General features: G+C 72.6%; 50 protein-coding genes and 3 tRNA genes (1 of these 53 cut by a window edge). 19 read left to right on the forward strand and 34 right to left on the reverse strand.

Features of this window, described 5'->3' with window-relative positions:
- The first annotated feature begins 212 nt into the window (after positions 1 to 212).
- Entirely contained in the window at positions 213 to 2,147 is a 1,935-nt protein-coding gene (locus ADK55_RS39405; RefSeq protein ID WP_234349832.1) for an SPFH domain-containing protein, read from the forward strand.
- Here the strand turns inward: ADK55_RS39405 and ADK55_RS38250 are convergent.
- Positions 2,123 to 2,269 carry a hypothetical protein gene (locus ADK55_RS38250; RefSeq protein WP_159041240.1) on the reverse strand — a complete coding sequence of 49 codons (147 nt, stop codon included), beginning with the start codon at positions 2,267 to 2,269 and terminating at the stop codon, positions 2,123 to 2,125. The genes ADK55_RS39405 and ADK55_RS38250 overlap by 25 nt on opposite strands.
- A 116-nt stretch (positions 2,270 to 2,385) precedes the next feature.
- On the opposite strand from ADK55_RS38250, the gene ADK55_RS00010 reads away from it, so the two are divergent.
- From ADK55_RS00010 to ADK55_RS00020, 3 genes are all read left to right on the forward strand, one after another.
- Complete coding sequence (locus tag ADK55_RS00010) at positions 2,386 to 2,979, forward strand: lytic polysaccharide monooxygenase auxiliary activity family 9 protein (RefSeq protein ID WP_053675003.1); 594 nt, start codon at positions 2,386 to 2,388, stop codon at positions 2,977 to 2,979.
- A 26-nt stretch (positions 2,980 to 3,005) separates the two neighbouring features.
- Positions 3,006 to 4,682: an AMP-binding protein gene (locus tag ADK55_RS00015; RefSeq protein WP_053674631.1), complete on the forward strand. Its 1,677-nt coding sequence runs from the start codon at positions 3,006 to 3,008 to the stop codon at positions 4,680 to 4,682.
- Between the two features lie 176 nt (positions 4,683 to 4,858).
- Positions 4,859 to 4,932, forward strand: a tRNA-Lys gene (locus ADK55_RS00020).
- Positions 4,933 to 5,044: 112 nt separating this feature from the next.
- Here the strand turns inward: ADK55_RS00020 and ADK55_RS00025 are convergent.
- The gene (locus ADK55_RS00025; RefSeq protein ID WP_053674633.1) at positions 5,045 to 5,803 is read right to left on the reverse strand and encodes an IclR family transcriptional regulator; all 759 of its coding nucleotides are present in this window, start codon (positions 5,801 to 5,803) and stop codon (positions 5,045 to 5,047) included.
- 247 nt (positions 5,804 to 6,050) lie between these two features.
- Between ADK55_RS00025 and ADK55_RS00030 the strand changes: the two genes are divergently transcribed.
- The 3 genes from ADK55_RS00030 (at position 6,051) to ADK55_RS00040 (ending at position 9,688) form a co-directional block, all read left to right on the forward strand.
- Positions 6,051 to 7,178, forward strand: coding sequence for an LLM class flavin-dependent oxidoreductase (locus ADK55_RS00030; RefSeq protein ID WP_053674635.1), 1,128 nt, complete (start codon positions 6,051 to 6,053; stop codon positions 7,176 to 7,178).
- Between the two features lie 252 nt (positions 7,179 to 7,430).
- Positions 7,431 to 9,137, forward strand: coding sequence for a glycosyl hydrolase family 18 protein (locus tag ADK55_RS00035; protein WP_053674637.1), 1,707 nt, complete (start codon positions 7,431 to 7,433; stop codon positions 9,135 to 9,137).
- A gap of 119 nt (positions 9,138 to 9,256) precedes the next feature.
- Positions 9,257 to 9,688 (forward strand): PPOX class F420-dependent oxidoreductase, encoded by a 432-nt coding sequence (locus tag ADK55_RS00040; protein WP_053674638.1) that lies wholly within the window; start codon positions 9,257 to 9,259, stop codon positions 9,686 to 9,688.
- Between the two features lie 10 nt (positions 9,689 to 9,698).
- Here the strand turns inward: ADK55_RS00040 and ADK55_RS00045 are convergent, their stop codons facing one another.
- Entirely contained in the window at positions 9,699 to 11,477 is a 1,779-nt protein-coding gene (locus ADK55_RS00045; RefSeq protein WP_053674640.1) for a putative bifunctional diguanylate cyclase/phosphodiesterase, read from the reverse strand.
- A 439-nt stretch (positions 11,478 to 11,916) separates the two neighbouring features.
- Here ADK55_RS00045 and ADK55_RS00050 point away from each other — a divergent pair, with 439 nt between their 5' ends.
- Complete coding sequence (locus ADK55_RS00050) at positions 11,917 to 13,152, forward strand: M6 family metalloprotease domain-containing protein (RefSeq protein WP_053674641.1); 1,236 nt, start codon at positions 11,917 to 11,919, stop codon at positions 13,150 to 13,152.
- 76 nt (positions 13,153 to 13,228) lie between these two features.
- Here ADK55_RS00050 and ADK55_RS00055 read toward each other — a convergent pair.
- The 8 genes from ADK55_RS00055 to ADK55_RS35660 all read right to left on the reverse strand — a co-directional run bounded on the left by ADK55_RS00055 (position 13,229) and on the right by ADK55_RS35660 (position 19,482).
- A tRNA-Lys gene (locus tag ADK55_RS00055) sits at positions 13,229 to 13,302 on the reverse strand.
- An 11-nt stretch (positions 13,303 to 13,313) separates the two neighbouring features.
- Complete coding sequence (locus ADK55_RS00060) at positions 13,314 to 13,874, reverse strand: bifunctional DNA primase/polymerase (RefSeq protein WP_053674643.1); 561 nt, start codon at positions 13,872 to 13,874, stop codon at positions 13,314 to 13,316.
- A 163-nt stretch (positions 13,875 to 14,037) separates the two neighbouring features.
- Positions 14,038 to 14,385, reverse strand: coding sequence for a hypothetical protein (locus tag ADK55_RS00065; RefSeq protein WP_053674645.1), 348 nt, complete (start codon positions 14,383 to 14,385; stop codon positions 14,038 to 14,040).
- 82 nt (positions 14,386 to 14,467) lie between these two features.
- Positions 14,468 to 15,025: an NADPH-dependent FMN reductase gene (locus ADK55_RS00070; RefSeq protein WP_053674647.1), complete on the reverse strand. Its 558-nt coding sequence runs from the start codon at positions 15,023 to 15,025 to the stop codon at positions 14,468 to 14,470.
- A gap of 147 nt (positions 15,026 to 15,172) precedes the next feature.
- Positions 15,173 to 16,501 (reverse strand): AAA domain-containing protein, encoded by a 1,329-nt coding sequence (locus ADK55_RS00075; protein ID WP_053674649.1) that lies wholly within the window; start codon positions 16,499 to 16,501, stop codon positions 15,173 to 15,175.
- Positions 16,498 to 18,075: a hypothetical protein gene (locus ADK55_RS00080; RefSeq protein WP_053674651.1), complete on the reverse strand. Its 1,578-nt coding sequence runs from the start codon at positions 18,073 to 18,075 to the stop codon at positions 16,498 to 16,500. The genes ADK55_RS00075 and ADK55_RS00080 overlap by 4 nt, the downstream gene beginning before the upstream one ends.
- The gene (locus ADK55_RS00085) at positions 18,063 to 19,235 is read right to left on the reverse strand and encodes a hypothetical protein (protein ID WP_107089073.1); all 1,173 of its coding nucleotides are present in this window, start codon (positions 19,233 to 19,235) and stop codon (positions 18,063 to 18,065) included. The genes ADK55_RS00080 and ADK55_RS00085 overlap by 13 nt, the downstream gene beginning before the upstream one ends.
- On the reverse strand, positions 19,162 to 19,482 hold the full coding sequence (locus ADK55_RS35660; protein ID WP_078998298.1) for a phosphatase PAP2 family protein: 321 nt from the start codon (positions 19,480 to 19,482) through the stop codon (positions 19,162 to 19,164). Before ADK55_RS35660 ends, ADK55_RS00085 begins: the two co-directional genes overlap by 74 nt.
- 132 nt (positions 19,483 to 19,614) lie before the next feature.
- Here ADK55_RS35660 and ADK55_RS00090 point away from each other — a divergent pair, with 132 nt between their 5' ends.
- The gene (locus ADK55_RS00090) at positions 19,615 to 20,211 is read left to right on the forward strand and encodes a histidine phosphatase family protein (RefSeq protein WP_053674656.1); all 597 of its coding nucleotides are present in this window, start codon (positions 19,615 to 19,617) and stop codon (positions 20,209 to 20,211) included.
- A gap of 92 nt (positions 20,212 to 20,303) precedes the next feature.
- On the opposite strand, the gene ADK55_RS00095 is transcribed toward ADK55_RS00090, so the two are convergent.
- Positions 20,304 to 21,626, reverse strand: coding sequence for a hypothetical protein (locus ADK55_RS00095; protein WP_053674657.1), 1,323 nt, complete (start codon positions 21,624 to 21,626; stop codon positions 20,304 to 20,306).
- 291 nt (positions 21,627 to 21,917) lie between these two features.
- Between ADK55_RS00095 and ADK55_RS00100 the strand changes: the two genes are divergently transcribed.
- On the forward strand, positions 21,918 to 22,319 hold the full coding sequence (locus ADK55_RS00100; protein ID WP_053675005.1) for a hypothetical protein: 402 nt from the start codon (positions 21,918 to 21,920) through the stop codon (positions 22,317 to 22,319).
- A 25-nt stretch (positions 22,320 to 22,344) separates the two neighbouring features.
- Positions 22,345 to 23,214: a spermidine synthase gene (locus tag ADK55_RS00105; protein WP_053674659.1), complete on the forward strand. Its 870-nt coding sequence runs from the start codon at positions 22,345 to 22,347 to the stop codon at positions 23,212 to 23,214.
- Here ADK55_RS00105 and ADK55_RS00110 read toward each other — a convergent pair.
- Together ADK55_RS00110 and ADK55_RS39410 are read right to left on the reverse strand one after the other, a co-directional pair.
- Positions 23,211 to 24,719, reverse strand: coding sequence for a class I adenylate-forming enzyme family protein (locus ADK55_RS00110; RefSeq protein WP_053674661.1), 1,509 nt, complete (start codon positions 24,717 to 24,719; stop codon positions 23,211 to 23,213). The genes ADK55_RS00105 and ADK55_RS00110 overlap by 4 nt on opposite strands.
- Positions 24,720 to 24,794: 75 nt before the next feature.
- Positions 24,795 to 25,343, reverse strand: a complete 549-nt coding sequence (locus tag ADK55_RS39410) for a hypothetical protein (protein WP_078998300.1) — start codon at positions 25,341 to 25,343, stop codon at positions 24,795 to 24,797.
- A gap of 78 nt (positions 25,344 to 25,421) precedes the next feature.
- On the opposite strand from ADK55_RS39410, the gene ADK55_RS00120 reads away from it, so the two are divergent.
- From ADK55_RS00120 to ADK55_RS00130, 3 genes are all read left to right on the forward strand, one after another.
- On the forward strand, positions 25,422 to 26,111 hold the full coding sequence (locus ADK55_RS00120; protein ID WP_063839417.1) for a response regulator transcription factor: 690 nt from the start codon (positions 25,422 to 25,424) through the stop codon (positions 26,109 to 26,111).
- Positions 26,108 to 27,469, forward strand: coding sequence for a sensor histidine kinase (locus ADK55_RS00125; protein ID WP_053674668.1), 1,362 nt, complete (start codon positions 26,108 to 26,110; stop codon positions 27,467 to 27,469). Before ADK55_RS00120 ends, ADK55_RS00125 begins: the two co-directional genes overlap by 4 nt.
- Before the next feature lie 296 nt (positions 27,470 to 27,765).
- A complete protein-coding gene (locus ADK55_RS00130) occupies positions 27,766 to 28,437 on the forward strand; it encodes an NADPH-dependent F420 reductase (protein ID WP_053674670.1) in 672 nt (223 codons plus the stop codon).
- Between the two features lie 154 nt (positions 28,438 to 28,591).
- Here the strand turns inward: ADK55_RS00130 and ADK55_RS00135 are convergent, their stop codons facing one another.
- Positions 28,592 to 30,103, reverse strand: coding sequence for an MFS transporter (locus ADK55_RS00135; protein WP_159041242.1), 1,512 nt, complete (start codon positions 30,101 to 30,103; stop codon positions 28,592 to 28,594).
- A 466-nt stretch (positions 30,104 to 30,569) separates the two neighbouring features.
- Positions 30,570 to 31,064 carry a MarR family winged helix-turn-helix transcriptional regulator gene (locus ADK55_RS00140; protein ID WP_053674673.1) on the reverse strand — a complete coding sequence of 165 codons (495 nt, stop codon included), beginning with the start codon at positions 31,062 to 31,064 and terminating at the stop codon, positions 30,570 to 30,572.
- 627 nt (positions 31,065 to 31,691) lie between these two features.
- Here ADK55_RS00140 and ADK55_RS00145 point away from each other — a divergent pair.
- On the forward strand, positions 31,692 to 32,270 hold the full coding sequence (locus ADK55_RS00145) for a TetR/AcrR family transcriptional regulator (RefSeq protein ID WP_053674675.1): 579 nt from the start codon (positions 31,692 to 31,694) through the stop codon (positions 32,268 to 32,270).
- A 7-nt stretch (positions 32,271 to 32,277) separates the two neighbouring features.
- Here the strand turns inward: ADK55_RS00145 and ADK55_RS00150 are convergent, their stop codons facing one another.
- The 4 genes from ADK55_RS00150 to ADK55_RS00165 are packed head-to-tail and all read right to left on the reverse strand — an operon-like array spanning position 32,278 to position 36,761.
- Positions 32,278 to 33,630 (reverse strand): GH1 family beta-glucosidase, encoded by a 1,353-nt coding sequence (locus ADK55_RS00150; protein WP_053674677.1) that lies wholly within the window; start codon positions 33,628 to 33,630, stop codon positions 32,278 to 32,280.
- Positions 33,631 to 33,635: 5 nt separating this feature from the next.
- Positions 33,636 to 34,460, reverse strand: a complete 825-nt coding sequence (locus ADK55_RS00155; protein WP_053674679.1) for a carbohydrate ABC transporter permease — start codon at positions 34,458 to 34,460, stop codon at positions 33,636 to 33,638.
- The gene (locus ADK55_RS00160; protein WP_053674681.1) at positions 34,457 to 35,437 is read right to left on the reverse strand and encodes a carbohydrate ABC transporter permease; all 981 of its coding nucleotides are present in this window, start codon (positions 35,435 to 35,437) and stop codon (positions 34,457 to 34,459) included. The genes ADK55_RS00155 and ADK55_RS00160 overlap by 4 nt, the downstream gene beginning before the upstream one ends.
- Positions 35,438 to 35,444: 7 nt before the next feature.
- Complete coding sequence (locus ADK55_RS00165) at positions 35,445 to 36,761, reverse strand: ABC transporter substrate-binding protein (protein WP_053674684.1); 1,317 nt, start codon at positions 36,759 to 36,761, stop codon at positions 35,445 to 35,447.
- 114 nt (positions 36,762 to 36,875) lie between these two features.
- Between ADK55_RS00165 and ADK55_RS00170 the strand changes: the two genes are divergently transcribed.
- Entirely contained in the window at positions 36,876 to 37,901 is a 1,026-nt protein-coding gene (locus ADK55_RS00170; protein ID WP_053674686.1) for a LacI family DNA-binding transcriptional regulator, read from the forward strand.
- 49 nt (positions 37,902 to 37,950) lie between these two features.
- Here the strand turns inward: ADK55_RS00170 and ADK55_RS00175 are convergent.
- The 4 genes from ADK55_RS00175 to ADK55_RS00190 form a co-directional block, all read right to left on the reverse strand.
- Positions 37,951 to 38,023: transfer RNA gene (locus tag ADK55_RS00175), tRNA-His, on the reverse strand.
- A 97-nt stretch (positions 38,024 to 38,120) separates the two neighbouring features.
- A complete protein-coding gene (gene orn, locus ADK55_RS00180) occupies positions 38,121 to 38,723 on the reverse strand; it encodes an oligoribonuclease (RefSeq protein WP_053674688.1) in 603 nt (200 codons plus the stop codon).
- Between the two features lie 112 nt (positions 38,724 to 38,835).
- Positions 38,836 to 40,008: a helix-turn-helix domain-containing protein gene (locus tag ADK55_RS00185; RefSeq protein WP_053674690.1), complete on the reverse strand. Its 1,173-nt coding sequence runs from the start codon at positions 40,006 to 40,008 to the stop codon at positions 38,836 to 38,838.
- Between the two features lie 376 nt (positions 40,009 to 40,384).
- Complete coding sequence (locus ADK55_RS00190) at positions 40,385 to 40,705, reverse strand: hypothetical protein (RefSeq protein ID WP_053674692.1); 321 nt, start codon at positions 40,703 to 40,705, stop codon at positions 40,385 to 40,387.
- Between the two features lie 486 nt (positions 40,706 to 41,191).
- Between ADK55_RS00190 and ADK55_RS00195 the strand changes: the two genes are divergently transcribed.
- Entirely contained in the window at positions 41,192 to 41,722 is a 531-nt protein-coding gene (locus tag ADK55_RS00195; RefSeq protein WP_053674694.1) for a universal stress protein, read from the forward strand.
- A gap of 99 nt (positions 41,723 to 41,821) precedes the next feature.
- Complete coding sequence (locus ADK55_RS00200) at positions 41,822 to 42,391, forward strand: acetate uptake transporter (RefSeq protein ID WP_053674697.1); 570 nt, start codon at positions 41,822 to 41,824, stop codon at positions 42,389 to 42,391.
- 92 nt (positions 42,392 to 42,483) lie between these two features.
- Here the strand turns inward: ADK55_RS00200 and glmS are convergent, their stop codons facing one another.
- From glmS to ADK55_RS00215, 3 genes are all read right to left on the reverse strand, one after another.
- On the reverse strand, positions 42,484 to 44,301 hold the full coding sequence (gene glmS, locus ADK55_RS00205; RefSeq protein ID WP_053674699.1) for a glutamine--fructose-6-phosphate transaminase (isomerizing): 1,818 nt from the start codon (positions 44,299 to 44,301) through the stop codon (positions 42,484 to 42,486).
- A gap of 73 nt (positions 44,302 to 44,374) precedes the next feature.
- Positions 44,375 to 44,650 carry a hypothetical protein gene (locus ADK55_RS00210; RefSeq protein ID WP_053674701.1) on the reverse strand — a complete coding sequence of 92 codons (276 nt, stop codon included), beginning with the start codon at positions 44,648 to 44,650 and terminating at the stop codon, positions 44,375 to 44,377.
- Between the two features lie 107 nt (positions 44,651 to 44,757).
- Positions 44,758 to 45,618 carry a DUF4429 domain-containing protein gene (locus ADK55_RS00215; protein ID WP_053674703.1) on the reverse strand — a complete coding sequence of 287 codons (861 nt, stop codon included), beginning with the start codon at positions 45,616 to 45,618 and terminating at the stop codon, positions 44,758 to 44,760.
- A gap of 52 nt (positions 45,619 to 45,670) precedes the next feature.
- Between ADK55_RS00215 and ADK55_RS00220 the strand changes: the two genes are divergently transcribed.
- A complete protein-coding gene (locus ADK55_RS00220; protein ID WP_053674705.1) occupies positions 45,671 to 47,257 on the forward strand; it encodes a beta-N-acetylhexosaminidase in 1,587 nt (528 codons plus the stop codon).
- Positions 47,258 to 47,408: 151 nt separating this feature from the next.
- Here ADK55_RS00220 and ADK55_RS00225 read toward each other — a convergent pair whose 3' ends face one another.
- From ADK55_RS00225 to ADK55_RS00255, 7 genes are all read right to left on the reverse strand, one after another.
- On the reverse strand, positions 47,409 to 49,190 hold the full coding sequence (locus tag ADK55_RS00225; RefSeq protein WP_053674707.1) for an IucA/IucC family protein: 1,782 nt from the start codon (positions 49,188 to 49,190) through the stop codon (positions 47,409 to 47,411).
- Positions 49,187 to 49,771 carry a GNAT family N-acetyltransferase gene (locus ADK55_RS00230; protein ID WP_053674710.1) on the reverse strand — a complete coding sequence of 195 codons (585 nt, stop codon included), beginning with the start codon at positions 49,769 to 49,771 and terminating at the stop codon, positions 49,187 to 49,189. The genes ADK55_RS00225 and ADK55_RS00230 overlap by 4 nt, the downstream gene beginning before the upstream one ends.
- Positions 49,771 to 51,069, reverse strand: a complete 1,299-nt coding sequence (locus ADK55_RS00235; protein ID WP_053674712.1) for a lysine N(6)-hydroxylase/L-ornithine N(5)-oxygenase family protein — start codon at positions 51,067 to 51,069, stop codon at positions 49,771 to 49,773. Before ADK55_RS00235 ends, ADK55_RS00230 begins: the two co-directional genes overlap by 1 nt.
- The gene (locus ADK55_RS00240) at positions 51,053 to 52,543 is read right to left on the reverse strand and encodes a pyridoxal phosphate-dependent decarboxylase family protein (RefSeq protein ID WP_053674714.1); all 1,491 of its coding nucleotides are present in this window, start codon (positions 52,541 to 52,543) and stop codon (positions 51,053 to 51,055) included. Before ADK55_RS00240 ends, ADK55_RS00235 begins: the two co-directional genes overlap by 17 nt.
- Before the next feature lie 200 nt (positions 52,544 to 52,743).
- The gene (locus ADK55_RS00245) at positions 52,744 to 53,649 is read right to left on the reverse strand and encodes a siderophore-interacting protein (RefSeq protein WP_053674716.1); all 906 of its coding nucleotides are present in this window, start codon (positions 53,647 to 53,649) and stop codon (positions 52,744 to 52,746) included.
- Positions 53,650 to 53,701: 52 nt separating this feature from the next.
- Positions 53,702 to 54,742 (reverse strand): ABC transporter substrate-binding protein, encoded by a 1,041-nt coding sequence (locus ADK55_RS00250; protein ID WP_053674718.1) that lies wholly within the window; start codon positions 54,740 to 54,742, stop codon positions 53,702 to 53,704.
- Positions 54,743 to 54,896: 154 nt separating this feature from the next.
- Positions 54,897 to 55,771: the 3' portion of an acyl-CoA dehydrogenase family protein gene (locus ADK55_RS00255; protein ID WP_053674720.1), read on the reverse strand. It continues 286 nt past the right edge of the window; only the last 875 of its 1,161 coding nucleotides appear in the window; its start codon lies off the right edge, out of view; it ends in the stop codon at positions 54,897 to 54,899.

The following is a 55,771-nucleotide window of genomic DNA, read 5'->3' on the forward strand; positions in this document are numbered from 1 at the left end:
CCGCGCCCCCCCCCCCCCCCCCCTCCCCGCCCCGGGCCGCCGCCGGGGCCCGGAGGCCGGGCCCCCCGCCGGCCCCGCCGGAACCCCGCGGGGGAGAGGCGGCCGACGGCGCGGCCTCCCGGTACCCGGGCGACCTGCCCGCCCCGGCCCGACACCCGTGGGCCTCGCACCCCGGCGCCCCGATCCCCCCGGTCGACCCCGCGCCCCGGACCGTGACCGCCGTTCCCGCGCCCGGCGCCGCCGACCGCGCCGACGAGTCACCCGCGTACGCCTCGGCGCCCCGCCCCCACCCGGCGCACGCCGCCGACCGGCCGGCCGACGACACGCACGCCCGCCCGGCCGTGCCCGAGCCGATGCTCCCGACGCCGCACCCGGCGTTCGCACGGCCGGCGTTCGCCCACGCGGGTCCGCCCGCGGCGGCCGACCCGGGCGCGGGGGAGCCGGGTGCGGGGGAGCCGTACCCCCGCCACGCCCGGCCGGAGCCCGTGGCGGCCCCGCCGCCCGTGCCGGAGTACCGCGGCTCCGTTCCCGTCGAGCCGGAGCGCCGCCCCCTGCGCGCCGCCGCGCCGGAGCCGGCGGCGTACCCGACGCCCGCCCAGGGTCACCCCGCCGACGCTCCGGACACCGCCCCGCCGGCGTGGCCCGCCCGCGCGGACTCGGCGACCCCGTACCCGCAGCCGCCCCGGGACGCCCCTGCGAACCACGCGCCCGGGACCCCCGAGCCCCCGGTCGTGCCGGCCTCCCCGGCCGAGGGACCGACCGGGGAAGCCCAGGACGCGGTGCCGGCCGCACGCGCCGAGGTGGACGCCCCGGCGGACGCCCCGCGGCCCCGGCCCGTGACGGACCGCCGGCCCGCCCCGGCCCCGGAACCCCGGCCTCCGGCCGCCCTCGCCCCGACCCCCGGCCCGGGCGTGGCCGGCCACCCGCAGGACGAGCTCTGGCCGCCCGCCGAACCCGTCGTGCGCACGGTCCCCGGACCGGACGTGGCCGGCGTCGCGGCGGACGGCGTCGCCGATCTCGTCGCCCGGGCAGTGGCCCGCGGCATGGCGGACGCCGACGAGGACGACACCCGGGACCTCCCCCGGCTCCGTCCCGCCCAGGGGGCCTCGGCCACCGCGGTGCCCGTGCACCTGCCCTTCCTCGGGCAGACGCCCACGGGGCCCCCCGTTCCGGCCGGGGACCCGGCCGCACGGCGGTCCGGGCACGCGGCCCCCGCGTCCCGCCCCGCGGCCGGCCGTCGTGTCCCCCGGGGCGACGACCGGCTCCGCGAACACCGCGGACCCGTACTGCCCGGCTGGATCGCCGTGGCCGTCGGCGGCCTCGCGCTGGCCGGCTGCTCGGCGGTGCTCTGGCGGGCCGGCGCCGTCCCCGACGCCCTCGCCGCCGGCTTCGGCGCGGCCCCGCGCGCCTACCAGGGGCTGCGCGCGACCCACTGGCCCCCGCTCGCCTTCCTCGGCATCGTCACGCTCCTCGCACTGGGCGGGCTGGGCCGCGCCAAGGCCGGCCACGCCTGGGTGCTGACCCTCTTCGGCAGCTACCGGGGCACGGTCCGCCGTACCGGCCTCACCTGGGTCAGCCCGCTGCTGCTGCGCCGGCGGGTGGACGTGCGGCTGCGCCACTGGCGCAGCGACCCCATGCCCGCGGTGGACTCGGGGGGCCTCGCCCTCCAGGTGGTCGTGCAGGTCGTCTGGCAGGTCAAGGACACGGCCCGCGCCACCCTCGCCGTCGGGGACCACACGGAGTACCTGGCCGAGCAGGTCGAGTCGGCCATGGCCCGGGTGCTGTCCCAGCTGCCGGCCGACGCCTTCCACGACGACGCCCCGACGCTGCGCGACGCCGAGGCGGTCGGTGACGCGCTGACCCGCCTGCTGGCGGCCGAGACCGAGGCCGTCGGCGTGGAGGTGTTCTCCGCCCAGCCCACCCGGATCGAGTACGCCCCGGAGGTGGCGGAGGCCATGCGGCGCCGTCGGATCGCGGCGATCGACGCCCGGCATCGGGATGCCGTGCTGTCCTCGGTCGTCGACGCGGTCGACGACACGGTCCACCGGCTCACGTCACGGGGGATCGTCGAGCTGGACGACTACGAGCGCAAGGCCCTGGTGAAGGACCTCACCGTGGCCTTCTACACCGGCCGCTCCGACCAGTAGCGGCGATCGGCGGCCGAGGCGCGGGAGAAGACGGCGGCGACGCGGGAGCGGACGACGAGCGACGCGGGAGAACGGGTGGCCGGGAACGACCGGACCACCCGTTTTCCCATTGGTATAGACATGGCCAACTCTCGTCAATAATCTGGGACTTGGTCTAGACCTGGAAACCATCCCCACGCGTGCGCACGCTCTCGCCAGACTCCCCCCACGTCCAAGGAGCATCATGCGTTCCTTCCGCATGCCCAAACGAGCCGGCGTCACGGCCCTCGGTCTCGGCCTCGTCGCCGGCGCCACCCTCCTCGGCACCCCCACCGCCAGCAGTCACGGATACACCGACACCCCCATCAGTCGCCAGAAGCTCTGTGCCAACAAGACCGTCTCCAACTGCGGCCAGATCCAGTGGGAACCGCAGAGCGCCGAGGGCTTCAAGGGCTTCCCGGCCGCCGGACCGGCCGACGGGAAGATATGCGCGGCCGGCAACGCCCAGTTCGCCGAACTCGACGACCAGCGCGGCGGGACCTGGCCCGCCACCCGCGTCAACAGCGGCCAGAGCTACGGCTTCCGGTGGCAGTTCACCGCCAACCACTCCACCACCGACTTCAAGTACTACGTCACCAAGAACGGCTGGGACCCCACCAAGCCGCTCACCCGGGCCGCCCTCGACCCCCAGCCCTTCCTCACGGTCGCCTACAACGGCGCCCGCCCCGCCATGACCACCGTCCACCAGGGCGCCATGCCGAGCGGGAAGACCGGTCGGCACATGATCCTGGCGGTCTGGACCGTCAACGACACCCCGATGGCCTTCTACTCCTGCTCCGACGTTCAATTCTGACGTAACGTCAGCTAACCTCCGGCGGCATGCGGACGACGACCACACCCGACACCGTCGCGGAGCTCATCGCGCGCCAATGGGGCGACCACCGGCCCGGGCTGAAGCACGAGCACGCCGTCCTCAGCCGCCACCGGACCGCCCAGGAGGCCGCCGCGCGCGCCGCGCTGCTCGTCGACCTCCTGCCGCCGGAGGCCGAGCCGCACCTGGGAGTGCTGCTCGACAACACCCCGGAGTTCCCGTTCTGGCTCGGCGCGGCGGCCCTCGCGGGGGCCGCCGTCGCCGGGATCAACCCGACCCGGCGCGGCCCCGAACTGGCCCGCGACATCCTGCACACCGACTGCCGGATCCTCGTCACCGAGCGCGCCCACCTGCCGCTGCTGCGCGGCCTCGACCTGCCGGGCGTACGGATCCTCGTGACCGACACCGAGGAGTACGCGCGACTGCTGGCGCCCTACGCGGGAGCCAAGCCGGGGGAGGCCGTACTCTCCGGCGGCCCCACCCCCGCCTCCCGGATGCTCCTCTACTTCACCTCCGGCTCCACCGGCGCCCCCAAGGCCGCCCTCTGCACCCAGGGCCGCCTGGCCGCCGCCGGAACCGCGCTGGCCCGCCGGTTCTCGGTCACCCCCGACGACGTCCACTACGTCTGCATGCCGCTCTTCCACGGCAACGCGGTCATCGCCGACTGGCTGCCGGCGCTGGCCGGCGGCGCGTCCGTGGCCCTGAGGCGGCGCTTCTCGGCCTCCCGGTTCCTGGACGACGTACGGGCCTACGAGGCCACCTACTTCACCTACGTCGGCCGGGCGATCCAGTACCTCCTGGCCACCGAGCCCCGCCCCGACGACCGCGCGCACACCCTGCGGCTCGGCTTCGGCACCGAGGCCGGCGCGGTGGACGCCGCCCGCTTCACCGAGCGGTTCGGGGTCCGCCTGGTGGAGGGCTACGGGGCCACCGAGGGCGGCGCGTCCGTGGTCCGCACCCCCGACACCCCGCCGGCCGCACTGGGCCGCGCCGGCGCCGGGGACGACCTCGCGGTCGTCGACCCGCAGACGGGCAGGCAATGCCCGGCGGCCGTCCTCGACGGCTCGGGCCGCCTCCTCAACGGCCGCGAGGCCATCGGGGAACTCGTCAACCGAGGTCGCGGCCTCTTCGAGGGCTACTGGCGCAACCCCGACGCCGAGGCGGCGCGCACCCGCGACGGCTGGTACTGGACCGGAGACCTCTTCTTCCGGGACGCCGCCGGATTCCTCTACTTCGCGGGCCGCACCGACGACCGACTGCGGGTCGACAGCGAGAACCTCGCCGCGGCCGTCATCGAGAACGTCCTCGCCCGATGGGAGGACGCGGCGGCCGTGGCGGTCTACGCCGTGCCGGACGAGGTCGCGGGCGACCAGGTGATGGCGGCCGTCGCCCTCCGCCCGGGGGCGACGTTCTCCCCGTCGGCGTTCGCCGCGTTCCTCGCCGCGCAGCCCGACCTGGGCACGAAGATGCCGCCGCGCTACGTCCGGGTGGTCCCCGAGATGCCGACGACGGCGACGAACAAGGTCCACCGCGTGGCCCTGCGCCGCGCCGGCTTCCGCTGCCCGGACCCGGTCTGGTGGTCCCCGCCGGGCGAACCGGGTTACCGGCCCCTGGACGCCCAGTCCCTGGCCGCCCTGCTGTCCTCCTACGAGGCCCAGGGCCGGTCCGACCTCCTGGACCGCTGACCCGGGCCCCGCGACCACCCCGAGGGTGTGGCCGGCGTCACCGCCCCCGGGCCGCCCCGCCGGGGGCCCATGGCGCGGCCCGGACCCCGGGGTCGGCGTGAGCGCGGGGTCCTCGCGCACCTCGGGGGTAATGGTTTTGAGCACTCCCGGGGACCGGGTAGTATTTTCTCTGTCAGGCGCCGCTAGCTCAGTTGGTTAGAGCAGCTGACTCTTAATCAGCGGGTCCGGGGTTCGAGTCCCTGGCGGCGCACTTGTACTTCGGGCGGTTTCCGGTTCACCGGGAACCGCCCGAAGTGGTTTCCGGGCCCCGGCGCAACGGCCCGAGCGGCCTTCGGGGTGTTCGTCCCCGGGTGCGCGGCCCGTCAGAGCGTGAGCGACAGCAGCAGCGGCGCGGCCTTCCGGTTCAGCGTCTCCGCCGCGGCCCGCAGCCGGTGCGCGTGCTCGACCGGCATCGACAGGGCCAGGCAGCCCACCGAGGCGCCGGCGGTGATCGGTACCGCCGCGCAGACGGTGCCCACGGCGTACTCCTGGAGGTCCAGCACGGGCACGGTGGCGGGCTGGCTGTCCAGCTTGGAGAACAGCACGCGCTCGTTCACGATCGTCTTCGAGGTCAGTCGGGCGATCTTGTGCCGGGACAGGTGGTCCCGTCGACCGTTCTGGTCGAGCTGGGTCAGCAGGCACTTGCCGACCGCGCTGGCGTGCGCCGCCGAGCGGAAGTCGACCCACTCGTGCACCTTCGGGGTGCGCGGACTGTCCGCGAACTGGGTGATGCGGACCTCGCCGTCGACGTAGCGGCTGATGTAGACCGCCGCTCCGACCGAGTCCCGCAGTCGGTCCAGGGTGTCCTGGAGCTTGTCCTGGAGGGCCTGCTGCCGGTCGACGCCGGAGCCGAGGAGGACGAGGGAGTCCCCTATGGCGTAGGCGCCGTCGGAGACCTGGAGCACGTACCCCTCCCGGCGCAGCATGAGCAGCATCGGGGACAGGTGGGCCGAGGGCAGGCCTGTCTCACGCGCTATCTGCGCGTCGGTCACACCGCCGGTGTGCCGGGCGATCGTTTCGAGTACGCGAAGGGCGTACTGCACCGAATGGAACGGCGCGATCGGCTCGGGCTTCAGCGCCACGGTTTTCCCCCTACCAGGTTGTTACCGCTTGCTCCCCCACGATAGCCATCAAGAGGCTTGTGTGGAGCGCCTGTTGAAGAGATTGATGGCTCAATCAAGTCCCTCTGCCTGGACCTACCCGCCTGGCATATGCCAGAGGCATGGCCGACTCGGCGGCCCGTCGGGAATGCCCCGGCCCCCTCGATGGTTCGAATTCCTCGTACGGACATGCAGGAAGCCGCGAGGGCCGCACGGGACGGGAGCGACGATGAATGACGCCGGGGACGAGGGAATCAGGGCAGCCGGGACGGGAGGCACCGCGGATCCGATCCGGGGGACCGTACGGGGGAGCGCGCCGGTCCCGCTCTCGGTGCTGGACCTCGTCACCGTCGGGGCCGGCAGCACCGCCCAGGCGTCGCTGCGCACCAGCGTGGCGATCTCCCGGCTGGCCGAATCCCGGGGGTTCCACCGGCACTGGGTGGCCGAACACCACTCCATGCCCGGCGTGGCAAGCTCCTCCCCGGCGGTGATCCTCGCCCACCTCGCCGCCCACACCTCCCGGATACGGCTCGGCTCGGGCGGGGTCATGCTGCCCAACCACGCCCCGCTGGCCGTCGCCGAGCAGTTCGGCACCCTGGAGGCCTTCGCCCCGGGCCGGATCGACCTCGGACTGGGGCGCGCGCCCGGCACGGACCCCCGTACCGCGGCCGCGCTGCGCGGAGCCGGACGGGCGGACGCCGCCGCCGACGGATTCCCCCGGCAGCTGGGGGAGCTGATCCGCTTCCTCGACGACGACTTCCCCGACGGACACCCCTACGCCCGAGTGCACGCCGTGCCCGGCCCCGTGCAGGGCCCCGCCGGTCGACCGCCGATCTGGTTGCTCGGCTCCTCCGGTTTCAGCGCCCGCCTCGCCGGCGAGCTCGGCCTGCCCTTCGCGTACGCCCACCACTTCTCGGCGGCCGGCACGATTCCCGCGCTGGACCTGTACCGGCAGAGCTTCCGACCCTCGGCCGTGCTCGACGCCCCCTACGCCCTGATCGGCGCCGCGGCCCTGGCCGCCGACACCGACGAGGAGGCCCGGGCGCAGGTGCTCACGGGCGCGCTGTCGATGCTGCGGCTGCGCGGCGGACGACCCGGGCTGGTCCCGACGCCCGAGGAGGCGGCCGCGTACCCCTTCTCGCCGCTGGAGCGGGAGTTCGTGGACGGCTGGCTCGCGAACATCGTCCACGGCACCCCCGACGAGGTCCGCGAGGGACTCGACGACCTGGTGAAGCGGACGGGCGCGGACGAGCTGATGCTGACCGCCAACGCCCATGGCGGGGAGGCCCGGTTGCGATCGTACGGGCTCATCGCAGATGCGTACGGCATGCCGACGCAGGACTCGAACCCCGCCTGAGCGCACAAGAACGGGGTTTGGCTGGTTTGTTGCCAAAACCTTGCCCGCACATGGCTTAGTGCAGCCTTAAACCGCTCGTCACCCGGGGTGGCGAGCGGTTCTGCGTATGCCCTCAGGTCTCTGACGAGGCCTTTTGGCGCCTGAGTGGTCTAGTCCTTCTTTGGTCCAAACCATTGACTGGGGGCCGGGGTGATCGCTATCACTTCTCTCACCTGAAGCTGATGCCCCCCTCCCACCCCCCGGAGTCAGTTCATGCACATCCGTAAACCCCTCGTCGCGGCCGCCGCCACGGCCGCGCTGGCAGCCGGAGCGCTGGCCGGCTTCGCGGGCCTCGGTACCGCCCAGGCCGCGGGTTCCGCGAGCACGGCGAGCGCCGGCGGCGTGAAGATCGCGTACTACGACCAGTGGAGCGTGTACGGGAACGCCTTCTACCCGAAGCACCTCGACACCCGCGGCATCGCGGGCAAGCTGGACGTGATCAACTACTCGTTCGGCAACATCCACCCCACCAACCTCACCTGTTTCGAGGCGAACAAGGCGGCGGGCGACGACAACAACCCCAACGCCGGTGACGGCGCGGGCGACTCGTACGCGGACTACCAGAAGTCCTTCAGCGCGGCCGACAGCGTCAGCGGGGTCGCCGACAAGTGGGACCAGCCGATCGTCGGCGTCTTCAACCAGTTCAAGCAGTTGAAGGCCAAGTACCCCCACCTGAAGATCAACATCTCGCTGGGCGGCTGGACCTACTCGAAGTACTTCAGCGACGCGGCCAAGACCGACGCCTCCCGCAAGAAGCTCGTGTCGTCCTGCATCGACCAGTACATCAAGGGCAACCTGCCGGTCGAGGGCGGCTACGGCGGCCAGGGCGTCGCGGCCGGCATCTTCGACGGCATCGACATCGACTGGGAGTACCCCGGCTCCTCCGGCGGTCACCTGGGCAACCACTACGCCCCCGAGGACAAGCAGAACTTCACGCTCCTGCTCAAGGAGTTCCGCAGCCAGCTCGACGCCTACGGCGCGGCCAACGGCGGCAAGAAGTACCTGCTGACCTCCGCCCTCCCGGCCGGCCAGGACAAGATCAAGTACATCGAGACGGACAAGATCGGCGCGTACCTCGACTACGCGAACATCATGACGTACGACATGCACGGCGCCTGGGACAGCGACGGCCCCACCTACCACCAGTCCCCGCTGTACTCCCCGGCCGGCGACCCGACCGACCCGATCGCCCCGGGCACCCAGAAGTACAGCATCGACAACGCCATCGACTCCTGGATCGACGGCAACCCGGCCTACGGCATCACCGGCGGCTTCCCCGCCAACAAGCTGACCCTGGGCTACGAGTTCTACTACCGCGGCTGGAAGGGCGTCCCCGCCGGGGCGAACAACGGCCTCGCCCAGTCCGCGACCGGTGCCTCCGGCGCCCGGCCCACCAGCCAGCAGGCCGGCATCGCGAACTACAAGGAACTCGGCGGCCTCGTCGACAACCCGGCGAACACCTTCTGGGACGACCAGGCCAAGGCCTCGTACTTCTACAAGGACGGCGAGTTCTTCACCGGCCTCAACCAGAAGTCCATCCAGGCCCGGGTCGACTACGGCAAGCAGCGCGGCCTGGCCGGCGCGATGATGTACTCCCTCCTCGGGCTGGACAACAACACCACGCTGCTGAACCAGATCTCGGACGCCCTCGGCGGCACCACCCAGCCGCCGACCACCCCGCCGACCACACCTCCGACCACTCCGCCCACGACCCCGCCGACCACGCCCCCGACCACGCCTCCGACGACGCCGCCCACCGGCTGCGGTTCGGTCCCGGCGTACGTCGCGGGCACGGTCTACACCGGCGGCACCGAGGTCTCCCACAACGGTCACAAGTGGAAGGCCCAGTGGTGGACGCAGAACGAGGTGCCCGGCTCCACCGGTGAATGGGGTGTCTGGAAGGACCTCGGCGCCTGCTGATCCCCCCACCCCGCGCCGAGCGCCGGCCGCCCCCGCCCCCTCCCGGGGCGGGGGCGGCCGTGTTCCGCGCACCGGCGCGCCGGGAACAACCCCCGACCGGTCTCGGGTTGACTCCGGACATGACTGCCACGCCATTCGAACCGCGCGCGCTGCTCGCGGGGAGCCGACTCGGTGTCCTCGCCACGATCAAGTCGAGCGGCCTCCCCCAACTCTCCCCCGTGATGCCCTTCTACGACAGCGAGTCGGGCCTGCTGCACGTCTCGATGACCGAGGGGCGGGCCAAGACGGCGAACCTGCGCCGCGACCCGCGAGCCGCCCTGGAGGTCACCGCCCCCGACGGCCGCTCCTGGGCCACCGCCGAGGGGCCCGTGACGCTCGTCGGCCCGGGCACCGACCCGCACGGCCCCGAGGTCGACGCGCTGGTGGACTACTACCGCCTCGCCGCCGGCGAACACCCGGACTGGGAGGAGTACCGGTCGGTGATGGTGTCCGACCGCAGGGTGCTGATGACGATGACGGTCGAGCGCGTGTACGGCGAGAAGCTCGGCTGACCGCGCGGTCCTAGCCCTCGGCCCCGGGGCGCGAGCCGATCATCTCGGCGATCCGTTCCGGGGCCACGGCCCGCGAGTACAGCCAGCCCTGGCCCGTGTCGCAGCCCACGCGGCGCAGGCGCGCCGCCTGGCCCGCGGTCTCCACGCACTCGGCGGTGACCGTCAGGCCCAGCCGGTGGGCGAGTTGGACGAGCGCCTCGACGATGGTCTCGTCGGCCGGATTCGGGTGCGAGCCCTCCTCGTAGCGGAACCCGCGGACGAAGGAGCCGTCCAGCTTCAGCACCGACACCGGCAACCGGCTCAGGTAGGCCAGGTTCGAGTACCCGGTGCCGAAGTCGTCGATGGCGATCCGCACGCCCATGTCGCTCAGCGCCTGGAGTGCCTGCAACGGCCGGCCCGCCGAGCCCATCACCGCCGACTCCGTCAGCTCCAACTGGAGCAGTTGCGGGGCCAGTCCGGTCTCGGCGAGGATCTCCGCGACATCGCCGACCAGGTCCGAGTCCCACACCTGGCGCACCGCGACGTTGACGGAGACGAACACCGGCGCGTCACTGGGCTGTTCGATCTGCCAGCGGCGCGCCTGCCGGCAGGCGGTCCGCAGCACCCACTGTCCCAACGGGACGATGGAGCCGTCCTCTTCGGCGATCCCGATGAACCGATTCGGCGTCAACATGCCGAACTGCGGGTGGTTCCAGCGCACCAGGGCCTCCACCCCGCGCACCGTCCCGCTCTCCAGGTCCACCAGCGGCTGGTACTCCAGTCGGAACTCGTCCCGCTCCACGGCCGGTCGCAGCGTCGAGGACAGGGCCTGCCGGGTCATGCGGTGCGCGTTGCGCTCCGGGTCGAAGAGGGTCCAGCGGGCCTTGCCGTCCGCCTTCGCCCAGTACAGGGTCGTGTCGGCGGCCTGCATCAGCCCCGTCGCGGAGGTCCCGGCCGCCGCCCGCTCCACCACGCCGATCGACGCGGATACCGACAGTCGCTGACCGGCCAGGTCGAACGGCTCCTGTACGGCGTTCAACACGCTCCGCGCCAGGTCCGCGAGTTGCTCGGTACCGGTGGAGTCCTCCACCAGCAGGGCGAACTCGTCGCCGCCGAGCCGGGCCACCAGGTGCCCGCTCGTGCGCCCGTACCCGGACTGGTCGGCGCACTGCGTCAGCCGGGCCGCGACGGCCGCCAGCAGCCGGTCCCCGACCCGGTGGCCCAGGGTGTCGTTGACGGCCTTGAACCCGTCGAGGTCCAGGTAGCACAGCCCGATCCGCCCCGTGCCGCCGTGCTCGTACGAGGAGTGCTCCAGAGCGGCGGAGAGCCGCTCGAAGAACAGTGTCCGGTTGGGGAGTCGGGTCACCGGGTCGTGCATCTGGAGGTGGCGCAGCCGGGCCTGGAGGTCGCGCCGGTCGCTGATGTCGGCGACCGACAGCAGGACGTCCCCGCTTCCGGGGACCGGCCCGAGGGTGACCTCGGTCCACAGCGAGTGTCCGTCGGGGTGTTTGAGGCGGCGGGTGCAGCGCAGTCGGGCCTGCCGGCCGCGGAGCACCTCCTGGTAGGCCTGCCAGGTGCGGGCCTCCGCGGCGAGGTCCACCAGGTCGGCGGCGGACCGTTCGACGAGCGCGAGCGGTTCGGCGCCCAGCAGCGCGGCGAGTGCCTCGTTGGCGGCGACGACGTGCCCGCTGCGGTCGACGACGGCCATCGCGAGATGGGCCGCGTTGAAGGCGGCCTGGTAGTCGCGTGCCCCGGACGTGCGCGGGGACCGCGGGGCCGACGCGGTGGCCGCCGCGGGTTCGCTCGACATGCCGGGCACTGCCGGCACTGCCGGGTGACGCTCCGTAGTGGCCGATCGGATGCGGTCGGCCGCCGAACCGGTTCCCTCTGAGGTTCCGCTCACCGTTGGCTCCCGCAGTGCTCGTGAGTGTCCGTGCAGGAAAGTGTGCCGATCATAGAGGCTGCCGGACGGCCCTATCCAGCGGCGTCGCCGTACGGAGGGCGGTGGTTCGCGGTGATGACGGATCGCCGGCCGATCGACGCGTGATCGTTCCTGCGCGGCTGTGAACGCCCGGGGGTCGCAACTGATCTCCCGTGACCGGTCGTGACGTTCTGTAGGCGCGTCCGTGAAGTCCGGGGGTCACCGACTTGACGTATCGCTCACTCGTGTGGGGCAGCGGAACAGGGCATTGGTAAGACAATCACCTCAAGGTGGATGGAAGGGTACAAATCCACCACCGGAGGTCGATGTGCCGCGACAGCAGACACCCGGGGGAGTGGACCGCTCCCGCATCCGAAGTACGGCGGCCGTCGTCACTTCCATGGCGGCGCTCGCCGCGATGTCGCTCGTCGCCACCCCCGCGGCGTCCGCCTCCGGCGCCGGTCCCTGCGCGCTGACCCGTACGGCGGCGCACCACTCCCTCGGGCTGGACACCTGGAACGGCGCCTACCCCAGGCCCGAGCGCACCCTGAACGCGGTCATGGTCTTCCTCTCCTTCCCCGACCATCGCACCGCCGTCACCCCCGAGCAGCTGACCGGCGACTACTTCCCCGCCACCAGCGAGTTCTTCCAGCGGGCCTCGTACGGGCGCTTCCGGCTGGTCCCGCACCCGCGGGAGCAGTGGATCCGCATGCCCAAGCCGTCCACGGCGTACGGCATACAGCGCGACTGGGCCCCCGAGGACCGGGCGGCCTACCTGCGGGACGCCGTCGCCACCGCCGACCCCGAGGTGGACTTCAGTCAGTACGACGTCGTGTACTTCGTCGCCGACCCGGACGCGCCCGGGGTGGACTCGGACGCCACGAAGGTCGTCAACTTCGACCGGCCCATCCGGGCCGACGGCACGGACCTGCGGCGGATCGTCACCGTCTTCGAGCAGCACCCGCCGGACCGCAACGTCCTCGCCCACGAGACCGGGCACGTCTTCGACCTGCCCGACCTCTACCACCGACCGTCCGACGGCAAGGGCGACTGGGACACGTACGTCGGCGACTGGGACGTCATGGGCAGCCAGTTCGGCATGGCCCCGGACCTGTTCGCCTGGCACAAGTGGAAGCTGGGCTGGCTGAGCCCCTCCCAGGTCGACTGCGTGCGCTCCGGCTCCTCGCTGCACACCCTGCAACCGCTCGCGGAGGGCGTGCCCAACGGAGGCACCGGCGGCACCCGGCTGGCCGTGGTCCGCACCGGCCCCGGCAGCGCCATCGCCATCGAGGCCCGGGGCTCCGCCGGCAACGACGGGGACACCTGCACCGAAGGCGTCCTGATCTACCGGGTCCGCAACGAGCCGGCCTCGGGCGGCGGGCCGATCGAGGTACTGGACGGGCATCCGGGCACCGAGGCCTGCTGGGACCGGTCCGTGTACCCGCCGCTGGCGGACGCCCCGCTGGAGGTCGGCGAGACGTTCACGGTGCCGGGGGAACGGATCCGCATCGAGGTGGCGGACCGGACCCAGTCCGGCGCGTACACCGTGAAGATCACCACGTAGCCGCGCGGGCCCCGGTCCGAAGGGCATCGCGGGCACGAAAAAGGCCCCCACTCGCGTGGGGGCCTTTCTCCGTCTGTGCGCCGCCAGGGACTCGAACCCCGGACCCGCTGATTAAGAGTCAGCTGCTCTAACCAACTGAGCTAGCGGCGCTTGGTGACGAGCTAGACATTAGCATCAGGATCGGCCGAACCAAAAATCGATACCTGCAGGCGGGCGGCGTGCAGGAAGGCCCAGAGCAGCGAATCGGCGCCCGGCAGCCAGGGCCGCCGGGAGTCCGGGGCCACCAGCCAGCGGGACGGCCCCGGAGAGGGCGCCAGCGGGGGCACGGTGACCGCGTCGCCCCGGCCGTGACAGAGCGGGGCGGCCGTGGTCTCGCCCCATTCCTCCCAGGCGAGCAGCGCCGGCAGCCGCTGGGCGGTGCCCGGCGCGGCGAAGAGCAGCGTCCGGCCGCGGTGCACGGCGGCGGGCCCGGAACCGGGCCCCTCGGCCCACAGCAGGTCGAGCATGCGGCGCCCGAGCACGAGCGGGACGTTGACGACGTCGAAGGTGGTCCCGCAGGGCAGCGCGGCCGGAGCGGCGGGCCGCGCCCGCCACGCGGCGAGCGTGTCGTGGGGCAGGGCGCACGCGGAGGCGAGCCAGGCCGCGCCCTCGGAGGTGACGAGGGTCGCGGACGCGGGGGAGGTGCGGACTTCGAGGGCGGCGCAGCCTGTCAGAGTCGTCATGCCCCCAGGTCTACCGGGGGTAGCCCGACCAATCCGGGGAGTTACCGGAATCCGGGACAGGGGCGACCGGCCGGGGGTATGGTGCGCCCCGCATATGCCAGATGTGACGTGCGCCGCACCCGGATCCGGATGCGGCGCACGGCCGGCCTCGGTTCGCCAGGGCCTAGGGGCCGTCCGGGTGGCCGTCCCGCAGCAGGGTCTCGCCGAACTCGATCATCTTGACCGCGTAGTCCTCGGTCCACTCCGCCTGCTCCGCGATGGCCGCCGCGGGCAGCCGGTCGAACCGGCGCGGGTCGGCCAGCTGCGCCGCGGCGACGGCCTGGAACTCCACCGCGCGCTCCTGGGCCGCCCGGAAGGCCAGCGTCAGCTCGGTCGCACGGGTCAGCAGCTCCCGCGGGTCGTCCATCGACTCCAGGTCGAAGAAGTGCTCCGGGTCCGTTGCCACCTCGGAAGGCTCGAAGAGCAGCGGCGCGGGCCGCAACCTCCGCTCGGTGCGCTCGGGCTCTGCCATGCGTGTCCTCCTGCTGCGCGTACGTCGTCCCTTCAGGGCCACCCTCCATTGTCCAACGTCGCGCAAGAGTGCACCCGGGGTGTCAGACGCCCGCCGGCTCCTTCGCGAGCGCCGCGATGTCGTCGAACACGCCGGTGAGCCCCTCCGCGAGCCCCTCCGGAGCCTCGAATCCCTCGTCCGTGACCAGCGCGTTGATGCCGGGGACGGCCACCGACCGCTCGGTGGGCAGCATGCCCAGACGGGTCAGGACCGGGCGCAGCATCTCGGCGGCGGGTGCTCCGCCGGTCGGGCCCGCGCTGTAGCTGACGATGCCGACCGGCTTGCCCCGCCACTCGCGGTAGAGGAAGTCGATGGCGTTCTTGAAGGGGGCGGTGTAGCCGCCGTTGTACATCGGCAGGACGAACAGCACGGCGTCGGACGCGTCGATCAGCGCGCTCCACGCCAGCGTGTGCGGATGGGTGTAGATGCCGCTGGAGGCGTACTCCGGCTCGTCCAGGAAGGGCAGCGCGATCTCGGCGAGATCGATCGGGGTGACCTCGAACGCGCCGTGCTCGCGGGCCCTGCCGACGACCCACTCGGCGAGCGGGCGCCCGGAGGAGGTGGGGCGGGTCGCGGCGTAAATGACGTGCAGACGGGTCATGGGGCGTTCGTTCCTTCGGCTGTCGGTGCGGTGTGTCGGGGGCAGTCTGGTGGGTGACGTGGCCCCCCGGCAAAGCCGCGGACGGGTGAGGCGCCACAACCGGGCGGGCGCGGCCCCACCGAGGACGTCGGCGCCCGAACTCCCGCCTCAGGGCCGCCAGGCCACCCGATGCTCCGCCAGGTGCGCCAGCACCGAGTGGTTGGCCTCCCAGCCGTCCGGGAACTTCACCGTCACCCCCAGCTGTACCGGCTCCGAGGACGGATGGTCGTCCAGGAGTTCCGCTATGCCCGCCCGGGCCACCACCACACAGGCGTGCCGGTGTCGGGACGCCAGCACGCACAACCGCCCCGTCTCCAGGTGGAACGCGGTCGCGTCCGGCCGCCCCGACAGCGGGTGCAGCACCACCGTCAGGTCGAACTCCCGTCCCTGGAGCCGGTTCGCGGTGTCCACCGTCACCCCCGGGACGCCCAGCGCCGTCAGCGCCGCCCGCACGGCGGCGGCCTGGTCCCGGTGGGCGGTGCCCACCGCGATCCGGTCGGCGGTCAACGGCGCGGGGCCCGCCGACTGTTCGTCCTCCGTCACCGCACCCCGGTCCAGCGCCCGGCGCACCACCAGGGCCACCGCCCGCACCGCCTCCGGGTCGGTCCGCGGCGTGTGTCGCGCGGGCAGCTCCAGCAGGCCCCAGCCCGACTCCGCGGCCTCGTCCAACACCCGGTCCGGCCCCGAACCGTCCGAGGCGACCCCGTACGACAGCTTCCGCTCACCGGGGCCGGTGCCGCTGCGGAACCGGCTGTACGGGTAGAACGCCCGCGACACCAGCGGCGCGGCCGACGCGGGCAGCCGCCAGGACACCGGCAGCCGGTGCTGCGGCAGGTGCGGGTTGTGCGCCAGCAGGGTGGACACCGCCGAGGCGGAGGGGTCGTAGGACAGCCCGGCCCACTGCTCCGCGCCGACCACGCTGAACGGGTCGAGCTGCCCGGGGTCGCCCACGAACAGCGCCCGCTCGAACAGCCCGGCCACGGCCAACAGCGCGTCGGAACGCATCTGGTAGGCCTCGTCCACGATGGCGTGCTCCCACGGATCCGTGTCCTTCACGTACGCCCACTTCGCCGCCGTCGAGATGGTGATCGGCAGCTCGGCGAGGTCGGCCGGCTTCGCCGACAGGGTCACCGAGGGCAGCTCGCGCAGCGCCGGGTCGTAGGCGTCGCCGTCGCTGCTGTGCAGCCGGCCGACCTTCAGCCCCGGATCCTTGCCGTGCAACCGCAACACCAGGTCGTCGACCTGCGCGTTCGTCTGCGCGACCACCATCAGCCGGCGCCCGGCGGCGGCCAGCTCCCGGGCGGCCCGGACCACGAGCGTGGACTTGCCGGCGCCCGGCGGGGAGTCGACGACCACGCCCCGATCCGCGCCGTGCAGGGTGTCGTGCAGGATGGCGGCGGTCGCCCGGTCTGCGGCCGCTCCCGGATCGAAACTCACAACAGGTCCTCGGCGGTCACGGGATCGGGCGCGGGCAGGTGCGGTCGGTCGGCGCTCAGGTGCGCCGGCGGCCCGCCGTGCGTCCACGGGGTCTTCTCCGGCTCGGGCAGCCTGGGGCCGCCGCGCGCGTCGTGCTCGAACAGCGTCCAGCAGAGCCGGTCGCCCTTCTCCGGCACCGAGCCGGGAGTGGGCTCCTTGCCGCCGCCCATCTTGTCGAGCAGCCGCAGCACGATCCGCCCCGCCTCCTCGAACCGCACGAACTCGGCCGCCTGCGGGCGTCCGTCGAGCGAACGGAACACCTTCCCGCCCCCGCCGTCCGCCAGCTGCGGCCGGTCCTCGGTGTCCACCGTCACCAGCGGGCGCGGCCGCGGCCGTTTGGCCTGCGTCCACTCCATGACCACCTCGGTGACCTCGCCGGCGAAGGCCTCCCCGGACAGCCGCCGACCCGCCATCACCAGGGGGTCGTCCAGCGCCTCCTGGGCGTCGAGACGGACCTGTTCGGTCTCGCGCGTGGCCAGCTTCTGGGCGGCCGTCACCGCGTCGTCGCGGCGCGGCTGCGGGGGCTCGCCGGCCCGCACCCGGTCGCGGTGCCCGGTGTACGACCAGCGGTCGCGGGTCCAGCGCTCCTCGGTCCGTTCCCCGGCGGGCAGCGCGCGCACCAGCTCCAGCGCCCGCCACACCGCCTCCCACGTCGGGCGCATCTGGTCCGCGACGAGTTCCCGGACGTCCCGCTCGGCCCGCTCGACGGCGGCCGGATCGCCCGAGGCGCGCGCCGCGTCGTAGCGGGCCATCGCCGGGGCCAGCAGCCGGTTGTCGAAGGCGGGGTCGGTGGCCGGTCCGGCGGGCGGGACCAGCAGCCCGCCCCGCGGGTCCCGGGCCACCTCGGCGCGCAGGGCCGCCTCCGCGCCGGATTCCCCCTCCGGAGGGGCGATCCAGGCGAGCAGGGCGCCCAGGTGCTGGTCCTCCAGGTTGCTCTGGCCCGTCGCCCAGTGCCGACCGAGCAGGTCCGTCGCCGACAGCAGCATCGAGGAACCGGGCACCCGCGCCCGCTCCCCGAGGTGCGTGAACCAGCGCCCCAGCAGCGGCACCCGGGCCGGCGCCGGATACGGGTTCTCCGGGTCCTCCTCGGCCGTCCGCCGGAACCGCATCGACCGGCCGAGGAGCCGTACGTACTCCACGCCCGCCCGGCTGGGCACGATCAGTTGGGGGGCGTCCAGGCACAGCTCGGCGGCGACCTTGCTCTTGGCGCCCGTCTCGGGATCGGTCTCGTTGCGCTCGACGAGCTCGACGTCGTCCGCGTACCCGTCCACGTACGGCAGGACCAGGTCGGCCAGCTCCGCGAGGAACGTCCAGCGCAGGTCGCGGTCGCGCGGCTGCGGGACCACGAGCAGCGTCGGCTCCGCCGGATCGGTGCCGACCAGGGCGCCCAGCGGCGCCCCGGCCTCGCCGGCGGTGGTCAGCGGCACGACGACCAGCGGGCGCTCGCTCAGATGCCGGTGCCGCACGGTCGCCAGTGCCTGGGCGCGGCCCGCCCGGACCGCCTCCAGGCGCGCGAGGGTGTTCAGCAGGGGCATGCGGTCGCCTCCGGGGACGTCCGGGCGGGGACGAGGGCGAGGGCCTCGGCGCGCAGCCGCGCGGCCTGGTGCAGCGCGGCCGCGATCGGGTCCTCGGCGCGGCCCGCCCCGGAGGCCGCCGCGAGGGCCGCCTCCACGGTGGTCAGACCGCCCAGTTCGCCCCGCAGGGACCGGCCGAGCGCGGTCACCTCGTCGGAGTCGCGGGCCCGCTCCCGGCAGTGGAAGGCCAGCTCGCAGGCGGCCAGGCACTCGGGGGCGTACGCGGCGGTGACGGCGGACACCGCCTCGGTCAGTTCCTCGGCCGGCCGGGCGGGATCGAAGCAGGTCCCCTCCGGCAGGGCGGCGGCCAGCTCCTCGACGCGGGTCAGCCGCTCCAACTGGCGCCGGGTCACGGCGCGTTCGCGCCGCACGTCGACGAGTGCCGCGGTGGGCAGGTTGGAGAAGTCCTTGGGGCAGACCAGCACGACCCGGTGACCCACGGTGGAGCCGGGCAGCTTCTCCGCGGTCTTCTCCAGGGCCAGCACGTATACGGCGGCCTGCCGCGCGGCGGCGCCCACCTTCGCCGCGTCGGCGCCCCCGTCGATCATCGGGAACGACTTGATCTCCACGACGGTCCACTGACCGTCGGGGTGCACGACGACGGCGTCCGGCTCCAGGTACGCGGGCGTGCCCGCCACCTCCAAGGCCAGCATCGGGTGGTCGAGGAGCGTCCAGGTCCCGGCGGCCGTGGCCTCGCGCAGGGCCAGCGCCGTGCGGGCGGCGCGTCCCTCGGGGCCGGCGGCGGTGAGATCGGGCACCGGGGTGGCCGGCCCGGGCGGCTCGCCCCCGGCGCCGAGCCGTTCGTGGACCAGGCGCAGGAGTTCGGCCCCGCCGTCGCCCTTGACCTTGGCCTCGAAGGAGTTGCCGCGCACTATGGCGAACTGGGACTGCCCGAAGGGGGCGGGGGAGCCGAGGGCCTGCGCGAGGGCGGTCTTGTCCACCCCGGCCCCGTCGAGCAGGGCCCGTCTGCCGCAGCCCGGGTTGGCGGCGAGCGCGGCCAGCGCCCGGGCGTCGAGCGGGCGGGGCGGCACGGCGGGGCCGCGCAGGTCAGCGAGCCGCTGCCGCAGTGTCGTCGTCTGCGGTGTTCTCTGCGGAGGGCCGCCGGTCGGGTAGGAGCTCACGGGCGGAAGTGTCCCATCCGCCACTGACAATCGTGGTCTTACACCGGAAACCGGCTGTTCCCGAGCGGAACCGGCGGGCCGGGAGCAGGCCCAGACCCATCACGGCGGCCCCGGCGACGACGTCCAGGAAGTAGTGGTTGGCCGTGCCCATGACCACCAGCGCGGTGGCGGCCGGGTAGGCGATCCCCAGGGCCCGCGCGAGGGGGTGCCGGGCGTGGGTCCCATCGAGGGGGCCGCTGCCTGTCAGTCATGGGGTGCAGGACGCTTGCGCGACCGGGGGAGTTGCCCGGTGTACGGGTGATGGATGATGGACGAACGACGGAACCGCCTCGAAAGCGGGCCGATCCGTACACATCAACATGTACCGGGAGAAATTCACATGGCCCCCCGCATCCTGCTGGCCCGCCACGGCCAGACGGCGTGGTCGCAGCTCGGCAAGCACACCGGACGCACCGACGTGCCCCTGCTGGAGGAGGGCCGGCGGGGCGCGAAGCTGCTCGGAGAACGGCTGGCGCGCGAACCGTGGGCGGGCCTGCCCGGCTTGGAGGTGCGCACCAGCCCCCTGGTCCGCGCGAGCGAGAGCTGCGACCTGGCCGGCTTCGGGGCCCGCGCCGAACCCTGGGACACCCTGATGGAGTGGGACTACGGCGACTACGAGGGCATGGCCCCGGCCGAGATCCAGGCGATCCGCCCCGGCTGGCTGATCTGGCGCGACGGGGTCCCCGGCGGCGAGTCCGTCGCGGACGTCGCCGCCCGCGCCGACGAGGTCGTCGCCTGGGCCCGCTCGGCCGAACGCGACGTCCTCGTCTTCGCCCACGGCCACGTCCTGCGCACGCTCGCCGCCCGCTGGCTCGGCTTCGAGGCCTCCTTCGGCGCCCGGATCCGGCTGGACCCCACCTCCCTGTCGGTGCTGGGCTGGGCGTACGGCGAACCCGCGCTGGAACGCTGGAACGACACCGGCCATCTGGACGGCTGAGCGTCGCCGACGAAGCGTCGGCCCGGTCGGCCCGGTCGGCCCGGATCGGACCGGTCGCCCCGGATCGGACCGGCCGGGGGGTCCCGCGGGCGTCAGGCCGTCGCGTGGCGGGCCAGGAAGGCGCCGACCCGCGGTGAACGCTGCTGCGGCACCAGCGTCTTGGCCGTCCCCGCCAGTATCGACCTGACCCGGGTCGACTGGACCTCGGCGAGCAGGTCCAGCACCCGGGTGCCCGCCCAGGCGGCCTCGTCGGGCGCCCCCGCGTGCGCCAGGTTGTCGGCCAGCTCGGCGGTGTAGAGGGCCACGTTCCGGGCGAAGTGCGGGTCCTGGAGGTCCGCCGCCCGACGGGCGTGCCGGGCCGCGCGCGCGTGCTCCCCGAGCGCCGCCCAACACCGGGACTCCAAGGACTCCAACTCGGCCTCCCCGAAGAACGACATCCACTCGGGGTCCGCGCCCGCCGCGCCCCGCGAGAACTCCGTGTGCGCCCGGGTCAGCGCCTCCTCGCAGGCCCTGCGGTCGTCCAGCCCCGCCCACCCGCCCGCCTCCCGCAGGGCCAGCAGCGACAGCAGCCGGGGCGAGCCCAGCGCGCGGGCCGCGCCCCGGCCCGCCTGGGCCGCCCGCACCGACTCGCGCGGCCGCCCGCAGTCCCGGGCCAGGAACGCCATGTTGCTGAAGGCGTGCGCCTCCAGGGCGGAGTCGCCGGACACCCGGGCCGTCGCCAGGGCCTCCGCGTAGTGCGAGCGGGCGTCCTCGAAACGGCCCGAGTCGTGCGCCAGCCACCCCACCGACACCGCCAACTCGCCCGCCCCCGAGTGCAGTCGGTCCTCGGTGGACTGCCGGGTGGCGCCGGCGTCGAGCAACGCGTAGGCCGTGCGCAGGGGTTCGGCCGCCCTTCGGTACAGGGCGTCGGCCCCGTGCCGGTCGTCCAGCAGACGGATCTGACGCACGGCCTCCTCGACGGCGGCGGCCTCGGACTCGCCGGCCCGCGAGGGGAACCGGCGGGAATCGCCGAGCAGGGTGAGACCGAGCGTCGCGGCCGCCACGGTCGCGGAGCCGCCCGCCATGAACGCGCGACGCAGCACGTCGCTCTCCTTGGAACGGTGGATGAGGTGGGGGAAGGAGGGGGACGTCGGGGCGCCGCGCTGCGCGGAGCGCCCGCGCACCGCCTCACGCGGGGAGAATCCCAGGTCGGCGAGGGTGCGACCGGGGAACATGTGCAGGAACACGCGCTCGTAGGCGTAGTTGGGACAGCGGATCTCGCCGGACTCCACCCGCCCGATGTAGCGGGCGTCGCAGGAAACCGTTTCGCCGATCTCCCGTGCGGCCCGGCGGACCGAGGCCGCGAACTCGGCCGGGGAACGCGCTCCGCGCAATCGCCGGAAGGAGGAGTTGGGTGAGTGGGGGGACGCCGCCATGGACGTGGCCTCTCTGGACTTCGGGCTTTCCTCAGACTGTGCCCGGCGCGCATGAAGGTACCGCCGGCGAAGGACCGTTCATGCGGTGTTTGGCTACAAAACGGATATCTCACCCGCGATCCGCCATGAACTGCCATCCTTTGCGGCATCGTTGCGCCGCACCCGTTGACGTCCCACCGCGTTGAACCCATGCGGAGTGGCTCGTACGCGGATCGAGGAGGGGTTCCCTTGGTGGAGGGCGGCATGGAGAGCATCGGAACGAACACCACGCCCGAGCCCCGGGCGGTCGGGATGCTGGACACCCTCGACGCGCCGGACCCGGCCGAGGCGCCCGACCTGGTGACCGTGCCCACCCGGCAGGGCCTGGAGGCGGTCGACATCATCCGTCGGGCCACCCACCACACCGCCCCCGGCGTCGGCCCCGTCCTGCACGACGGCTCCGGCGACACCCTCGGCTTCCTCGTCCCGCCCGGCACCGCCGACGCCTGGGACCTGCCCGGCAGCGCCTGCACGCAGACCAACGGACGAGGCCTGCGCATCGGCGACACCCAGCTCTGCGCCTCGTCGCCCGTGGACGGCACCGGCTGGCTGCTGCCCCCGGAGGCCGTCGGACCCGTCACCGACCCCGACGTGCTGCGCGCGGCACTCGGCGAGGCCGCCCGACTGATCGAGGCGGCGGACAACTGCCGCTGATGCCCTGACCGGCGATAATGGGCGCATGGCAGGGAAGAGCAAGGGCAGCGGGCGCAGGGGCGCCGTGGAGCCGGTCGTCGGGCAGGTGGACGGCGGCCGGGCGGAGTTGGCCCCCGATCGCGAGCGAGCGGGCGCCTGGACCCTGCTGATCGACGGGGCGCCGCAGTCACACGTCGACCTCACCGACCCCGGGTACCTGGACTTCGCGTACCAGCGCCGGATCGGCCACCTCATCGACCTCGTCGCGCCCGCCCGGCAGCCCCTGAACGTGGTGCACCTGGGCGGCGGAGCCTTCACCCTGGCCCGCTACACCGCGGCGAGCCGCCCCCGCTCCACCCAGCAGGTGGTGGAGATCGACGCCGGCCTGGTGGCCTTCGTACGGGAACACCTGCCGCTGGACCCGCAGGCACGGGTCCGGGTGCGGGCCGTGGACGCGCGCGCGGGCCTCGCCAAGGTGCCGGACGGCTGGGCCGACCTGGTCATCGCGGACGTGTTCGGCGGCGCCCGCACCCCGGCCCACCTGACGAGCGCCGAGTTCCTCGACGACGTACGCCGGGCCCTGGCACCCGGCGGCTGGTACGTGGCCAACCTCGCCGACGGCCCGCCGCTGGCACACCTGAAGGGCCAGATCGCCACCGCCGCCACCCGGTTCACGGAACTGGCCCTGGCCGCCGACCCCGTGGTGTGGCGGGGGAAACGCTTCGGCAACGCCGTGCTCGTGGCCGCCGACCGGGAGCTGCCGGTCGCGGAGTTCACCCGGCGCGTGGCCACCGATCCCCACCCCGGGCGGGTGGAGCACGGTCGGGCGCTCGCGGACTTCGCGGGCGGCGCGGCCCCGGTGACCGACGCCTCGGCGGTGGCCTCGCCGGAACCCCCGCCGTCGGTGTTCCGCTAGGCCTCGTCGTCCGCGTCCCGCCGGGCCAGTTCGCGCAGGCGGCGCTTGTCCGGCTTGCCGCGGTCCGTCAGGGGGAGGGCCGGCAGCCAGAACACCCCCGTCGGGCGGTGGTCCCGCGCCAGTTCCCGCTCCACCAGCGCGCACGCCGCGTCGGCCGCCTCCCCGGACGGGTCCGCACCGGCGGCCGGCACCAGGAAGGCGCACACCTCCTCGCCGGTGACCTCGTGGAACCGGCCCACCACCGCGGCCTCCGCCACCGAGGGATGCCGGGTCAGCGCCGTCTCCACCGGCCCGCAGTAGATGTTCTCCCCGTCCACCATCACCACGTCCTTGACCCGGTCGTCGAGGTACAGGTACCCGTCCGCGTCGAAGTGCCCGAGGTCCCCGGTGCGCAGCCAGCCGTCACGCAGCACCTCCGCCGTCTGCCCTGGCCGCTTCCAGTAGCCGGCCATCACCGTCGCGGACCGCACCCACACCTCGCCGGTGTCGCCCTCCGCGCACGCGCTCCCGTCCGCCGCACGGACCCGCGCCGTCACCCCGGGCACGGGCCGGCCCACCGAGCCGAGGAGTTCCGGGCGGTCGCCGGCCGCCGCCTCGTGGTCGGCCGCGGTGAGCCGGCAGATCACCCCCGACTCGTTCATCCCGTACCCCTGCCGCCACTCCTTGCCGGCCCCCCAGCCGGTCAGCGCCCGCCGCAGCCGCTCCGGGTGGACGGGCGCGTCGCCGTACGAGACCTGCTCCAGGCCGGGCACCCCGGCTGCGGTCACGGGGTCGTCCAGCAGCCGGTAGACCATCGAGGTCGTCAGGTAGGTGGACACGGGCCCCAGCCGGCGGCAGGCATCGGCGAACCCCCTCGTGTCGAAGGGGCCGAGGACCTCGCTGCGGCCACCCGCCCGCAACTGTTCCAGGCAGCGGCCCCCGGACCGCTGGGCCAGGGAGGTCACCGACAGGTAGACCCGCTCCGCGCTCCGGCCGCGATCGGCCTTGCGGGCCGCCATCGCCCCGAACGTGGAGGCCACCCCCTTCGGGCGGCCCGTCGTACCGCCCGTGTACGTCACCCGGGCCACGTCCTCCTCGCGGGCCCGTACCGGTACCGGCGTCGCGTCCAGGGCCCGGGCCGACTCCAGCAGCGCGCCCACGGTCACCCGGGCGACCCCGGTGTCCGGGACCGGGGTGTCGTGGACCACCAGCGCCGGTTCGCAGTCCCGCAGCAGGAACTCCAGGCCGTGGGTGGCCGGTCCGACGACGACCTGGGTCAGCCGGGCACCCAGCAGGTGCGCCGCCAACCGTACGAGCAGCTGCTCGGGCGGGTTGCCGGCCGTCACGCAGGCCAGCCCCGACCCGCGGCCGACGCCCAGCCCGGACAGGGCGCCGGCCAGCCGGTACGCCTCGGACAGCACCTCGTCGAAGGTCAGCAGCCAGGAGGGGCCGGCGCCGAGCGCGGGTACGCCCGCGTGCCGCTCGCACGCCTCGATCAGGTCCGTGACGTACCGCGCGCCACCCATGTCCGCCGTCCCTCCCTCGTCACCACAGGTCGGTGCCGACCGTAGCCGAGGGGGCCGCGCGGACCCCCGGCCGGCTCAGGGATCCACGATCTCCACGCGCGGGGCCGTGTCGTGCCAGGTGCAGAACACCGACACCTCGCGGCTCTCCCTGGTGAAGGTGACCCGGATCCAGAAGTCCTGCTTCCACACCTGCATGCGCCAACCGGCCGCCGGGGTGGCCGACACCAACTCGGCCGAGGACTTCCCGATGTCGAAGGCCACCCGACCGCCGGACACCGAGTACCCCTTCACGTCGTCCCCGCCGGACCCGTCGTCCGGCTGCCGGTACGGGCGCGGGCTCGGCGACGCGGACGGCGGCTTCGGCTTCCCGGCGGACGGCGTGGCCGACGGGGACGGGGCCGAGGACGAGGGGGAGGGCGACGGGGACGCGGGCGGCGGAGCGGGGGAGGACGGCGGATCCGTGTGGTGCGTCGAGGAGGACAACGGCACCGCGGTCAGCGGGACCGCGAGCGGAGGATCGTAGGCGGTGCCGGACATGACGGTGTGCACGCCCCACCACGACAGCGTCACCGCCGCCGCCGTGGACAGCGTCCACGCCATGGCATGTACAAGTCCTCTCAGCATCACGGCACATACTGCACCACCCGTCACAGAGATGGCCCGGCGCCTCCCGGCATCCCCCGAATGGACTACGGTGCCGCCATGGCAAGTGTGCTCGTGGTCGAGGACGACCAGTTCGTACGTTCCGCCCTCATCCGGCACCTGACCGAGGCCTCCCACACCGTGCGGAGCGTCGGCACGGCCCTGGAGGCGCTGCGCGAGGTCGCGCACCACCGCTTCGACGTGGTCATCCTCGACCTCGGACTGCCCGACCTGGACGGGGCCGAGGCCCTGAAGATGCTGCGCGGCATCACCGACGTCCCCGTCATCATCGCGACGGCCCGCGACGACGAGGCCGAGATCGTCCGGCTGCTCAACGACGGCGCCGACGACTACCTCACCAAGCCGTTCTCCGTCGAACACCTCTCCGCCCGGATGGCCGCCGTCCTGCGCCGCTCCCGCGCCGCCGCCGGCGTGGAACCCCCCTCGCGGGTCCTGCGGGTCGGCGGACTGGCCATCGACCCGCTGCGCCGACAGGCCGAACTCGACGGGGCGGTCCTCGACCTCACCCGACGGGAGTTCGACCTGCTGGCCTTCCTCGCCGGCCGGCCCGGCGTGGTCGTGTCCCGACGGGAACTGCTCGCCGAGGTGTGGCAGCAGTCGTACGGCGACGACCAGACCATCGACGTCCACCTGTCCTGGCTGCGCCGCAAGCTCGGCGAGACCGCCGCCAGCCCCCGCTACCTGCACACGCTGCGGGGTGTGGGCGTCAAACTGGAGCCGCCGGCGTGAGATGGGCGCTGGTCAAGGTGTGCCTCGCGGTCACGGCCATGGTGGTCGTGGCCTTCGCCGTACCCCTCGGGCTCGTGGTCCAGGAAATGGCCAGCGACCGGGCCTTCTCCAACGCCGAACGACAGGCCGCCACCATGGGGCCCACCCTCTCCATCACCACCGACCCCGTCCAACTGCGCAAGGCCGTGGAGTCCACGCAGATGGGCGCCGCCGGGCGGATGGCCGTCCACGTGCCCGCGATCGGCGACGACGCCCCCGTCGACATCGGTGACGGCTGGGCCGGGGAACACGCCGTCACCCAGACCCGCAAGATGGGCCGCGCGACCACCGCCAAGGTGTCCGGCGGCGGCTCGGCGCTCCTCCAGCCCACCGCCCTCGGATCCGGGGACATCGCCGTGATCGAGATCCACGTGCCGGAGAGCGAGGTCAGCAACGGGGTCGCGACCGCCTGGATGGTCCTCGCGGGCGTCGGACTCGCCCTGATCGTGGGCTCGGTGGCGGTCGCGGACCGACTCGGCGCCCGCCTCGTGCGGCCCGCCGAACGGCTCGCCGACGCCGCCCACCAGTTGGGCGAGGGGCGGCTCGGGGCACGCGTACCGGAGGACGGCCCCAAGGAACTCCGCTCGGCGGCCGTCGCGTTCAACTCCATGGCGGACCAGGTCGTGGAACTCCTCGCCAACGAGCGGGAACTCGCCGCCGACCTCTCGCACCGGCTCCGCACCCCCCTCACCGTGCTGCGGCTCAACGCGGCCTCCCTCGGGGACGGCCCGGCCGCCGACCACACCCGGGCGGCGGTGGAGCAACTGGAACGCGAGGTCGACACGATCATCCGTACCGCCCGCGAACAGCGCTCCCCCCACACCTCGGTGGGCGCGGGCTGCGACGCCTCCGAGGTGATCCGCGACCGCATGGACTTCTGGTCGGCGCTCGCCGAGGACGAGGGGCGCGAGGTTCGGCTGGCGGGCGTGGACCGCACCGTACGGATCCCCGTGGCCAGGGCCGAACTCGTGGCCGCCCTGGACGCCATGCTGGGCAACGTCTTCCGGCACACCCCCGAGAACACCCCCTTCGCGGTGGACGTCCACGACGCCGGGGACGCCGTCATCGTGCTCGTCTCGGACGCGGGACCGGGCATCGACGACCCGGACGCGGCGCTGCGCCGCGGCAACGACGGCGGCCGCGACGGTTCGACCGGCCTGGGCCTGGACATCGTGCGCCGGGTCGCGGAGTCCACGGGCGGCGACGTCCGGCTGGGGCGCTCGGTGCTCGGCGGGACCGAGGTAAGGGTGTGGATCGCGCTGGACGGCCGGGCACGGGGCGAGGCACGCCGCAGCCGGCGCAAGCGCCGGGGCGACTGACGGGTCGACTGACGGGCGAGGGAGTCGTCGTCGGGGTCGGGGCGGGTCGGGTTGGGGGGCCGGTCGGGTCCGTGGGGGTCGAGCGGGTCCCTCGCCGGTCGGTCCGGGTCGGGGCGGACCGGGCCGGGGTCGGGTTGGGCCGGTCGGGGGCGGTCGAGACCGTGTGCGGGCGGTCCGGGGCGCGCCTGGCGGCCCGTGCGCCGGCGGGTCGGTACGGTCCCACGGCACGGTTCGCGGCGCCGGCCGCCACGGACCTCTTCCCCCGCACGACATCGGCACCCGGATCGGACGTGAGCATGCGCTACGCAGTGCTGGGCACGGGCACGGTCGGCCGCACGATCGCCGGCCGCCTGCTCGACCTGGGCCACGAAGTGGTCATCGGAACCCGTGTCCCCGAGGCCACCCGCCAACGCACCGAGTTCGCCGACGGGCGCCTCCCGGTGGCGACCTTCGCGCAGGCCGCGAGCGAAGGCGAGACGCTGATCAACGCCACGAACGGGCTGGCGAGCGTCGCCGTGCTGCGGGAGGCGGGCGCGGCGGACCTGGACGGCCGGATCCTCATCGACGTCGCGAACCCGCTGGACTTCGCGGAGGGATTCCCGCCCCGGCTGGACGTGGTCAACGACGACAGCCTGGGGGAGATGCTCCAGCGGGCGTTCCCCGGACTCCGGGTGGTGAAGACGCTCAACACGATGAACTGCCGGATCATGGTCGACCCGGCGCGGGTCCCCGGGGACCACCAGGTGTTCCTGTCCGGGGAGGACCCCGACGCGAAGCGGGCCGTGCGAGAACTGCTCCACTCCTTCGGCTGGCCGGACGCCCGCATCCTGGACCTCGGCGGCATCGAGACCGCCCGCGGCACGGAGATGCTGCTGCCGCTGTGGCTGCGCCTGATGGGCACCTTGGGACACGCGGACTTCAACTTCCGCGTCGAGGCGGCCGAGGCGGGGACGGGCCGACCGGCCTGAGGCGGGGTGGCCGGGTCGGCCTGAGGCGGGTGCCCGGGTCGGCCTGAGGCGGGTGTGCCGGTCCGGGCTGAGGCGGGTGCGCCGGTCCGGGCTGAGGCGGGTGCGCCGGTCCGGGCTCGATGCGTTCGGAGCGCGGACCCGGGAGGCCGCACCCCTACCGGCGGGGCGTAGGCCTGCCGTCGGCGCGGGGAGCGGGGATGTGGGGCGTGCCGTCCGGAGTGACGTCCTTGGTGACGTTCCTGGTGAAGTCCTTCGTACGGGACGCGTCCACGCCGCCCGTACGGGACTCTCCTGCGTCCGCGTCGTGTTGCGAGGCGGGGGTGGGCGCGGGGCCCGTCGCGCCCCGTACCCACCCGGGCCGGGCCACCGCGGCCACCACCGCCGACGTGACGACCGCCCCGCAGGCCACGGCGAACGCCGCCCGGTGGCCGTACGCCGCCGCCAGTGGACCGGCCACTGCCGCCGCCAGGGCCTGACCGAGGATCAGCCCGCTGCCCAGCAGGGTCATGGCCTCGGCCAGGCGTTCCGCCGGCCCCGCGCGCTCCACCAGAGCGAACAGCGCGATCAGGTGCGGGGCGACGGCAGACCCCACGGCCCCGACGGCGAACGCCGCCTCCCACAGGCCCGACACGGCAAGCAGGGGCAGTGTCAGTACGGCCTGTAGCGCGATCGTCCGGCGCAGCCGGACGGTCAGGTCGGTCGACCCCGGTCGCGCCACGGTCGCGAAGCCGGCGACGGAGCTGGTCACGGCCATCGCGGCCCACACCAGTCCGGCCGCGCCCGGTTCGCCCCGTGCCTCGGCGAGTGCGTTGACCCCCGTGTTGGCACCGCTCATCGCGGCCCCCTGGAGCACGGCCAGGGCGAACAGCAGGACCAGCCCGGGCGACCACAGTCGTACGGCGGCCCGCGCGGTCATGGTCCGGGTGGTCCGGGTGGTCCGGGTGGTCCGGGTCCGGGTCCGCGCGGACGCGGACGCGGTCGGGGACGCGGTCGGCTGGATGGTCGAGGGCTGGGCGGCTCCGCCGGCCCGCGCGGACGCGGTCGGCCCGGGCGCGGTCGGCCCGGGCGCGGTCGGGTGCAGGGCGAAGAGGGTGCCGAAGACGAGGATCAGCACGCCGGCGAACACCAGCGCGGAAGCGGGGTGCACGGCCACCGCGAGGATCCCCGCGAGCGCGGGGCCGACCATGAACCCGACCTCGTCCAGGGTGGTGTCGAAGGAGAGCGCGGCCCCCTTCAGGACCCGGTCCTCCCCGGCCAGCCGCGCCCAGCGTGCCCGAGCCAGCGGCCCGACCTGCGGGACGGTGAGGCCGGCCGCGGCGGCGAGGGCGAGCAGGGCGGGCAGGGGCAGCCCGCCCAGGACCGCCGACACCAGGGCGAACAGGGTGAGGGCGTTCGCGCCGCAGGCCACGAGCAACACGGGCCGGTGGCCGCGCCGGTCGGCCGACCGGCCGATGACCGGTCCACCGACGGCCTGACCCAGCCAGAGCGCGGAGGCGACGGCGCCGGCCGCCCCGATCCCGTCGCGCGTGTTGATGAGCATGAGCGTGCCGACGGGGCAGAGCGCGGCGGGCAGCCGGGCCAGGAAAGCGTGGACGGGAAGGGCGGCGCCGCCGCCGAGGGCGAACACACCGCGGAAGCCGCTCGGAGCGGCTGTGGATCGGGACACGGGCATCCTCCATCCGCACGCCGACCCTCCCGTGTCTCCGGCGCGCGTCGTGCCCGTCGATCCGGGACGGTAGCGACGGAACCACCGCTTCGGAACCCCGTGTCCGACGGGCGGACCGGACCTTCCCGACGGGCGACCTTTCCGACGGGCGGACCTCCGCGTTGGCGGCCGGACCTTCGCGACGGACGGACCTTCGCGTTGGGCGGCCGGGTGCCGGGTGCCGGGTGCCGGGTGCCGGGTGCGGGGTGCGGGATGAGGGACGCCGGGCAGGGCGGGCGAGGCCGGCGGTGGCGGCTGGACCGCGGGTGGCGGGTGCCGGGGTGCCGGGCGGGCGGTGGCGGCTGGACCGCGCGTGACGGATGGCGGGTGCCGGGCAGTGCGGGTGGCGGCTGGATCGCGGGTGGCGATGGCGGGTGCCGGCGGCGGGGCGGTCGGGTGGCTGCTGTGTCCGCGGGCCGGCCGGGGATCAGTCGGCGGAGTCGAGCCGCTCGGCCTCGACGCGCCCCACCTCGGCCGCGCGGTGGAGGTAGTCGGCGATGACGGCGAGTTCGCCGTCCGAGTAGTCCCGCAGCGCGGTGCCGAAGGCCCGGTCGGGGGCTTCCCAGGCGGCGCCGATCCGCCGCCGGGCCTCGGGCGCCAGGGAGACGAGGGAACGGCGGCGGTCGTGCGGGTCGGCGTGCCGCTCCACCAGACCCGCCTTGACCATCCGGTCGACCAGACGCGTGGCGGATCCCGAGGTCAGACCGGTGAGCCGGGCGATGTGGCCGGTGCTCACCGGCTCCGTCTCGTTCGCGAGGAGACGCAGGCACTGCGTGTCGGTGGGGTGCAGGCCGAGGTGGTCGGCCATGGCCAGGTGGAGGCGTGCGTAATCGGTGTGGTGCCGGTCGCTCTCGATGAGGATCCGCGCGAGCAGTTCCGCGCGGGTCCATTCCTTACCCGAACGAGGGGACTTGGTTGACATCGGCTTCTCCGTGCTTCAAATTTAACTGTGTGACGCAGGGAGTGCGTCACACAGAATCTGTGTCAGAGGCTCATTCTAGAGTGGAGATGCCCGCCATGTCGCTGCCCGCCATGTCGCTGCCCGCCATGTCGCAGTCCGTTGTGTCGGTGTCTGGCATGAAGGTGTTCGCCATGAAGGTGTTCCTCCTGACGTGGTCCGTCGCGTCGACGTCTGTCGCGTCGATCCTCGCCGCCGGTCGTCGTTCGGCAGGGGAGTGGTGGAAGGTGCGGTGGAGGGAGTGGTGGAAGGCGTGGTGGGAGGATCCGGGCCCGGAACGCGGGCCGGGCGGGCATGAGGTGATAGGGCAAGGGGTGACCGGTGGGCGACATCTGACGCTCCGGGAGTGGGCGGCGCGGGACGGTCCGACCAGGGGTGGTCGACACCGCGGGCGCCCCGGTCCTCTCACGGGGGACCGGACCAGAAAGAGTCTCCGAAGAGCGGCCGGTCAGGGCCCCGCGTGAGCGGAGGCAGGGACCCGCGCCCGCCGGACAGGGCCCTGCCTCCGCGTCGCGGGGGCTCCCGTCGGGGCGTATGTATATTCGGAGAATTCCCCGGACGGTCCGGGAACCAGCGGGCGGAGGTGAACGCATGGCCCCGCGCGCGGGTCTGACGGCCGAGCGGGTCACCCGGGCCGCCGCGGACCTGGCCGACGAAGTCGGCTTCGACAAGGTGACCGTGTCGGCCCTCGCCCGGAACTTCGGGGTGAAGGACGCCAGCCTCTACTCCCACGTCCGCAATCTCCAGGACCTGCGGATCAGGGTGGCCGTGCTGGCGGCCGGCGAGATCGCGGACCTGATCGGCGCGGCGGTGGCCGGGCGCTCGGGCCGGGACGCACTCGCCGCCTTCGCCGACTCCTACCGCGACTTTGCCCTGCGCCACCCCGGCCGGTACGCGGCCACCCAGATCCAGCTCCCCCCGGAGCGGGGCGCCGCGTCCGCCGGCCACCTCCGCTTCATCGACCTCACATACGGGGTGCTGCGCGCCTACGGCCTGGCCGAACCCGACCTGACCGACGCAGTCCGCCTGCTGCGGAGCACCTTCCACGGGTACAGCGGGCTGGAGGCCACCGGCGGCTTCGGCCACCCCCGGGACGTCGGCGCGTCCTGGGAGCGGATCATCGACGTGCTGCACGTCGCCCTGGAGAACTGGCCCCCGGCCAGGGGCTGAACGCCGGTCACCGCAGGAGGCCGCTCCTGGCCAGGTCGGCGTACCAGACGGCACTGGAGCGCGGGGTGCGGACCTGGGTCTCGTAGTCGACGTGGACGATGCCGAACCGTTTGCCGTAGCCGTGGCTCCACTCGAAGTTGTCCATCAGCGACCAGAGGAAGTAGCCCTCCACGGGCGCCCCGTCGGCCAGCGCGCCGTGGATCGCCGCGAGATGCCCGCGCACATAGTCGATGCGTAGTGGATCGTGCAGGTCAGGGCCGTAGGCGGCGCCGTTCTCGGTGACGAGGAGCGGCAGGCCCGGTGCCTCGCCGGCGAACCGGGACAACAGCTCGCGCAGCCCGGTCGGATCGATCGACCAGTTCATGTCGGTCCGCTCGCCCGGAGGCTGGTGGAAGGCCACGGACTCCGAGCCGGGCCACGGCGAGTGCTCGCTGTCGCCGTGCCCGTCGGCGCGCGGGCCGCCGGAGGCCGCCGAGACCACGGCCGGGGTGTAGTAGTTCACCCCGAGAAAGCCGAGGGGCTGGTGGATCAGCGCCTCGTCGCCCGGCCGGACGAAGGACCAGTCGGTCAGCGCGGCCGTGTCGACCCGCAGGTCGTCGGGGTAGGCGCCGTGCAGCAGCGGCCCGGTGAAGATCCGGTTCGCGAGGGCGTCGATCCGCCGCACCGCGTCCAGATCGGCCTCCGAGTCGGTCAGTGGACGCACCGCGCTCGGGTTGAGGGCGATGCCGACCCGCGCCGAGGACGGCAGGACCGAGGTCAGCGCCGACGCGGCCAACCCGTGCGCCAGGTTGAGGTGGTGCGCGGCGCGCAGCGAATCGGCGGGCGAGGTGCGCCCCGGCGCGTGGACCCCCGAGGCGTAGCCGAGGAACGCGCTGCACCAGGGCTCGTTGAGGGTGGTCCAGCGCCCCACCCGGTCCCCGAGGGTCTTCGCGACCGTCTCGGCGTACGAGGCGAAGGCGTACGCGGTCTCCCGTTCCGGCCAGCCGCCCGCGTCCTCCCACTCCTGCGGCAGGTCCCAGTGGTACAGCGTCGGGCACGGCTCGATCCCGTGCGCGAGCAACTCGTCGACGAGCGCGTCGTAGAAGCCGAGCCCGCCGGACAGCACCCGGGGCCAGGACACCGAGAACCGGTACGCCCCCAGCCCCAGCCCGGCCATCAGCCGGACGTCCTCGCGCCACAACCGATGGTGATCGGCCGCCACGTCTCCCGTGTCGCCGCCGTGCACCTTCCCCGGCGTACGGCAGAAGGTGTCCCAGATCGACGGCCCGCGCAGCTCGGCCGCGCCCTCGATCTGGAAGGCGGCCGTGGCCGCGCCCCACAGGAACCCGTCGGGGAACCGCATCCCGCTCATCCCGCTCATCCCGATCAACCCTTCACCGCTCCCTGCATGATGCCGCCGACGATCTGGCGGCCGAAGACGAGGAACACCAGCAGCAGCGGGAGCGTGCCCAGCAGCGCACCCGCCATGATCACGGACTGGTCGGGGATGTACCCCCGGCCCAGACCCGTCAGGGCCACCTGCACCGTCGGGCTGCCGTTCTGCGTCAGCGCGACGATCGGCCAGAAGAAGTCGTTCCAGGCCATGACGAAGGTCAGCATCCCCAACACCGCCATCGCCGGACGCGCCGCCGGGAACACCACGTGCCACACGACGCGCCACGAGCTCGCCCCGTCGGTCCGCGCCGCCTCCACCAGTTCGAACGGCAGCGCGTGCACCAGGTACTGCCGCATGAAGAACACCCCGAAGGCACCCACCAGGGCCGGCAGCACCACCGCCTGGAGCCGGTCCGTCCAGGACAGCTCGGCGATCAACATGTACAGCGGGACCACACTCAACTGGGGCGGCACCAGCATCGTCGCGACCACCAGCGCCATCAGCGGCCGACGCCCCCGGAACCGCAGTTTCGCGAAGGCGAAGCCGGCCAGGGTGGAGAAGAGCACGGTGCCCGCGGTGATCGTGCCCGCCACGATCACCGTGTTCAGCAGGGCCGCGCCCATGTTCGCGTCGGTCCAGGCGACCGACAGGTTGTGGCCCAGGTTCCCGCCGAACCAGAGCGGCGGCGGGGTCTGCGCCAGCCGCGTGTTGTTCCGGGACGCGGCGACCGCCGTCCACACCAGGGGGAAGAGGGAGCCGAGGGTGAAGATCCCGAGGACGACGTACGTCGGCTTCCCCGCGCGCAGCGATCTCATCGGGACACCCTTCGCAGCAGCCGGGCCAGGCCCGCGATCAGCAGCAGGATCAGGAACATCGCCCACGCGATGGCGGAGGCCCGCCCCAGGTGCAGGTTCACCCAGCCCTGCTCGTACAGGTACAGCCCCAGCGTCTGGAACTGGTGGTCCGAGCCGCCCGTGGCGCCCGCCCCGCCGTTGAACAGCAGCGGCTCGCCGAAGAGTTGGGTGGCCCCGATGGTCGACACCACACAGGTGAAGAAGATCGTCGGTCGCAGCGAGGGCACGGTGACGTGGACGAACTGCTGCCACCGCGAGGCCCCGTCCAACTCCGCCGACTCGTAGAGGTCGGCGGAGACGGCCTGCATGGCCGCCAGGTAGATCAGCGCGTTGTAGCCCGTCCACCGCCACACCACGATCGTGGACACCGCCACCTGGGAGGCGAACGGGCCGTTCTGCCAGTCCACCGGCCCGAAACCGACCGTGGACAGAACCCAGTTGACCATCCCGTAGTCCCGGCCGAAGAGCAGCACGAACACCAGCGTGGCCGCGGCCACCGACGTCGCGTACGGGGTGAGCACCGCGACCCGGAAGAAGGCCGATCCGCGCATCTTGTAGTTGAGCAGGTGCGCCAGCCCCAGCGCTATCGCCAACTGCGGCACCGTCGACAACAACCCGATGGTGAAGGTGTTGCGCAGCGCGTTCCAGAAGAACGCGTCGTCCCACAGCCGGGTGAAGTTCCGCAGCCCCACCCAGGTCATGGCGTCCGGGTCCGTCAACTCCACCTGGTGCAGCGCCGCCCAGCCGGTGTAGAGCAGCGGGAACAGCCCGAACGCGGCGAAGAAGAGGAAGAAGGGCGCCACGAAGCCGTACGGACTCCAGCGCAGGTCCCACCGGTAGCGGCGGGAGCGCCACAGTTGGCGCCGATCGCCCCCCTCCGCCGCCGGCCGCTCACTGCCGGCGGCGGAGGGGGCGAGAACAGCCGTCTCGTCCGTCACCGGAACCTCACTGCTCCAGGGCGTTGTCGATCGCCTTCACCGCGGCGTCCCAGCCCTCCTGCGGGGTGCGGCCCTTCTGGTCGACCTGGAGCATCCCGATGTCCGCCAGGTTCTGCGCGATGACCAGGTCCTTCGGGCCGATCACCGTCACCGGCACCCCCTCGGCGGCCCGCGCGAAGATCTCCCCGATCGGGGCGCCGCCGAAGTACGCGTGCTTCGCGCCCGACACCGCCGGCAGGCTGTAGGCGGCACTCGCGCTCGGGAAGCTGCCGCGCTTCTCGAACAGCTTCGCCTGCTGCGCCGGGGCCGTCAGCCAGGCCGCCAGCTTCGCCGCCTCCTCGGCCTTCTTGCCCGCCTTCGGCACCACCAGGAACGAACCGCCCCAGTTGCTCGGCTTCGGGGCCTGCGCCACGTCCCACTTGTCCTTGCCCGCCGGACCGGCCTTGTCCTGGATGTAGCCGAGCATCCAGGCAGGGCAGGACACGGTGGCGAAGTTCCCGTTGGAGAAGCCCTGGTCCCAGGCCGGGGTGAACTGCTGGAGCTTCGCGCTCAACCCCTCGACGGCGAAGGAGGCCGCCAGGTCGAAGGCCCCGCGCACCGCGGGGTTCGTCTTGTACGCGACCTTGCCCTGCGCGTCGTAGAACCGCTCCGCGCTGCTGCCCGTCACCGCCGCCATCACGCCCGACGCGGAGTCCACGAAGGCCTTGCCCGCCCCGGCCTTCGCCTTGTAGGCCTTGCCCGTCTCCAGGTACTTGTTCCAGTCGCCCGCCCACAGCGCGCCGACCGCGGCCCGGTCGGTGGGCAGCCCGGCCGCCGCGAAGAGGTCCTTGCGGTAGCAGATGCCCTGCGGGCCTATGTCGGTGCCGAGGGCGACCGTGGCCCCGTTCTTCGCGGTGCCCTGGGCCCACTTCCACGGCAGGTAGGCGCCCTTGTCGACGCCCGGCGCCTTGGCGAGGTCGACCAGCTTGTCCGCCTGGGTCGCGGTGACCTCCGCGATGTTGTTGACCTCCACGGCCTGGATGTCGGCGAGTCCGCTGCCGGTACCCAGGTGGGTCAGGAGCTGCGGGTAGTAGTTCTCGTTGCGCTCGATGGAGGTCTGCTCGATCCTGACCCCCGGGTTCTGCGCCATGTACTCGTCGTACAGGCCCGCCTCCTGGAGCCCGAAGGCGCCGAAGACCCCGACCGTGAGGGTGGTCTTCGCCTTGCCGCCGGTGGAGCCGCCCTGGGCGGGGGCCTCGCCGGGGTCCTGCGAGCACCCCGCGAGGAGCAGCGCCGTCGCGCCCATCGCACCGACCGCGGTCACAAGTCTTCTTCGGGCTCGCATCAGGATCCTCCCTGGGGGATGGAACGTACCGGGTGTCGTGTGCCACAGTGTGGGAGCGCTCCCACCATCGTCAAGAGGCAGTCAACGGGTAGATTCACCAGCCGGGAGGAAGCCATGAACGGGCACGGGCGCAGCGGGGGACGGCCGACGCTGGAGGAGGTCGCGGTCCGGGCCGGGGTCGGACGCGGCACGGTCTCCCGGGTGATCAACGGATCCTCCAAGGTCAGCGAGCACACCAGGGCCGCCGTCGAGGCCGCCGTCGCCGAGCTCGGCTACGTCCCCAACCGCGCCGCCCGGGCCCTCGCCGCGAACCGCACCGACGCCATCGCCCTCGTCATCCCCGAGCCCGAGGCCCGCTTCTTCGCCGAGCCGTACTTCTCCGACGTGGTCCGCGGAGTCGGCGCCACCCTCGCCGAGACCGACGTGCAGCTGGTGCTCACCCTCGCCGGCAGCGAGCGGGAACGCCGCCGACTGGCCCAGTACCTGTCCGGGCACCGCGTCGACGGGGTGCTGCTGGTCTCCGTGCACGCCGGTGACCCGCTCCCGGAGCTGCTCGCCGAACTCGGCATCCCCGCGGTGATCAGCGGACGCCGCTCGGCCGACGAGACGCTCCCCAGCGTGGACTCCGACAACCTCGCCGGAGCCGCCCAGGCCGTACGCCACCTCCTCGGCCGGGGCCGGCGCGTGATCGCCACCGTCACCGGACCCCTCGACGTGTACGGCGCCCAGTGCCGCCTCGACGGCTACCGGCAGGCCCTCCAGGCCGCCGGGCACCCGGTCGACGAGGCACTGATCGCGGTCGGGGACTTCACCGAGGAGGGCGGCGCCCGGGCCGTGCGCGAGCTGCTGGACCGCCGGCCGGACCTCGACGCCGTCTTCGCCGCCTCCGACGTCATGGCGGCGGGCGCCCGCCGCGAGCTGCGGGCCGCCGGTCGCCGCATCCCCGCGGACGTGGCACTAGTCGGCTTCGACGACTCGGTGGTGGCCCGCCACATGGACCCGCCGCTGACCAGCGTGCGCCAGCCGATCGAGGAGATGGGCCGCACCATGGCGCGTGTCCTGCTGGAGCGGATCGCCGGCGAGTCGGGGGAGACGGCGGTCGTCCTGCCGACGGAGCTGGTGGTCCGGGAATCCTCCTGAGCACGCGAAAGGCCCCGGCCCGCTCGCGCGGGACGGGGCCTTTCCACAGGGTGAGTGACGGGACTTGAACCCGCGGCCACCTGGACCACAACCAGGTGCTCTACCAACTGAGCTACACCCACCATGTCCGGTCGGAAAACCGACCGGCCGAAGAAAAGCGTACAGGGTCCGGGAGGGTGCTCGCTCCCCCCTTTCCCCGCCGCCCGCCTCCGGAGGGTGCTACGCGCCGCCCACCACGTGCCTGGCGGCGATGGTGCGGGCCGTGTCCGAGTCGGGTCCGGGCTGCGGCACGAAGACCGCCTCGCGGTAGTAGCGCAGCTCGGCGATGGACTCCTTGATGTCCGCGAGCGCCCGGTGGTTCCCGTTCTTCGGCGGGCTGTTGAAGTACGCCCGCGGGTACCAGCGGCGGGCCAGCTCCTTGACCGAGGACACGTCCACGATCCGGTAGTGCATGTAGCTCTCCAGCGCGGCCATGTCGCGCAGCAGGAAGCCGCGGTCGGTGCCGACCGAGTTTCCGCAGAGCGGAGCCTTGCGGGGCTCCTTGACGTGTTCCCGTACGTACGCCAGGACCTGCGCCTCGGCGTCCGCGAGCGTGGTCCCGCCGGCCAGCTCGTCGAGCAGGCCGGACGAGGTGTGCATCTCGCGCACCACGTCGGGCATGGTCTCCAGGGAAGCGTCCGGCGGGCGGATCACGATGTCCACGCCTTCGCCGAGCACGTTGAGCTCCGAGTCGGTGACCAGTGCGGCCACCTCGATAAGTGCGTCGTCCGTCAACGAGAGCCCGGTCATCTCGCAGTCGATCCACACCATGCGATCGTTCATGCGCCCACCTTATGCGCTCTTCGCCGGATCGGACCGGGCCCGTACACGCCCGAAGGCCCCTCTCGTCGGGGACGGCCGACGAGAGGGACCTTCGTGGTCCGGGCGGGCGGGACTACGCGTGCTCGCGCAGCACCCGGTTCGGCGCGTACAGCTCCGTCACCGACTGACCGGCCGCGGCCAGGGCCGCCGCCGCCCGCTGGGGCTGCGGAGTGCGCTGGTGCGGGAGCGGGCCCTCCGAGATCTGCGTCACCTGCGACACGTCGGCCTGCGGCCGGCGCGCCCGGTACGCGGACCGGTAGGCGGCCGGGGAGGACCCCAGCTGCCGGCGGAAGTGACCGCGCAGCGCGACGGGCGAACGGAACCCGCAGCGCCCGGCGACCTCGTCGACCGAGTAGTCGGAGGTCTCCAGCAGCCGCTGTGCCTGGAGTACCCGCTGGGTGATCAGCCACTGGAGCGGAGCGCTGCCGGTGAGCGAACGGAACCGCCGGTCGAAGGTGCGCCTGCTCATGTAGGCGCGGGCGGCCAGCGTCTCCACGTCGAACTGCTCGTGGAGGTGTTCCAGCGCCCAGGCGACGACCTCGGCCAGCGGATCCGCGCCGATCTCTTCCGGAAGTGACCGGTCGAGGTAGCGTTCCTGGCCACCCGTGCGGCGCGGCGGCACGACGAGCCGGCGGGCCAGAGCCCCGGCCGCCTCGCTGCCGTGATCCGTGCGCACGATGTGCAGGCACAGGTCGATTCCGGCCGCGGTGCCCGCGGACGTCAGTACGTCGCCGTCGTCGACGAACAGCTCGCGCGGGTCGACGTGGACGGACGGGTACCGCTTGGCCAGCGTCGGCGCGTACATCCAGTGCGTCGTCGCGGGCCGACCGTCGAGCAGACCGGCGGCGGCGAGCACGAAGGCCCCCGTGCACAGTCCGACGATCCGGGCACCTTCCTCGTGCGCCAGACGCAGTGCGTCGAGCGCCTCCGGCGGCGGCGGTGAAGTGATGGAGCGCCAGGCCGGAACGACGACCGTGCCTGCCCGGGCGATCGCCTCCAACCCGTACGGCGCGGTCAGTTCGAGTCCGCCGGTGGTCCGCAGCGGACCGTCCTCACCGGCGCACACGAGCAGTCGATAGCGTGGAACTCCCGCGTCCTGCCGGTCGATGCCGAACACGGAGAGTGGAATGGAACTCTCGAAGATCGGGCCGCCGCTGAACAGCAGCACGGCGACGATCTCTCTGCGGCGACGCCCCGCGAGCTTCCGGCCCGCGTCCGCGACGACGGCGGTGGAATCCTGGCTCATGGCGCTAAGCCCCCCTTGGGTGTCGCGACTCCTTGGTCTGGTCGCACCTGCACGTTTCCCCTCGGCCTTGCACGTGGATCCCCCGCCGTAAATACATGATCGAATCTACTGCGTCCCGTGGTGTCGGCGTGACAAGTTCAGCACGCAGCGCTATGTCGACTTGGCAACTTGGCGAAAAGCATTCGATCAGTAAGGGTTCCACTCCGCTACCCGTGCGGGAAGCGCAGAGTCCGGCCATGGCCCGTACCCATAGGGTCACGCGCCCCCCGGAGCTCTGTCGTCGCTGGTGATGGGGGGGTTGGGGGGACATTCCGGCAAGGGGGGCGACCTGCCGGGAAGTTGGCTTAAAACAGGCGGGTGTGTACGTGCGAATCGGTCAGCCGAGAGGGGAGACGCCCCCGGAACCGTGGCGGCCGCGGTGTGAACCGGCCCCGCCGCGCGAGTGTCGGCCGCGCCGGCTGGACGCGAACGGCTCCTCGGTGCGCACCCGGGCCGCGGACCGTTCGGCCTTCTCGGAGTGCCGCAGCAGCACCCGGCAGGCGGCGGTGACGGCGGCGAGACCCAGGGTCGCGACGGCCGCCCCGCCGAAGGAGGTTCCGTAGACGACCAGGACCACCGGGACGAGCAGGCAGCTGAAGACGGCCCAGCGCACCACGTCACCCGCGGGGTCGTCATGCCGGGTTCGGGCGCGACGCACGGAAGGGTGAAGACGCGCGGAAGGGGGAAGAGGAACGGGCGCGAGACGCGGTGTCGCGTTGCCGGAGTGCGCGCCGGAGTGGGCGCCGGAACGCGACGACGTGCCGGGCAGGACGGAACGCGTCGGCGGAGCGGGCTGGACGGGGTGGACCGGACGGCCGGGCACGGCGTACTCCCTGCGGGCTCTTCCTGGACGGTCGGACGCCTGTCCAACGGTGCGCGGAGGGGCACGGTCACTGCGCGCACGGGTGGTGCCCGCTCCGCTCGTCACTGGCTGTAGGGGCCAGTCGACATTGCCAACGCGCCGTCCCTCCGGCATGCTCCCTGGGACGCTCTCCAAGGGCGGCATGCCCTGTGCAGGACAGGAGTGTCGCCGTACCCTGGAGGGTATGGGCTTGGGAAGATGCTTCCCGGACAGAGCTCCGTCACACTGCGTCGCCGATTTCGCCCCTGTCGCTTCCCCCCGAGGACCCTTCGCCGAGACACCATGGCCGGTCACGAATTCTCCGAACCCGCGGACCGCAAGCGCAAACCCCTCGCCGACTCCGCGTCGGCCGACCTGCGCGCGGTGGAACAGACGCGCCATCCCTGCGACCCGGCCTTCCGGCACGGCGTCGTGGTGGGCTTCGACGGCTCGACCTCCAGTGAGCGGGCCCTCGCGTACGCCATCGGGATGGCCCGACGCTCCGGATCCGGCCTGATCATCGTGCACGTGGCCAACCGGCTGCCCACCACGGTGTGGGCCGGCTGCGAGCCCCCCGTCTTCGTGGACGTCCCCGACCATCGCACCGAGGTCCTGGGGCTGGAGCTGGCCTGTGCGGACTACCTGTCCGAGGTGCCCTGGATCCTGGTCGAGCGGGGCGGGGACATCTGTCACGAGCTGGAGGAGGTCGGCCGGGAGTACTCGGCGGACGCCATCGTGGTCGGCTCCACGCACGGCATCGTGGGCCGGATCTTCGGCTCGGTGGCGGGCCGACTGGCCAAGCGGGCACAGCGACCGGTTGTTGTCATTCCGTGACCCTCTGTACGCCGTTCGTGCGGTTGTGAACCCTCATATAAAGGGTAGATAAGTGCTGCTGGGACGCAGCAAACAACTGCAGATCGAAGGGAGCCCGCCGTGGACAACGGTGTCTCTGCGGGAAGCTCGGCCTCTACTTCGACCCTCGGGCACATTGCCCTGGGTCTCACCCTTCTCGCGTTCGGTATCGGCCACACCGGCATCATCGACGGCGTGACCGCCGCGAACTCCGTTTCGCTCGCCACCTACGTCGGCGGTCTCGCCCTGTTCGTCCTCGGGATCCTCGAATTCCGGGGCGGCGACGGCTTCAACGGCACCGCGTTCGCGGGGCTCGGCGCCTTCTGGTTCACCTGGGCCGCGGGGGCCGACGGAAAGGTTTCGGCGGATGCCGCCGGGGCGTTCCTCGTCCTGTTCGCCCTGCTCGGCCTGACCCTCACGGTGGGGGCGGCGAGCGGACTGTTCGGGCAGGGCGTGTACGCCCTGTTCACCCTCTCCCTGCTGCTCCTCGCGGTGGGAGCCTTCGCCGACAGCGGTCTGCTCGCCAAGATCGCCGGCTGGGTGGCGGCGGTCGCCGGGCTGCTGGCCTGGTACGGGGCCACGGCCGCGCTGGCGCACTGGCCGGTGGCGCTCGGCAGCAGGGCCCGCGGGGACGCGGTCCCCGCGAGCTGAGCCGTACGAGGGAGCCGTGAGGAACGCGGAAGGCCCCCGGGGGACGTGATCCCCCGGGGGCCTTCCGCGCGTGCTGCCGTCCGACCGCTCGACTACTCGACGGTGACCGACTTGGCCAGGTTGCGCGGCTTGTCGATGTCCCGGCCCAGGGCCAGGGCGGTGTGGTACGCCAGGAGCTGGAGCGGGATGCCCATCAGGATCGGGTCGAGCTCGTCCTCGTTCTTGGGGACGAGGATCGTGTGGTCGGCCTTCTCCTGCTCGCGGTGGGCGACCGCGAGGATCCGGCCGCTGCGGGCCTTGATCTCCTCCAGCGCCGCGCGGTTCTTCTCCAGCAGGTCGTCGTCCGGGACGATCGCGACCGTCGGCATGGCCGGCTCGATGAGCGCGAGCGGACCGTGCTTGAGCTCGGAGGCCGGGTAGGCCTCGGCGTGGATGTAGGAGATCTCCTTGAGCTTCAGGGAGGCTTCCAGGGCCACCGGGTAACCGCGCACCCGGCCGATGAACATCATCGACTTGGCGTCGGCGTACTCGGCCGCCAGCTTCTTGATGTCCTCTTCGCCTTCGAGGATCTCCTGGATCTGCGCGGGCAGCTTGCGCAGGCCCTCGATGATCCGCTTGCCGTCGGTGACCGAGAGGTCCCGGATCCGGCCGAGGTGCACGGCGAGCAGCGCGAAGGCCACGACCGTGTTGGTGAAGCACTTGGTGGAGACGACGCAGACCTCGGGGCCGGCGTGCACGTACACGCCGCCGTCGGCCTCGCGGGCGATGGCGGAGCCGACGACGTTCACGACGCCGAGGACGCGGGCGCCCTTGCGCTTGAGCTCCTGGACGGCCGCGAGGACGTCGTAGGTCTCGCCGGACTGGGAGACCGCGATGTAGAGGGTGTCGGGGTCCACGACCGGGTTGCGGTAGCGGAACTCGGAGGCCGGCTCGGCGTCGGCGGGGATGCGGGCCAGGCCCTCGATGAGGCCGGCGCCGATCAGACCCGCGTGGTACGAGGTGCCGCAGCCCAGGATCTTGACCCGGCGGATGCCGCGCGCCTCGCGCGGGTCCAGGTTCAGGCCGCCCAGGTGCACGGTGTTGAAGCGGTCGTCGATCCGGCCGCGCAGGACGCGGTCGACCGCGTCGGACTGCTCGGAGATCTCCTTGTGCATGTACGTGTCGTGACCGCCCATGTCGTACGAGGCGGCCTCCCACTCCACGGTCTCGGGCGTGGCGGTGGTCGTCGTGCCGGAGGTGGTGTACGTGCGGAAGTCGTCGGCCTTGAGGGTGGCCATCTCGCCGTCGTCGAGGGTGACGATCTGGCGGGTGTGGGCGACCAGCGCGGCGACGTCCGAGGCGACGAACATCTCCTTCTCGCCGATGCCGAGGACCACCGGGGAGCCGTTGCGGGCCACGACGATGCGGTCGGGGAAGTCGGCGTGCATGACGGCGATGCCGTACGTGCCCTCGATGACCTTGACGGCCTCGCGGACCTTCTCCTCAAGGGTGTCGGCCGCGGAGCGGGCGACGAGGTGCACGATGACCTCGGTGTCGGTCTCCGAGAGGAAGACGACACCCTCGGACTCCAGCTTGGCGCGCAGCTCGGAGGCGTTGTCCACGATGCCGTTGTGGACGACCGCGACCTTGTTGTCGGCGTCCAGGTGCGGGTGCGAGTTGATGTCGCTCGGGGCGCCGTGGGTGGCCCAGCGGGTGTGGGCGATGCCGGTGGTGCCGGCGAAGCGCTTGGGGACCCGGGACTCCAGCTCGCGGACGCGACCCTTGGCCTTGACGACCTTCAGGGCCGCGGACTTCGGGCTGTTGACGACGATGCCGGCGGAGTCGTAACCCCGGTACTCCAGCCGCTGGAGGCCCTCCAGCAGCAGCGGTGCCACGTCACGCTTGCCGATGTAACCCACGATTCCGCACATACGGTTTTGCCCCTCCTGAAGTCCTGAACGAGTGCTCCGGTCGTCTCCGCGCGTCCGTCCGCGCGGTCACCGGTCAGCCGTAGACGATGCGGCGCAGTTGCCGGAGCGAGAGCTCCGGCGGCGCCACGGCGCGGTGCGGCAGTTCGGCCGCGATCCGCTCGAAGATCTCCGTGTTGACCGCGCCACCGGACTGCAGTTCACGGTGGCGGCGGCGGACGAATTCCTCCGTCGTCTCGTCGAAGTAGGCGAGTACGTCGAGTACCACCCGGGCCGCCTCGCCCCGCTGGAGCGAGGTGCTGCGCACCAGGTGGTCGACGAGATCGTCATGTGACGGGCGGCGGTCGAGCACCCGTAGATACTCGCGGGATGTGGGGCGGAATGCAAAGATCCTGCCCGGATTCGGGCAGAATCGAGCTGGTCTGGACCAGGAGAATGGGTAATTCCGGTCCTGGTCGGTCAGAAACGGCGCAAAATCGCCGCTTTCGCCGTCGAGAACTCCTCGGCCGTGAGGACGCCCGACGTGTGCAGCTCCCCGAGCTCGCGCAGTCGACGCAACAGGGCGTCGTGATCCGCGCCGTCCGCCGGGAGCGCGGCCGGGGCCGGGGCGAGCGCGGCGGCCGGGTGCGGCAGGCGGGCCGCCACGGCCGCCGCGACCAGCGCGGTCGCCAGTTCCTTGCGGCCCGTCCCGAACAGCTCCAGCGCGTACGGGTCGTACTTGGGGGACGGTGGCGCCTGCGCCCCCGCCGGGGTGAACCGCAGGACGCCGTTGGAGAGCCCCCGCGACGGGGCCCACTCCACACCCCGGAGGTCGGCGACCCGGAACTGCCGGGAGCCGGCCGACTGCTTGGCCTCCTCCGCCGTCCAGTTCCAGTCCAGGGTGATCCGGTCGCCGTCGAAGGACACCGTGCCGTCGCCCCCGCTCGCGGTGATCGGCACCGCCGGACCCGGCAGCAGGTAGCGGTCGCTGGGGCCGGGGTCCACCTGGTCCAGCAGGAGCGCGTTGCGGATCTCGTCGACGAAGTACTCCGCCACTCCCGTGCGGTCCGACTCCACGGTCAGCCGGTAGGGGTCCGAGGTCTCAGGCAGCCGCCCGCCCGTCACCTGGAGCAGGGGGTCGGCGCCGTCACGCGGACGCAGCCGCAACCGGCCCGACTTGCGGCCCGGTTCGTAGGAGACGCCGCCGATCGCGCCCAGCGGCACGAGCAGTTCCCCGAGGGCCTGCCGCAGCGGGCCGACCTCCTTGTCGCGGCCCGGCACGATGCGCACCGCGTCCCCTTCGAAGGTCCACGTGCCGTCCTTCTGGATGATTTCCGCCATCCCGCGATTCTCGCATCGGCGTGTCGTGCCCGATTGGCCTATACCTGAGGTCATGAGAGTCCTGCGACGCACGCTCGGTGCCCTCCTCGTCCTCGGCGCGGCGGCCGTTTCCTGCACCGCCGCCCACGGCGACGACTCCAGGCCCGGGGGCGTGCGGGCCGCCGCGCCCACCCCCTACGAACGGCTGCTGCCCGCACCCGTGTCCGCGCGGGCCGAGGGCGCCGGGTACGCGTTCGGGGCGGGAACGGTGATCCGTACCGCCCCGGGCTCCGGCGCGGAGGTGCGGCAGGTCGGGGAGCTGCTCGCCGGGCAACTGCGCGCGACGGCCGGCCTGCCGCTGCCCGTGGTGGTCGGGGCGGACGGGGACGGGATCCGGCTGCGGCTCGACCGGGCCGCCGGCGCGCTCGGCGAGGAGGGCTACCGACTGGAGGCCGGCCCGACCGGGGTCACGCTCACCGCGCGCACCCCCGAGGGGCTGTTCCACGCGGGACAGACCCTGCGGCAACTGGTGCCGGCGCGGGGCGCGGGGACGGTGCCGGGCGGCAGGGTGCAGGACACGCCTCGGTTCGCATACCGGGGAGCCATGGTCGACATCGCCCGCCACTTCTTCCCGGTGGAGCAGGTGAAGCGGTACGTGGACCAGCTCGCCCAGTACAAGGTCAACACCCTGCACCTGCACCTGACCGACGACCAGGGCTGGCGGCTCGCGAGCGACTCCTGGCCGCGGCTCGCCGAGCACGGCGGCGCCGGCGAGGTCGGCGGCGGCCCGGGCGGCCACTGGACGAAGGACGAGTACCGGGAACTGGTCGCCTACGCGGCCCGGCGGTACGTGGACGTCGTCCCCGAGATCGACATGCCCGGACACGTCAACGCGGCCCAGGCCTCCTACGCCGAGCTGAACTGCGACGGCAAGGCGCGCGAGCGGTACACCGGGATCAAGGTGGGCTTCAGCTCGCTGTGCGTGGGCAGCGAGCGGACGTACGAGTTCATCGACGAGGTGCTCGGCGAGCTCGCGGAGATGACCCCGGGCACGTACCTGCACATCGGCGGGGACGAGGCGCACTCGACGCCGGCGGCGGACTACGCGGCCTTCATGGACCGGGCGCAGGCGGTCGTCGGCAAGCACGGCAAGACGGTGGTGGCCTGGCACCAGCTGGCCTCGGCGCGACCGGCGGCGGGCGCGGTGCTCCAGTACTGGGGACACGACCGGACGTCGGCGGCCGAGAAGGCGGGCGTGGCGGCGGCGGCGAAGGCGGGCCACCCGGTGATCCTGTCCCCGGCCGACCGCCTGTACCTCGACATGAAGTACGACAAGGCGACGAAGCCGGGGTTGGCGTGGGCCGGGTACGTGCCGGTGCGGCGGGCCTACTCCTGGGACCCGGGCGCCTACCTGCCCGGGGTCCCGGAGTCGGCGGTGCTGGGTGTGGAGGCGCCGCTGTGGACCGAGACGGTCGCCACCCGGCAGGACTGGGAGCAACTGGCGTTCCCCAGGGTGCTGGGGCTGGCCGAGCTGGGCTGGTCGCCGGCGGCGGCACTGGACTGGGACGACTACCGGGAGCGGCTCGCGGCCCAGGGCCCGCGGCTGGACGCGCAGGGCATCGGCTACTTCCGGGCGCCGGACGTTCCCTGGACCCGGTGACCCGGTGACCCGGTGACCCGGTGACGCGGTGACGCGGTGACGCGGTGACGCGGTGACGCGGTGACCCGGTGACGCGGCAAACGGGGCGGTCGGGCGCAAGGGCGCGGGCGGGCTTCCGAGGGACCGTATCGGAAGCCCGCCCGCGGGTCGGTCACCGTCGGGCGAAGGGCGCGACGGGGTTCTTGAGGTCGCCGATCAGCTGGAGGGCCGCCGACGGGTCGGAGAGGTCGACCATCTGCTTGTTGTTGCGCAGCTGGAGACGGTTGAGGCAGGACAGCTGGAACTCCTCGGCGAACAGGTCGTACCGCTCGAAGCGCTCCGCCAGCTGGGGCATGGACTCCTGGTAGTCGTGGCCGCAGTCCGCGACCGCCTTCCAGAAGGTGTCCTCCTCGCAGATGCCCTCGTCCGCGAGGATCGCGCCGAGGAAGCGGAAGAAGCAGTCGAAGACGTCCGTGAAGATCGACAGCAGCTTCATGTCCTCGGGGATGTCCGCCCGGACCCGCTCGACCGCGGGCGGCAGCACCGCGTCCGCGTCCATGATGACGATCTCCTCGGCGATGTCCTTGAAGATCGCCCGCTTCACCACGCCGCCCTCGATGACGAGGATGGTGTTCTCGCCGTGCGGCATGTAGGCGAGGTCGTACTGGTAGAAGCAGTGCAGCAGCGGGACCAGGTACGCCTTCAGGTACGAGCGCAGCCACTCGGTCGGGGTGAGGCCCGACTCCGCGATCAGCGCGCCCACGAAGGACTTGCCCTCGGAGTCGACGTGCAGCAGCGAGGCCATGGTGGCGAGCCGCTCGTCACCCTGGATCGAGTTGACCGGGGACTCGCGCCACAGCGCGGCCAGCATCTTGCGGTACGGGGAGTACCGGTCGGTGGCGCGCTCGTACTGGCGGTGGTGGTAGCCGATCGCCGCGCGCTCGCGGATGATCGAGAAGTCCACCGACCTCAGGACCTCGTCGCCCTCGATCAGCTGGTGCAGCCAGTCGTTGATGGCCGGGGTGGCCTCCATGTACGCGGCCGACAGACCCCGCATGAAGCCCATGTTGAGGACCGAGATGGCGGTCTTGACGTAGTGCTTGCGCGGTGCGCTCTGGTTGAAGAACGTGCGGATCGACTGCTGCGCGAGGTACGCGTCGGGGCCCTCGCCCAGCAGCACCAGACGGCGGTTCGCGATCTCGGCCGCGAAGGTGACCGTGGTCTTGTTCCACCACTGCCAGGGGTGCACGGGGAAGAGGTGGAAGTCGGCCAGGTCCAGGCCCAGCGCGGTCATCCGCTCGGCGAAGACGCCGATGGTCTCGTCGCCGAGCTCCTCGCGCATGAAGGAATCGTGGTCCAGGCCCGCGCCCGCCGTGAAGGTGGAGACGTCCTTGCGGGCGGCGACCCACACGAGGTGGACGGGGCTGGCGGTCTCCGGGGCGTACGAGAGGTACTCGTGCACGCCGAAGCCGAGCCGGCCGTTGTTCGCGACGAAGCAGGGGTGGCCCTCGGTCATGCCCGTCTCGATGTCCTGGAAGGAGGACTTCGCGAGGACCTCGGAGGAGACCTGCGGCTTCGTGTACTTGTAGCCGGTGCCGGCCAGGGTGGAGGAGATCTCCTCCAGGTACACCGGCAGGACCTCGGCGCTCAGGCCAAGGGTCTCGCGCAGCTCGATGTGGAAGTCGAGGGCGTCCAGCTCCAGTTCGGCGCCGCCCCGGTGGCGGGTGATGGAGGTCTCGTCGACCGACCAGTGGTCGAGGGCGTGCCGGACCGCCTTGAAGCGGTACTCCACGGTCGAGTCGTCGCTGAGGACCGAGTAGAGGTCGGAGCCGAGCGGCTTCGGGGTCAGCAGGCGTTCGTGGGAGAACTCCGCGAGGCCCTTGCGGACCAGGGCGCGGTTGGCGCGGGCCCACAGCTCGGGGGAGAGGTGGGCGACGGCGTCGGCGAGGCTCATATGGATACCCCCTGGGCGGCCGCGGCGGCCTCGAACTGCTCGCGGGTGCAGAAGCTCAGGAGGGCTTCCTTCTCCGGCTTGGTGACCTGGCGCTCCGGCACGAAGCCGACCGTCTCGTTGAGGGCGTGCACGGCGGTGTTGGCGACGTCCGGCTCGACCACGACGCGCTCGGTGGCCGGGTCGGCGAAGATCGCGGCCATGACCGTGGTGATCACGGCGCGGGTGAAGCCGTGCAGCGGGGTGTCGCTCGGCGCGACGAGGAAGTGCATGCCGACGTCGCCCGGCCGGGCGTCGTAGAGGCCGACCAGCTCCAGCTCCGACGGATCGTAGGTCTCCATCAGGAACGCGGGACGGCCCTCGTGCAGGCCGATGAAGGCCTGGTGGTGCTCGTGGGCGGCGATCCGCATGTACTCGCGCTCGACGTCCGGGAGGGAGGCGTCCTGCATCATCCAGAACGACGCCTTCGGGTGGGTGACCCAGCCGTGGAGCAGCTCCGCGTCGGCGAAGGGGTCCAGGGGGCGCACGGCGAAGGAACCGAGTTCCTTGTCGGTGCGGGAGAAGAGGAGTTCGGTGGTGCTCATCAGAGGGTGCCTTCCGGGGCGGCGAACTGCTGGAACGCGATGGACTTCTCGACCTTGTAGTGCTCGCGGCCGAGGAGCTCACCGACGATGTACGCGTTCCGGTACGCCGCCATGCCCAGGTCGGGCGAGGTGAGGGAGTGGTTGTGGGTGGTGCCGTTCTGCAGGTAGACCCCGCGGCCCGTGGTGTCGATGCTGTAGTTGCGGGCGGCGTCGAGACGGCCGTGCCCGTCGAAGTTCAGGCGGTCGCGCACCGGGTTCAGGAACTCCGGGAAGGTGTACTTGTAGCCGGTGGCCAGCACCAGGCCCTCGGAGGTGAGGGAGAAGTCCCGCTCCTGCTCCTCCTGGCGCAGCCCCAGCGTGTACGTGCCCGTGGTGGTGTCGTACGCGGTGCTGTTCAGGGAGGTGTTGGTCAGCAGGGTGGTCGGGACCTGGCCCGGCATGCTGATCTTCTTCTGGTAGAGCAGGTCGAAGATGGCGTTGATCAGGTCGCCGTCGATGCCCTTGAAGAGGTTCTTCTGCTGGGTCTCCAACCGGTACCGGGTGTCCTCGGGGAGCGCGTGGAAGTAGTCCACGTACTCGGGGGAGGTCATCTCCAGGGTCAGCTTGGTGTACTCCAGCGGGAAGAACCGCGGCGAGCGGGTCACCCAGTTGAGCTGGTAGTCGTGGACGTCGATCTCGGCGAGGAGGTCGTGGTAGATCTCGGCCGCGCTCTGGCCCGAGCCGATGAGGGTGATCGACTTCTTCTTCTGCAGCTCAGCCTTGTTCTGCATGTAGGCGGAGTTGTGCACGAAGTCGCCGCCGAGGCCCTCGCAGGACCGCGGGACGTGCGGCGGGGTGCCGGTGCCCAGGACCAGGCGGGGGGCCCGGTGGGTCTCACCCTTGTCGGTGTGGACCTCGTACAGGCCGGCCTGCTCGTCGTAGGTGACCTCGGTGACCGAGGTGGACCACCGGACGTTGTCGAGGCGGTCGGCGGCCCAGCGGCAGTAGTCGTTGTACTCGGCCCGCAGCGGGTAGAAGTTCTCCCGGATGTAGAAGGAGTACAGCCGGTCCTTGTCCTTCAGGTAGTTCAGGAAGGAGAAGGGCGAGGTCGGGTCGGCGAGCGTGACCAGGTCGGACATGAAGGGCGTCTGCAGGTGGGCGCCGTCCAGGAACATGCCGGCGTGCCACTCGAAGTGCGGCTTCGACTCGATGAAGAGACCGTCGATCTCGTCGAGCGGGGCGGTCAGGCAGGCGAGTCCCAGATTGAACGGACCGACGCCGATGCCGATGAAGTCGTGGGTCTCAGCGGTGGAGGGCAAGGGATTCTCCCAAGAACTGCTCGGCATGTGCGGCGAGAAGGTCGAGGACGGCAGCGATGTCGGCCGTCGTGGTCTGCGGGTTGAGGAGGGTGAACTTCAGGTACTGGCGGCCGTCCACCTTGGTACCGGCGACGACGGCCTCACCGGAGGCGAACAGGGCCTTGCGGGCGTGCAGGTTCGCCTCGTCGACGAGGTCGGCGCGGACGTCGCCCTCGGGGACGTAGCGGAAGACCAGCGTGGAGATCTGCGGCTTGACGACGACCTCGAAGCGGGCGTCGGCGTCGATGATGTCCCAGCCCTCGGCGGCCAGCGAGACGACCTCGTCGAAGAGCGAGCCGAGACCGTCGGCGCCCATGACGCGCAGGGTCATCCAGAGCTTGAGGGCGTCGAAGCGGCGCGTGGTCTGGATGGACTTGTCCACCTGGTTCGGGATCCGCTCCTCCGCCATCCGGCGGGGGTTGAGGTAGTCCGCGTGGTACGTGGCGTGCCCCAGGGTGTCCCGGTCCCGGACCAGCACGGCGCTGGAACTCACGGGCTGGAAGAACGACTTGTGGTAGTCGACGGTGACCGAGTCGGCGCGCTCGATGCCGTCGAGGAGGTGCCGGCGGGTGGGCGAGATCAGCAGCCCGCAGCCGTAGGCGGCGTCCACGTGCATCCACGCGGAGTACTGCCCGGCCAGGCGGGCGATCTCGTGCAGCGGGTCGATGGACCCGAAGTCGGTGGTGCCGGCGGTGGCGACGACGGCCATCGGGAAGAGGCCCTCGCGCTCGCACTCCTCCAGCTCCAGGGCGAGTACCGAGGTGTCCATGCGGCGGTTGCGGTCGACCGGGACGGAGACGACGGCCTCGTAGCCGAGTCCGAGCATGGCCGCCGACTTCTTCACGCTGAAGTGGCTGGCCTCGGAGCTGAAGATGCGCAGCTTGGGCAGGACCTCGGCCTTGCTGAGTTCCCGACCCTCGTTCAGCGCCCGCTTCATGACCAGGCGGCAGGCCTCGTCGCGGGCCAGGAGCAGCGCGTGGAAGTTGGACTGGCTGCCGCCGGAGGTGAAGACGCCGTCCGCGCCCTCGCCGAGGCCGATGCGCCGCGCGGTCCAGTCGATCAGGCGGCGCTCGATGAGGGTGCCGCCGATGGACTGGTCCCAGGTGTCGAGGGAGGAGTTGACGGCGGAGAGGATCGCCTCGCCGAGCACGGCCGGGATGACGACCGGGCAGTTGAGGTGGCCGAGGTAGCGCGGGTGGTGGAAGTACACCGCGTCCCGGAGGTAGACCTCTTCGAGTTCGTCCAGCACGGCGGCCGGGTCCTCGAGGGGCTTGTCGAGGTCGATCGCGTCGATGACCGGGGCGAGTTCGTCGACGGATATACCGGTGTGGGGCCGTTCCGTGGTCGCGATCTTCGCGGCGACGCGTTCGACGCCTTCGGTGACGGTACGCCGGTAGAGGTCTGCGGTCGTCTCGTTCAGCAGATGCGAACGCATCAACTTTCCTCCGGGCAGGGGAAGAGGGGGGAGTGGGGAGAAGTCTTAGGTTAGCCTAGCCTAAGTTTCAGACCAAATAGAGAGGGGCCCCGGCCGGAGGCCGAGACCCATCTCTCAATGTCCGCGCGGAGCGCGGGAGTTGTGTGCGTGCGAGTCGCGTACGTGGGAGTCGCGTACGTGGGACCGAGGGCCCGCGAGGGCTACAGGGTCGCGGTGGCGTCCTCGCTGGGAGCCTGGCCCGCGTAGGCCTCGGCGAGCAGCTCTTCCTCGCTCGCGCCGAGGCGCCAGTAGCCGACGAAGCGCACCGCGCGCCGATCGATGGAACGTTCCCGCACGAGGTGGCGCCGGACCGCGCGGATCGTGCCCGCCTCGCCGGCGATCCAGGCGTACGGGGCCTGCGCGGCAAGCGGTTCGGCCGCGCGGATCACGTCCACGAGCCGGTCGGCGCGCTCGCGCCCCAGGGCGGGGTCGCGGACGATCCAGGTGATGTCCGCGTCGGCGAGGGTCACCGGGGCGAGCCGGTCGTCCTCGTGCGGGACCTCGAACCAGGCCTTCACCGGCGTGCCGGCGGGCAGTCGTTCGAGGATCGCGGAGGCGGCGGGCAGCGCGGTCTCGTCCGCGTACAGCAGGACGGCGTCGGTGGCGGCCGGCGGCTGGAACCGCACGGACTTGTTCTCCGCGACGGCCGGCCCGATCAGCATGACCCGGCGGCCGGCGACGGCCCGCCCGGCCCAGCGGGACGCCGGGGAGGAGTCGCCGTGGAGCACGAAGTCGATGTCGACCTCGTCCACGCCCTCGGGCGTTCGGCGCTGCTCGCGCACGGTGTACGAGCGCATCACCGGGCGCTCGGCCTCGGGGATCGCCCGCCAGGCGGCGAACCACGTGTCCTCGTCCGTGGAGGGCAGGACGGTGTGCTCGGCGCCCTCGGCCGGCAGGAAGAGCGACAGGCTCTGGTCGTACCCGCCGGAGCGGAACTCCGAGAGGGACTCGCCGCCGAACGTGACGCGCAGGAACGAGTGGCCGAGACGGCGCGTGCGGAGCACCTCGAGTTCGAAGAACCGGAAGTGGGCCACGGCCGGGGCCGCGTCGGATGCGGTGACGGTCATGCGGTGAGTCCCTCCTGGGGGTGTGTGCGGCGCCGGTCGGGGGCGCCGGGGGTCAGCTGACCTTCTTGGCGCCCTGGATGGACTTCGCCAGGTCCTCCAGCAGCTGCGCGCACTTCTCGTACGAGAAGATCGGCTCGGTCACGCGCGGGGTGATCTGACCGGCCTTGACTGCGGGCATCTCGGCCCAGGTCGGCTTGGCCGCCAGGTCCTTCGGCTGCAGGGTGCCGGTGCGGTTGTCGAGCAGGATGACGTCGGCCTTGTACTTGCCGGCGTTCTCCCAGCTGAGGCTCTCGAAGAAGCCGCCCTCGTCCAGCTTCTCCGGGGCGACGAACTCGACGCCGAGCGACTCGAAGTACTTCAGGTCGGCGGAGGTCTTCGCGGTGGAGACGTAGAACAGGTCGGCCGCGCCGGAACCGACGAGCACCTTGATGCCCGGGTTCGCCTTGGTGGCCTCGCGGACCTTGGCGGAGGCGGCCTCGAAGCGGGCCTTGGCGTCCACGGCCTTCTTGGCGTTCATGTCGGCGCCGAGGGACTTGGCGAGGTCCGCGGTGCGGGCCAGCGCCTTGTCCATGCTGACGTCGCCGCCGACCTTGATCGCGGCGGCCGGGGCCAGCTTCAGGATCTTGTCCTTGGAGGCCTCCGGGACGTACCAGTACGAGCCGTCCCAGGAGTTGGTGACCAGCAGGTCGGGCTGGAGGGCCGCGTACTTCTCGACGTTGAACTCGTCGTAGACGTTGCCGAGGATCTCGACCTTGGATATGTCCATCGAGCCGGCCTGGACGTCGGGCTTGCCGTCGGCGGTCTTGGTCGGGCCGAAGACGCCCTTGACGCTCACGCCGTAGTCGTAAAGGGCGGCGGCGGTGCCGGTGAAGGCGACGACGTTCTTCGGGGCGGCCTTCGTGGAGACGTCCTTGCCGAGGTCGTCCTTGAAGGTCCAGGGGCCCGAGGCCGCAGCGGTCTTGTCCGCCTCGCCGGCCCCGTCCTTCGCCTTGTCGGTGCCGCCGCACGCGGAGAGCGCCGCGACGAGGCTCAGGGCACCGCCGGCCGCGATGAGACCGCGGCGGGTGAGGAGGGAGGATCGGGACTTGGGCATGTCGATGTCCGCTTTCGTGCGTGCCGGGCGGCCACTGGGCCGTTCGGAGGGAAGGTTAGCCTAACCTTGGCCGAAAACGGTAAGGGGGCCCTAATCTTTCTCCGGGCCCCCTCGGGTGAACTGCTCCTCGGCCGACCTTTCGGTCGGCCACCGGTCAGCCGGCGAAGCCCAGTTCGCGGGCGATCAGCATGCGCTGCACCTCGCTGGTGCCCTCGCCGATCTCCAGGATCTTGGAGTCCCGCCACATGCGGGCCACCGGGTACTCGTTCATGAACCCGTAGCCGCCGTGGATCTGCGTGGCCTCACGGGCGTTGTCGACGGCGACCGTGGAGGAGTACAGCTTGGCGATGGCCGCCTCCTTCTTGAACGGTTCGCCGGCCACCAGCCGCGAGGCCGCGTCCCGCCAGCCGACACGAGCCATGTGGGCGCGCATCTCCATGTCCGCCAGCTTGAACTGGATGGCCTGGTTGTCGCCGATGGGCCGGCCGAAGGCCTTGCGCTCCTTGGCGTACTTCACCGACTCGTCGACACAGCCCTGGGCCAGGCCCGTGGCGAGCGCGGAGATGGCGATGCGGCCCTCGTCGAGGATCCGCAGGAACTGGGCGTAGCCGCGGCCCTCCTGGCCGACCAGGTTGGCCAGGGGCACCCGCACGTCCTGGAACGACAGTTCACGGGTGTCGGAGGAGTTCCAGCCGACCTTGGAGTACGGGGCCGCCACCGTGAAGCCGGGCGTTCCGGACGGCACGATGATCGAGGAGATCTCGGGCCGGCCGTCCGCCTTGCGCCCGGTCACCGCGGTGACCGTGACCAACCCGGTGATGTCCGTACCGGAGTTGGTGATGAAGCACTTCGAACCGTTGATCACCCACTGGTCACCGTCCTTGACGGCCGTCGTGCGGGTGCCGCCCGCGTCCGAGCCGCCGTCCGGCTCGGTCAGACCGAAGGCGCCCAGCACCTCGCCGGAGCACATCCTCGGCAGCCACTCCCGCTTCTGCTCCTCGGTGCCGAACAGGTGGATCGGCATGGCGC

It is taken from the genome of Streptomyces sp. WM4235 (genome assembly GCF_001279725.1).
Classification (GTDB): domain Bacteria; phylum Actinomycetota; class Actinomycetes; order Streptomycetales; family Streptomycetaceae; genus Streptomyces.

Excerpts from the sequence above, each read along its gene's own strand:
- ADK55_RS00170 (WP_053674686.1), top strand. The coding sequence starts at position 36,876 with ATGAACGGGCACGGGCGCAGCGGGGGACGGCCGACGCTGGAGGAGGTC.
- ADK55_RS39410 (WP_078998300.1), bottom strand. The coding sequence starts at position 25,343 with ATGCTGAGAGGACTTGTACATGCCATGGCGTGGACGCTGTCCACGGCG.
- orn (WP_053674688.1), bottom strand. The coding sequence starts at position 38,723 with ATGAACGATCGCATGGTGTGGATCGACTGCGAGATGACCGGGCTCTCG.
- ADK55_RS00225 (WP_053674707.1), bottom strand. The coding sequence starts at position 49,190 with ATGAGCCTCGCCGACGCCGTCGCCCACCTCTCCCCCGAGCTGTGGGCC.
- ADK55_RS00045 (WP_053674640.1), bottom strand. The coding sequence starts at position 11,477 with ATGTCGAGCGAACCCGCGGCGGCCACCGCGTCGGCCCCGCGGTCCCCG.
- ADK55_RS00095 (WP_053674657.1), bottom strand. The coding sequence starts at position 21,626 with ATGGCGGCGTCCCCCCACTCACCCAACTCCTCCTTCCGGCGATTGCGC.
- ADK55_RS00060 (WP_053674643.1), bottom strand. The coding sequence starts at position 13,874 with ATGACGACTCTGACAGGCTGCGCCGCCCTCGAAGTCCGCACCTCCCCC.
- ADK55_RS00140 (WP_053674673.1), bottom strand. The coding sequence starts at position 31,064 with ATGTCAACCAAGTCCCCTCGTTCGGGTAAGGAATGGACCCGCGCGGAA.
- ADK55_RS00145 (WP_053674675.1), top strand. The coding sequence starts at position 31,692 with ATGGCCCCGCGCGCGGGTCTGACGGCCGAGCGGGTCACCCGGGCCGCC.
- ADK55_RS00220 (WP_053674705.1), top strand. The coding sequence starts at position 45,671 with ATGAGAGTCCTGCGACGCACGCTCGGTGCCCTCCTCGTCCTCGGCGCG.
- ADK55_RS00245 (WP_053674716.1), bottom strand. The coding sequence starts at position 53,649 with ATGACCGTCACCGCATCCGACGCGGCCCCGGCCGTGGCCCACTTCCGG.
- ADK55_RS00010 (WP_053675003.1), top strand. The coding sequence starts at position 2,386 with ATGCCCAAACGAGCCGGCGTCACGGCCCTCGGTCTCGGCCTCGTCGCC.
- ADK55_RS00250 (WP_053674718.1), bottom strand. The coding sequence starts at position 54,742 with ATGCCCAAGTCCCGATCCTCCCTCCTCACCCGCCGCGGTCTCATCGCG.
- ADK55_RS00130 (WP_053674670.1), top strand. The coding sequence starts at position 27,766 with ATGCGCTACGCAGTGCTGGGCACGGGCACGGTCGGCCGCACGATCGCC.
- ADK55_RS00070 (WP_053674647.1), bottom strand. The coding sequence starts at position 15,025 with ATGACCCGTCTGCACGTCATTTACGCCGCGACCCGCCCCACCTCCTCC.
- ADK55_RS00090 (WP_053674656.1), top strand. The coding sequence starts at position 19,615 with ATGGCCCCCCGCATCCTGCTGGCCCGCCACGGCCAGACGGCGTGGTCG.
- ADK55_RS00230 (WP_053674710.1), bottom strand. The coding sequence starts at position 49,771 with ATGAGCACCACCGAACTCCTCTTCTCCCGCACCGACAAGGAACTCGGT.
- ADK55_RS00100 (WP_053675005.1), top strand. The coding sequence starts at position 21,918 with ATGCTGGACACCCTCGACGCGCCGGACCCGGCCGAGGCGCCCGACCTG.
- ADK55_RS00155 (WP_053674679.1), bottom strand. The coding sequence starts at position 34,460 with ATGAGATCGCTGCGCGCGGGGAAGCCGACGTACGTCGTCCTCGGGATC.
- ADK55_RS00035 (WP_053674637.1), top strand. The coding sequence starts at position 7,431 with ATGCACATCCGTAAACCCCTCGTCGCGGCCGCCGCCACGGCCGCGCTG.
- ADK55_RS00030 (WP_053674635.1), top strand. The coding sequence starts at position 6,051 with ATGAATGACGCCGGGGACGAGGGAATCAGGGCAGCCGGGACGGGAGGC.
- ADK55_RS00120 (WP_063839417.1), top strand. The coding sequence starts at position 25,422 with ATGGCAAGTGTGCTCGTGGTCGAGGACGACCAGTTCGTACGTTCCGCC.
- ADK55_RS00105 (WP_053674659.1), top strand. The coding sequence starts at position 22,345 with ATGGCAGGGAAGAGCAAGGGCAGCGGGCGCAGGGGCGCCGTGGAGCCG.
- ADK55_RS00150 (WP_053674677.1), bottom strand. The coding sequence starts at position 33,630 with ATGAGCGGGATGAGCGGGATGCGGTTCCCCGACGGGTTCCTGTGGGGC.
- ADK55_RS00165 (WP_053674684.1), bottom strand. The coding sequence starts at position 36,761 with ATGCGAGCCCGAAGAAGACTTGTGACCGCGGTCGGTGCGATGGGCGCG.
- ADK55_RS00195 (WP_053674694.1), top strand. The coding sequence starts at position 41,192 with ATGGCCGGTCACGAATTCTCCGAACCCGCGGACCGCAAGCGCAAACCC.
- ADK55_RS00240 (WP_053674714.1), bottom strand. The coding sequence starts at position 52,543 with ATGCGTTCGCATCTGCTGAACGAGACGACCGCAGACCTCTACCGGCGT.
- ADK55_RS00015 (WP_053674631.1), top strand. The coding sequence starts at position 3,006 with ATGCGGACGACGACCACACCCGACACCGTCGCGGAGCTCATCGCGCGC.
- ADK55_RS00040 (WP_053674638.1), top strand. The coding sequence starts at position 9,257 with ATGACTGCCACGCCATTCGAACCGCGCGCGCTGCTCGCGGGGAGCCGA.
- ADK55_RS00110 (WP_053674661.1), bottom strand. The coding sequence starts at position 24,719 with ATGGGTGGCGCGCGGTACGTCACGGACCTGATCGAGGCGTGCGAGCGG.
- ADK55_RS00185 (WP_053674690.1), bottom strand. The coding sequence starts at position 40,008 with ATGAGCCAGGATTCCACCGCCGTCGTCGCGGACGCGGGCCGGAAGCTC.
- ADK55_RS00215 (WP_053674703.1), bottom strand. The coding sequence starts at position 45,618 with ATGGCGGAAATCATCCAGAAGGACGGCACGTGGACCTTCGAAGGGGAC.
- ADK55_RS00080 (WP_053674651.1), bottom strand. The coding sequence starts at position 18,075 with ATGCCCCTGCTGAACACCCTCGCGCGCCTGGAGGCGGTCCGGGCGGGC.
- glmS (WP_053674699.1), bottom strand. The coding sequence starts at position 44,301 with ATGTGCGGAATCGTGGGTTACATCGGCAAGCGTGACGTGGCACCGCTG.
- ADK55_RS38250 (WP_159041240.1), bottom strand. The coding sequence starts at position 2,269 with ATGTCTATACCAATGGGAAAACGGGTGGTCCGGTCGTTCCCGGCCACC.
- ADK55_RS00065 (WP_053674645.1), bottom strand. The coding sequence starts at position 14,385 with ATGGCAGAGCCCGAGCGCACCGAGCGGAGGTTGCGGCCCGCGCCGCTG.